General features: G+C 45.6%; 54 protein-coding genes and 1 tRNA gene (2 of these 55 only partly in view). 35 read left to right on the forward strand and 20 right to left on the reverse strand.

Translation table 11 applies throughout. The features are described from left to right. The 6 genes from strainIA91_RS02450 to strainIA91_RS02475 all read left to right on the forward strand — a co-directional run. Positions 1–2,034 carry the 3' portion of a carboxypeptidase regulatory-like domain-containing protein gene (locus strainIA91_RS02450; protein ID WP_400167514.1) on the forward strand. 1,215 nt of this gene lie to the left of the window's left edge, so 2,034 of the gene's 3,249 nt are visible here — the last part of the coding sequence; its start codon lies off the left edge, out of view; the stop codon is at positions 2,032–2,034. Positions 2,035–2,046: 12 nt separating this feature from the next. Beyond that, the gene (locus tag strainIA91_RS02455; protein ID WP_400167515.1) at positions 2,047–4,233 is read left to right on the forward strand and encodes a fibronectin; all 2,187 of its coding nucleotides are present in this window, start codon (positions 2,047–2,049) and stop codon (positions 4,231–4,233) included. A 5-nt stretch (positions 4,234–4,238) separates the two neighbouring features. After that, the gene (locus strainIA91_RS02460) at positions 4,239–5,240 is read left to right on the forward strand and encodes a PorV/PorQ family protein (protein WP_400167516.1); all 1,002 of its coding nucleotides are present in this window, start codon (positions 4,239–4,241) and stop codon (positions 5,238–5,240) included. 77 nt (positions 5,241–5,317) lie between these two features. Next, on the forward strand, positions 5,318–6,622 hold the full coding sequence (locus strainIA91_RS02465) for a hypothetical protein (RefSeq protein WP_400167517.1): 1,305 nt from the start codon (positions 5,318–5,320) through the stop codon (positions 6,620–6,622). 36 nt (positions 6,623–6,658) lie between these two features. Continuing rightward, positions 6,659–7,960 (forward strand): T9SS type A sorting domain-containing protein, encoded by a 1,302-nt coding sequence (locus strainIA91_RS02470; RefSeq protein ID WP_400167518.1) that lies wholly within the window; start codon positions 6,659–6,661, stop codon positions 7,958–7,960. A 154-nt stretch (positions 7,961–8,114) separates the two neighbouring features. Next, positions 8,115–8,633: a hypothetical protein gene (locus strainIA91_RS02475; protein ID WP_400167519.1), complete on the forward strand. Its 519-nt coding sequence runs from the start codon at positions 8,115–8,117 to the stop codon at positions 8,631–8,633. Positions 8,634–8,745: 112 nt separating this feature from the next. On the opposite strand, the gene strainIA91_RS02480 is transcribed toward strainIA91_RS02475, so the two are convergent. The 5 genes from strainIA91_RS02480 to strainIA91_RS02500 form a co-directional block, all read right to left on the reverse strand. Continuing rightward, positions 8,746–8,819: transfer RNA gene (locus strainIA91_RS02480), tRNA-Met, on the reverse strand. A gap of 67 nt (positions 8,820–8,886) precedes the next feature. Further along, positions 8,887–10,149 carry a hypothetical protein gene (locus strainIA91_RS02485; protein ID WP_400167520.1) on the reverse strand — a complete coding sequence of 421 codons (1,263 nt, stop codon included), beginning with the start codon at positions 10,147–10,149 and terminating at the stop codon, positions 8,887–8,889. A 27-nt stretch (positions 10,150–10,176) separates the two neighbouring features. Next, entirely contained in the window at positions 10,177–11,622 is a 1,446-nt protein-coding gene (gene gltX, locus strainIA91_RS02490; RefSeq protein WP_400167521.1) for a glutamate--tRNA ligase, read from the reverse strand. Then, positions 11,619–12,020 carry a hypothetical protein gene (locus tag strainIA91_RS02495; RefSeq protein WP_400167522.1) on the reverse strand — a complete coding sequence of 134 codons (402 nt, stop codon included), beginning with the start codon at positions 12,018–12,020 and terminating at the stop codon, positions 11,619–11,621. Before strainIA91_RS02495 ends, gltX begins: the two co-directional genes overlap by 4 nt. A gap of 7 nt (positions 12,021–12,027) precedes the next feature. Beyond that, on the reverse strand, positions 12,028–12,375 hold the full coding sequence (locus strainIA91_RS02500) for a hypothetical protein (RefSeq protein WP_400167523.1): 348 nt from the start codon (positions 12,373–12,375) through the stop codon (positions 12,028–12,030). A gap of 172 nt (positions 12,376–12,547) precedes the next feature. Here strainIA91_RS02500 and mqnE point away from each other — a divergent pair, with 172 nt between their 5' ends. Further along, entirely contained in the window at positions 12,548–13,660 is a 1,113-nt protein-coding gene (gene mqnE, locus strainIA91_RS02505) for an aminofutalosine synthase MqnE (RefSeq protein ID WP_400167524.1), read from the forward strand. Then, entirely contained in the window at positions 13,657–14,460 is an 804-nt protein-coding gene (locus strainIA91_RS02510; protein WP_400167525.1) for a menaquinone biosynthetic enzyme MqnA/MqnD family protein, read from the forward strand. The genes mqnE and strainIA91_RS02510 overlap by 4 nt, the downstream gene beginning before the upstream one ends. Here the strand turns inward: strainIA91_RS02510 and strainIA91_RS02515 are convergent. The 4 genes from strainIA91_RS02515 to strainIA91_RS02530 are packed head-to-tail and all read right to left on the reverse strand — an operon-like array spanning position 14,445 to position 18,677. Next, on the reverse strand, positions 14,445–15,239 hold the full coding sequence (locus tag strainIA91_RS02515; RefSeq protein WP_400167526.1) for a slipin family protein: 795 nt from the start codon (positions 15,237–15,239) through the stop codon (positions 14,445–14,447). The two genes, strainIA91_RS02510 and strainIA91_RS02515, sit on opposite strands and share 16 nt — an antisense overlap. A 9-nt stretch (positions 15,240–15,248) precedes the next feature. After that, positions 15,249–16,550, reverse strand: a complete 1,302-nt coding sequence (locus tag strainIA91_RS02520) for an NfeD family protein (protein ID WP_400167527.1) — start codon at positions 16,548–16,550, stop codon at positions 15,249–15,251. Position 16,551: 1 nt separating this feature from the next. Beyond that, positions 16,552–17,535: an NAD-dependent epimerase/dehydratase family protein gene (locus strainIA91_RS02525; RefSeq protein ID WP_400167528.1), complete on the reverse strand. Its 984-nt coding sequence runs from the start codon at positions 17,533–17,535 to the stop codon at positions 16,552–16,554. Continuing rightward, on the reverse strand, positions 17,532–18,677 hold the full coding sequence (locus tag strainIA91_RS02530) for a GNAT family N-acetyltransferase (protein WP_400167529.1): 1,146 nt from the start codon (positions 18,675–18,677) through the stop codon (positions 17,532–17,534). Before strainIA91_RS02530 ends, strainIA91_RS02525 begins: the two co-directional genes overlap by 4 nt. A gap of 98 nt (positions 18,678–18,775) precedes the next feature. Here strainIA91_RS02530 and strainIA91_RS02535 point away from each other — a divergent pair, with 98 nt between their 5' ends. The 20 genes from strainIA91_RS02535 (at position 18,776) to rnc (ending at position 37,768) form a co-directional block, all read left to right on the forward strand. Next, positions 18,776–20,026 (forward strand): exo-beta-N-acetylmuramidase NamZ domain-containing protein, encoded by a 1,251-nt coding sequence (locus strainIA91_RS02535; RefSeq protein ID WP_400167530.1) that lies wholly within the window; start codon positions 18,776–18,778, stop codon positions 20,024–20,026. A gap of 60 nt (positions 20,027–20,086) precedes the next feature. Continuing rightward, positions 20,087–20,629 carry a hypothetical protein gene (locus strainIA91_RS02540; RefSeq protein WP_400167531.1) on the forward strand — a complete coding sequence of 181 codons (543 nt, stop codon included), beginning with the start codon at positions 20,087–20,089 and terminating at the stop codon, positions 20,627–20,629. A gap of 53 nt (positions 20,630–20,682) precedes the next feature. Continuing rightward, positions 20,683–21,708: a hypothetical protein gene (locus strainIA91_RS02545; RefSeq protein WP_400167532.1), complete on the forward strand. Its 1,026-nt coding sequence runs from the start codon at positions 20,683–20,685 to the stop codon at positions 21,706–21,708. 41 nt (positions 21,709–21,749) lie between these two features. Further along, entirely contained in the window at positions 21,750–22,682 is a 933-nt protein-coding gene (gene murQ, locus strainIA91_RS02550; RefSeq protein WP_400167533.1) for an N-acetylmuramic acid 6-phosphate etherase, read from the forward strand. Between the two features lie 121 nt (positions 22,683–22,803). Further along, positions 22,804–23,772 carry an ADP-glyceromanno-heptose 6-epimerase gene (rfaD, locus tag strainIA91_RS02555; protein ID WP_400167534.1) on the forward strand — a complete coding sequence of 323 codons (969 nt, stop codon included), beginning with the start codon at positions 22,804–22,806 and terminating at the stop codon, positions 23,770–23,772. Then, a complete protein-coding gene (locus strainIA91_RS02560) occupies positions 23,769–25,028 on the forward strand; it encodes a diguanylate cyclase (RefSeq protein ID WP_400167535.1) in 1,260 nt (419 codons plus the stop codon). The genes rfaD and strainIA91_RS02560 overlap by 4 nt, the downstream gene beginning before the upstream one ends. A 5-nt stretch (positions 25,029–25,033) precedes the next feature. Further along, positions 25,034–26,023 (forward strand): tRNA dihydrouridine synthase DusB, encoded by a 990-nt coding sequence (gene dusB / locus strainIA91_RS02565; protein ID WP_400167536.1) that lies wholly within the window; start codon positions 25,034–25,036, stop codon positions 26,021–26,023. Positions 26,024–26,143: 120 nt separating this feature from the next. Continuing rightward, positions 26,144–28,543, forward strand: a complete 2,400-nt coding sequence (gene lon / locus strainIA91_RS02570; RefSeq protein ID WP_400167537.1) for an endopeptidase La — start codon at positions 26,144–26,146, stop codon at positions 28,541–28,543. Positions 28,544–28,545: 2 nt separating this feature from the next. Further along, positions 28,546–29,865, forward strand: a complete 1,320-nt coding sequence (locus strainIA91_RS02575; RefSeq protein WP_400167538.1) for a cyclic 2,3-diphosphoglycerate synthase — start codon at positions 28,546–28,548, stop codon at positions 29,863–29,865. After that, the gene (gene arcC, locus strainIA91_RS02580) at positions 29,862–30,812 is read left to right on the forward strand and encodes a carbamate kinase (RefSeq protein WP_400167539.1); all 951 of its coding nucleotides are present in this window, start codon (positions 29,862–29,864) and stop codon (positions 30,810–30,812) included. The genes strainIA91_RS02575 and arcC overlap by 4 nt, the downstream gene beginning before the upstream one ends. Positions 30,813–30,823: 11 nt before the next feature. Then, positions 30,824–32,002, forward strand: a complete 1,179-nt coding sequence (gene sucC, locus strainIA91_RS02585) for an ADP-forming succinate--CoA ligase subunit beta (protein WP_400167540.1) — start codon at positions 30,824–30,826, stop codon at positions 32,000–32,002. Then, entirely contained in the window at positions 31,999–32,877 is an 879-nt protein-coding gene (sucD, locus tag strainIA91_RS02590) for a succinate--CoA ligase subunit alpha (RefSeq protein WP_400167541.1), read from the forward strand. Before sucC ends, sucD begins: the two co-directional genes overlap by 4 nt. A 1-nt stretch (position 32,878) precedes the next feature. Continuing rightward, on the forward strand, positions 32,879–33,292 hold the full coding sequence (ndk, locus tag strainIA91_RS02595) for a nucleoside-diphosphate kinase (RefSeq protein ID WP_400167542.1): 414 nt from the start codon (positions 32,879–32,881) through the stop codon (positions 33,290–33,292). Between the two features lie 29 nt (positions 33,293–33,321). Next, positions 33,322–34,101, forward strand: a complete 780-nt coding sequence (locus strainIA91_RS02600) for an SPOR domain-containing protein (protein WP_400167543.1) — start codon at positions 33,322–33,324, stop codon at positions 34,099–34,101. Positions 34,102–34,172: 71 nt separating this feature from the next. After that, the gene (locus tag strainIA91_RS02605) at positions 34,173–34,682 is read left to right on the forward strand and encodes a YceD family protein (RefSeq protein ID WP_400167544.1); all 510 of its coding nucleotides are present in this window, start codon (positions 34,173–34,175) and stop codon (positions 34,680–34,682) included. Beyond that, the gene (rpmF, locus tag strainIA91_RS02610; RefSeq protein WP_400167545.1) at positions 34,683–34,865 is read left to right on the forward strand and encodes a 50S ribosomal protein L32; all 183 of its coding nucleotides are present in this window, start codon (positions 34,683–34,685) and stop codon (positions 34,863–34,865) included. It abuts the gene before it with no gap. A 95-nt stretch (positions 34,866–34,960) separates the two neighbouring features. Beyond that, the gene (fabD, locus tag strainIA91_RS02615) at positions 34,961–35,920 is read left to right on the forward strand and encodes an ACP S-malonyltransferase (RefSeq protein ID WP_400167546.1); all 960 of its coding nucleotides are present in this window, start codon (positions 34,961–34,963) and stop codon (positions 35,918–35,920) included. Beyond that, a complete protein-coding gene (gene fabG / locus strainIA91_RS02620) occupies positions 35,910–36,653 on the forward strand; it encodes a 3-oxoacyl-[acyl-carrier-protein] reductase (RefSeq protein WP_400167547.1) in 744 nt (247 codons plus the stop codon). Before fabD ends, fabG begins: the two co-directional genes overlap by 11 nt. 46 nt (positions 36,654–36,699) lie before the next feature. Further along, positions 36,700–36,936 (forward strand): acyl carrier protein, encoded by a 237-nt coding sequence (gene acpP / locus strainIA91_RS02625; protein ID WP_400167548.1) that lies wholly within the window; start codon positions 36,700–36,702, stop codon positions 36,934–36,936. Between the two features lie 49 nt (positions 36,937–36,985). After that, positions 36,986–37,768 carry a ribonuclease III gene (gene rnc, locus strainIA91_RS02630; RefSeq protein WP_400167549.1) on the forward strand — a complete coding sequence of 261 codons (783 nt, stop codon included), beginning with the start codon at positions 36,986–36,988 and terminating at the stop codon, positions 37,766–37,768. Here rnc and ptsP read toward each other — a convergent pair. The 6 genes from ptsP to strainIA91_RS02660 form a co-directional block, all read right to left on the reverse strand. Next, the gene (gene ptsP / locus strainIA91_RS02635) at positions 37,753–39,570 is read right to left on the reverse strand and encodes a phosphoenolpyruvate--protein phosphotransferase (RefSeq protein ID WP_400167550.1); all 1,818 of its coding nucleotides are present in this window, start codon (positions 39,568–39,570) and stop codon (positions 37,753–37,755) included. The genes rnc and ptsP overlap by 16 nt on opposite strands. Continuing rightward, positions 39,570–39,842, reverse strand: a complete 273-nt coding sequence (locus strainIA91_RS02640) for an HPr family phosphocarrier protein (protein WP_400167551.1) — start codon at positions 39,840–39,842, stop codon at positions 39,570–39,572. The genes ptsP and strainIA91_RS02640 overlap by 1 nt, the downstream gene beginning before the upstream one ends. Then, positions 39,842–40,819 carry a polyprenyl synthetase family protein gene (locus strainIA91_RS02645; protein ID WP_400167552.1) on the reverse strand — a complete coding sequence of 326 codons (978 nt, stop codon included), beginning with the start codon at positions 40,817–40,819 and terminating at the stop codon, positions 39,842–39,844. The genes strainIA91_RS02640 and strainIA91_RS02645 overlap by 1 nt, the downstream gene beginning before the upstream one ends. Continuing rightward, positions 40,812–41,840 carry a type 2 isopentenyl-diphosphate Delta-isomerase gene (fni, locus tag strainIA91_RS02650; RefSeq protein WP_400167553.1) on the reverse strand — a complete coding sequence of 343 codons (1,029 nt, stop codon included), beginning with the start codon at positions 41,838–41,840 and terminating at the stop codon, positions 40,812–40,814. Before fni ends, strainIA91_RS02645 begins: the two co-directional genes overlap by 8 nt. A 61-nt stretch (positions 41,841–41,901) precedes the next feature. Beyond that, positions 41,902–43,263, reverse strand: coding sequence for a phosphomannomutase/phosphoglucomutase (locus strainIA91_RS02655; protein ID WP_400167554.1), 1,362 nt, complete (start codon positions 43,261–43,263; stop codon positions 41,902–41,904). 814 nt (positions 43,264–44,077) lie between these two features. Next, on the reverse strand, positions 44,078–44,146 hold the full coding sequence (locus strainIA91_RS02660; RefSeq protein ID WP_400168228.1) for a four helix bundle protein: 69 nt from the start codon (positions 44,144–44,146) through the stop codon (positions 44,078–44,080). 761 nt (positions 44,147–44,907) lie between these two features. On the opposite strand from strainIA91_RS02660, the gene strainIA91_RS02665 reads away from it, so the two are divergent. From strainIA91_RS02665 to strainIA91_RS02675, 3 genes are all read left to right on the forward strand, one after another. Further along, complete coding sequence (locus strainIA91_RS02665) at positions 44,908–46,830, forward strand: ABC-F family ATP-binding cassette domain-containing protein (RefSeq protein WP_400167555.1); 1,923 nt, start codon at positions 44,908–44,910, stop codon at positions 46,828–46,830. Positions 46,831–46,886: 56 nt separating this feature from the next. Further along, positions 46,887–47,777, forward strand: a complete 891-nt coding sequence (locus strainIA91_RS02670; RefSeq protein ID WP_400167556.1) for an SDR family NAD(P)-dependent oxidoreductase — start codon at positions 46,887–46,889, stop codon at positions 47,775–47,777. A gap of 145 nt (positions 47,778–47,922) precedes the next feature. Further along, positions 47,923–48,858, forward strand: coding sequence for a sensor histidine kinase (locus strainIA91_RS02675; RefSeq protein WP_400167557.1), 936 nt, complete (start codon positions 47,923–47,925; stop codon positions 48,856–48,858). Here the strand turns inward: strainIA91_RS02675 and strainIA91_RS02680 are convergent. Both strainIA91_RS02680 and strainIA91_RS02685 read right to left on the reverse strand, forming a co-directional pair. Beyond that, positions 48,821–49,366, reverse strand: a complete 546-nt coding sequence (locus tag strainIA91_RS02680) for a DUF4416 family protein (protein WP_400167558.1) — start codon at positions 49,364–49,366, stop codon at positions 48,821–48,823. The genes strainIA91_RS02675 and strainIA91_RS02680 overlap by 38 nt on opposite strands. Positions 49,367–49,370: 4 nt before the next feature. Beyond that, complete coding sequence (locus strainIA91_RS02685; protein ID WP_400167559.1) at positions 49,371–50,708, reverse strand: B12-binding domain-containing radical SAM protein; 1,338 nt, start codon at positions 50,706–50,708, stop codon at positions 49,371–49,373. Between the two features lie 107 nt (positions 50,709–50,815). On the opposite strand from strainIA91_RS02685, the gene strainIA91_RS02690 reads away from it, so the two are divergent. After that, positions 50,816–51,223 carry a secondary thiamine-phosphate synthase enzyme YjbQ gene (locus strainIA91_RS02690; protein WP_400167560.1) on the forward strand — a complete coding sequence of 136 codons (408 nt, stop codon included), beginning with the start codon at positions 50,816–50,818 and terminating at the stop codon, positions 51,221–51,223. A 3-nt stretch (positions 51,224–51,226) separates the two neighbouring features. Next, positions 51,227–52,276: a C45 family autoproteolytic acyltransferase/hydolase gene (locus strainIA91_RS02695; RefSeq protein WP_400167561.1), complete on the forward strand. Its 1,050-nt coding sequence runs from the start codon at positions 51,227–51,229 to the stop codon at positions 52,274–52,276. 183 nt (positions 52,277–52,459) lie between these two features. On the opposite strand, the gene strainIA91_RS02700 is transcribed toward strainIA91_RS02695, so the two are convergent. Next, on the reverse strand, positions 52,460–53,995 hold the full coding sequence (locus strainIA91_RS02700; protein WP_400167562.1) for a YifB family Mg chelatase-like AAA ATPase: 1,536 nt from the start codon (positions 53,993–53,995) through the stop codon (positions 52,460–52,462). A 151-nt stretch (positions 53,996–54,146) separates the two neighbouring features. Between strainIA91_RS02700 and wecB the strand changes: the two genes are divergently transcribed. Both wecB and trxA read left to right on the forward strand, forming a co-directional pair. Further along, a complete protein-coding gene (gene wecB / locus strainIA91_RS02705; RefSeq protein ID WP_400167563.1) occupies positions 54,147–55,280 on the forward strand; it encodes a non-hydrolyzing UDP-N-acetylglucosamine 2-epimerase in 1,134 nt (377 codons plus the stop codon). A gap of 399 nt (positions 55,281–55,679) precedes the next feature. Beyond that, positions 55,680–56,045 (forward strand): thioredoxin, encoded by a 366-nt coding sequence (trxA, locus tag strainIA91_RS02710; protein ID WP_400167564.1) that lies wholly within the window; start codon positions 55,680–55,682, stop codon positions 56,043–56,045. Positions 56,046–56,100: 55 nt separating this feature from the next. On the opposite strand, the gene rimO is transcribed toward trxA, so the two are convergent. Then, on the reverse strand, positions 56,101–57,381 hold the full coding sequence (gene rimO / locus strainIA91_RS02715) for a 30S ribosomal protein S12 methylthiotransferase RimO (protein WP_400167565.1): 1,281 nt from the start codon (positions 57,379–57,381) through the stop codon (positions 56,101–56,103). Positions 57,382–57,458: 77 nt separating this feature from the next. Next, positions 57,459–57,671, reverse strand: the 3' portion of a protein-coding gene (gene ftsY, locus strainIA91_RS02720; protein WP_400167566.1) for a signal recognition particle-docking protein FtsY. It continues 765 nt past the right edge of the window; 213 of the gene's 978 nt are visible here — the last part of the coding sequence; its start codon lies off the right edge, out of view; the stop codon is at positions 57,459–57,461.

The following is a 57,671-nucleotide window of genomic DNA, read 5'->3' on the forward strand; positions in this document are numbered from 1 at the left end:
ATGTATGGTGAGATTCATTCTACTTCTACCTACAATTGGACCACAACACCCACAGGAGATGTGGTTCGCTCCTCTTATACACTGGCCAGTCTGGCGAAAACCAAAGAATCCCTCTACGTCCCCTATTATTACAGCCCGGCTTCCATTTACCGGACGATTGTCGGCGCGAAACTGAACCATATTATTAATTCCGATTCCTATTATGAAGTGACCCTGCAGATGAATAAGAACATCTATAATACCTTTCAGGGTGATCTTCGGGATACTTCCAAGACGGTAGAAGTTTTCCCCGGATATTATATGGACGAGACTCCTTATGGATATTGGGGATATGGAACCGGCTCAATCGGAGATAATATCCGTACCGGCGGTTGGATGAACCTCGGCCGGGATAATTCAGTGGTGACTACCTACTCTGCCCGGTATGATTATACAAACCAGATTAATCGGTCGAATCAGATCCGGACCGGTGTAGAACTGGTTCTCAATGACTATGACATCAAATCCTTCACATCCAACCCGGGTATGACGACCTGGAACCGTGATCAAATTTATCAGGTTTTTCCCTATCGTATCGGGGCGTATATCCAGGATAAAATGGAATTTGAAGGATTTATCGCAAATATCGGCCTCAGGCTGGACTACTCTGATGCCAATACCGATAAATACCTCCTGGATCCCTATGATGACTTTTATAAACAGGGGGAAGGCCATCTCATTGAGGAACAAGCCCCGCGGGAAGATTCGGAACCCTCTGTTGCGCTGAGTCCCCGCCTCGGGATTTCACATCCCATCACGGAAAACTCCAAACTCTATTTCAACTATGGACACTTTCGTTCAGAACCTGAATCAACACATCGCTTCCGTTTGCAAAGAGAGTATAACGGTCTTGTGACATCCATTGGGAATCCCAACCTGGATTTTGAAAGGACCGTAGCGTATGAAATCGGTTATTCGCAAAATTTGCTGGATATGTTCCTGGTGAACATTGCAGCTTATTATAAGGATGTCACCAATCAGGTCGGCTGGATTACCTATCAGAATATTAACAGTTCCGTCCGGTATTCCATCACCGATAATAATAACTATGAGGATATCCGTGGTATTGAGCTCACACTGGATAAACGGTGGGGAACCTGGATTACCGGTTTTGTGAATTATACCTACATGGTTCGTTCTTATGGATGGTTTGGATACCAGCGTTACTATCAGGATCCCAATGCCATGCGGGCCTATTTAAGGGATAACCCCTACCAGGAAAAACCCCATCCCCAACCCTATGCCCGGGCCAATATAGATCTCCATACACCGGATCAGTTCGGACCGGCTGTAGGGGGTGTTTATCCGGCAGGTGGCTGGGATGCCAGTTTCCTTTTTACCTGGAATGCCGGGAGCCAGACAACCTGGAATCCAACCGGTGTGGTGGGTCTTACAAACAATGTGAAATGGGTGGATACCTATAACCTGAACCTCAGACTGACAAAATCCATGAGTTTTGAGAAATTCAAACTCCAGCTCTACATGGATATTACGAATCTTCTGAATACAAAATTCCTCAGTTATAACGGGATTGCCGATACGTATGACTATAACGATTATCGTGAATCTCTCCACTTTGGAGAACAGGTCTATGACAACCTTGGAATCGGCGGTATTCCCGGAGAGGATGATCTGGGTGCTTACCGGGATTGGAATACGGAATTTCAACCCATGAGGTATTTGGAAAATATCTCTGATGATATTAATGCAGATAAAACATGGTACTATATCGGAAATACCGAATCACTGGTTGAAAAATTCCCCGATCTCTTTACTTCTCCTGAAGATATTTCAAAGACCGATCGTTTTATCCAGCGTGTCGAAGTGGAAGATCCTGAAAATCCCGGAAATATGATAGAAGTATGGCAAAAAATTGATTCCAATGAAGCAAAGAAAGCTTTGGAAGATAAAGCATATATTGATATGCCGAACCTCAGGTTCAATACCTTTGCCAATCCCAGAGCGGTGAAATTTGGAATTAAAATCGTCTTTTAAGAGAGCTGAACTATGAAATATACCTTAAAAATTTCCGCACTTCTTTTTCTGATTGTCTGTCTGGCCGGTCAAGCCCTGAGCCAGGTTTCAGCAACGGACAGACGATATATCAGAATTGGATCCCTGCAAACGCACTTCAATTCATACTTCGGAAAACGGGCATGGAATAATGTCTACTACGAAGGTATGATCTGGCCGGCAGATTATCTGTACCAGGATAACGATGTGATTCAGAGAGCCTGGATCGGTGTCGATGATTTTACGGATGCTACAGGCTACGAATGGGAAAAATGGGCATCTTATATTACCCAGGGGAATGTGGATATTTCCCTTTTTCCCGTGCGTTTAAGGCAAACGGCTAAATTTCCCCCACCTACAGTCTATGTGGATGGGAACAACCTGACAGCGCCTTATGAAGGGGATGTGGATGCCATCAACCCCAATCAGATTGCTGACCGGATTGTTGAGAATATTGTAAACACAACTGCCGGCATTACAATGACTATGAGGGTCCATGCCTTCAGCCAACAATACCATGATAACTACTTTATCAAGGAATTGGTATTTACGAATACAGGGTATGTGGGGTATGACAGTGTTCGTGTATTGAATGAAACTATTAAGGGATTGCGCGTTGGCTGGAGTACACGGTATCAGTGCAGCCGGGAAGCCGGGTATGCCATCACAGGTGCCATAACCTGGGGTAAGCACTCGTGGGTAAGCCGCAGCCGCTTCAAAGCCGGAGATTCCGGTGCCATGCCCTATCCGGATTATCATACCAATCTGGCGACCCTAACCGAATCCACCCCCATTGATCAACTGGAATGGATCCGGTGTGGTTATTCCTTTTTAGGCCAGGTGGATGGCTGGGCTTTTGATAATGTGGGCGGTCCCTATGCAAGCCGGGATGGAAGACTCACAGCTCCCCATCATGTGGGTACCGGTGTACTGCATGTGGATAAATCGGCCTCAGATCATAGTGATGACCCCAATCAGCCCACCATGCTGGGCTGGCATGCCGGGGATACCTATCCTTCAACCGGTGATGTAAAGCCGGCTGATGAAGACAAAATGGTTATTGCCTACCAGCATCTTTCCGGACAACCCTACGGCGGCAGTGGTAAAGGGGGCGGAAATCTCTTTTATGAGGATAATGTTTCATCTGTAACTGACAGAGTGGATCCGTCAACAGTCCATGGAGACGGCGGTGGGACAAATGTCTGGATCACTTATGGACCTTTCGATATTCCACCGGGAGATTCTGTAAAAATCGTTGAAGTGGAAGCCATTGACGGTTTAAGTCGCCCGATGTGCGAACAGATCGGCCGGCGCTGGAAACAGGCTTATATGGATCCCAATGATAAGGGTCCTTTTACGCTTCCAGACGGATCTACAACAGATGACAAAGATGTCTTTAAAAATACCTGGGTCTTTACCGGTCGAGATTCTTTTCTCCTGACCATGAGCCGGGCCCTCAGGAACTACAGCTCAGGCTTTCAGATCCCACAACCTCCCAGACCTCCGGAAGTGTTTAACGTAGAATCAAAGGGAGACCGGATTGATCTGATCTGGACACCTTCACCCGATGAAGGCGCATCCAATTTTGCAGGATACAGAATTTACCGGGCCATCAGCAAACCGGATACGCTTTTCGACTTGATCGCCGAAGTGCCTCCGGGAACCCAACAATACTATGACGAAAGTCCCGCCAGAGGTTTTTCATATTACTACTATATCACCGCCTACAGCGATGGAAGTCAGAACAGTGACGGGATATATAACCCAACGGGACCGCTGGAAAGTACCCGGTTTTACACGAAAACCACCGAACCGGCCTACCTGAAACGTCAGGCCGGGGAAAATCTGAAGGATATCCGGGTTGTTCCCAATCCCTTCAATATCCGGGCGGAACAACTTCAATATACAGGAGAAGATGATAAAATCATGTTCCTGAATATTCCGGGAAATTGCATCATCCGGATTTTCTCTGAACGGGGGGATTTGATTGAAACAATCGTTCATGATGACGGAAGCGGTGATGAAACCTGGAAATCCCTGAGTTCTTCCCGACAGGTTGTTGTCAGCGGTATTTATATCGCCCACTTTGAAGTCACCGAAGATCAGGAAGATCCCTTTACCGGTGAGATTTTGTACCGGAAAGGTGAAACGGCAACCCGAAAAATTATTATTGTCAGGTAAGTATCATGATAAGTAAACATATTCATCTGAAACACTGCCTTTGTATTGTTCTCATGTGCTGCGTAATGTCCGGTCTTCATGCTGCTGATAAAAAATTGGGACAAACCGGGTTTCAGTTTTTGAGCGTAACAAACGATGCCAGAAGCAGTGCACTGGGAAATGCCGCCACAACACTGGAAAATGGCGTGAATTCTCTCTTTTTCAATCCGGCCGGTATGGCTCGGTCTGATAAAACAATTGAATTGACTGCCAGCCAGAATCAGTGGATTGATAATATCCAGCACAATACCTATGCCCTCGCTTTCCGTCCCGGTGACGGACGAATGGGTGTTTTCGGACTCACTGCCCAATCTGTGGATTATGGCGAAGTTCAGGGAACACTCCCCTGGCAAAATGATCAGGGCTATGTGGATACGGAAATTATGCACCCCTCAGCTTTTGCTGCCGGTATCGGGTACGCTGTGGCCCTTTCGGACAAGTTTTCCGTGGGCGGCAGCATTAAGTATTCCGGACAACAACTGGGAAAAAGCATTGTCCCCGATGCAGACAGCCTGAAAGTGAAGAAAAATCTGGCGAATGCCACTTCCTTTGATTTTGGTACTCAGTTCAAAACAGGTTTTAAAAGTCTGACATTCGGTATGACATTTCAGAACTTTTCCGAAGAAATAAACTTTGAACGAGAGAACTTTCAACTGCCTCTGACCTTTACGATCGGAATTACCATGGATTTGCTGGATCTGATGCCCGAAAAACCCAAAGGACAGGAACTCTGGCTCTATGCGGATGCCACCCATCCCCGCTCTTATCCTGAACAGGTAAATCTGGGACTGGAATATGCTTTCATGAAAACCCTCTATCTTCGGGGGGGATATATGATGAACAGCGATGAACGGGATTTTGCCGTGGGTGTCGGACTCCGGAAATTTGGTTTTTCTTTTAATTACGCATATACACCTTTTGGAGTATTTGATTATGTGCAGCGGATCACCCTTGGCTTTGGATTTTAATCCATGCACGCATGATAAACTATTAATAATTGACATTTGATAAGAATGATACTAATATTACGCGAAGGAGACTAAAGATGAAGAAGGGATTAATACTGGGCTTGCTGACTTTGCTGGTTGCAATGTTTGGTGTGACAGGATGTGAGGATACAGATTATCCGGATAGTGTGTTTGATCCGAATGATCCCGGAAAACCCACTCCCGTGATTACGGAGGTCAATCCTGCTTTGAATTCATACCAGGCAGTAGGCCTTGTGGAAATATACGGAAATAATTTTTCCGAAAATATTTCTGAAAATGTGGTCTTCTTTAATGAAGGCATTGGCTTTCCTGAACCGGCTGAAACCGATCTGACGGCCAACCCCCAGAAAATGGCCGTGTATGCGCCGGTGATTATTAAAGATCCGGCCCAATGGGCGATGGATTCGGTGAAAGTGCGTATTGCGGTCCAGGGTGCCTACCTTTTTGGGAATTATATGGATGATGATGGGAATTTTATACCCTATACCCTTGAAAAACCGGCGGTGGAATATGGGGCCTTCTCTGAACAGACACTTCCTCTGGCTGTTGCCATTGATAAAGATGAAAATGCATATGTTACATCTTATGACGGGAATGTCTATAAACTCATGCCGTCACAGCACGATTCCATGATTATCTATGCCAATGGCAGCCATAATAATATGACGGATTTAAAGTTTGCGCCCACCGGTGATCTCATGTATGCCAGAAATTATGTTAAATTATACTATTTCCCTGTCGGGGGTGGATCACGTAAAACAGGTGTCAGCTTCGGAGATCGTGTTTCTACCATTGATTGGGATGCCAGTGGAATCCTGTATGCGGCAGGTATGAGCAACAATCTATTTGCCCTGCTCACAGATGGGGCTACGATTGTGGAAAATGATGTCTATGGAGATTACACCGTTCATTCCCTGAAAGTGTTCAACAATGAAATTTACACTCTGGCTGAATATACCGGTTCCGATACTACAATTACCAAATATGGCATTTATAAACATGATATTCAGGCAAATGGTGTAGTGAGCGCCAAAACCCTGGTTGTAGACTGGAAAAATACGGGATTTGAGGAAACCATACCGGTATTTATGGTGCTGGATGAAAACGGCAATGCCTTTGTCAGTGGTGCAGATTACGGCGTGCCTCTGGTTCATGTCAACCTGAGTGACGGATCTGCCAAAGCGGTTTATAACTATCCGAACCCGGCCCTCTTTACTCAGGGTATTCATATGACATTTGGAAACGATAATAAGCTGTATATGGTCAGAAGAAGCGACAGGACGGACGAGGATGCACCCACACCCCGCCTGATTCGGGTCAGTCTGGATGTAAATGGCGCACCCTATTACGGACGTCCATAAGAGAAAGAAAATGGTTAACCAAAAAAGGAGAACGAGATGAAAAGAATGTTAGTCGTTGTTGCTGTCTTGCTCACAGCTACCATGGCTTTCGCAGGATGGGACAGCGGAACGATGTTTCCGGCAGGTCCTGATTCTGTAGAATCCTATGGACATGGTGTTGCTGTGGATGGAAACGGACGGATCTGGTATGGTTCATACTATTCGATGGACTCTATCTACGTACCGGCCCCTGCAGACAGTTTTGTTGCCTGCCGGGCACTGAGGGTTTTCAATCCCGATGGTACACTCGAAACATCCATTAAAACCTTTGGTCCCCTGGATCCATCCGAAAGCTACTTTGGCTATGAAGTGGATACTTTCTGGTATTCTCTCCGTGGTCTGGGCACAACACCTGAAGGTGATGTGATTGTATCGGTATATGATTCATGGTATGTTCTTGATAAAGATGATTATACCGTGAAACAGTTTGTGAAAATGCCTTTCGGCGAGAACTCCATTACCAAGGTTGCAACCGATGATGCAGGTAATATGTTTGTGAACATGGTTGTTGCCGGGGGTAACCCCATCAAGGCATTTGATCCCGATGGATTCCTCATTGATGATGTGGTTCCCGGAGACCTGACGTCTGGATACTCCAGAACAATTGAAGTCTCACCTGATGCAAATGACATCTATTTCTTCAGCTATACAAGTTCTGGCGTTGTGATTTTTCACAGCGACGAAGGACTTGATGGGGATTACACCTCTCAGATGGATACGATTTACGGACTGAATGTAGAATCTGCTGCATGGTCTCCCGACGGATTGCTCTGGATGGGTGTAAGACCTCCCAGTGCCGTTCCCTTTACCCCGTGCTCTCATGTTGCCTGGGATCCTACACAAAAAGCTTTTGTGGATTCTATGGTACCCGATTCTGCACAAACATGTGGTTGGACAATCTACCCCCGTGGTATCGACTTCGCGGATGCAAATACAGCTTATGTCACATACTTCAATACCTGGGATAACAACGGTATCTATAAGTTTGTGAAGACGGAAGAAGGTATCTGGGAAACTGAAGGTGTTTTTGGACCAAAGGCATTTACACTTAAAGCTAACTATCCCAACCCCTTCAACCCTGCCACAACCATCAACTTCAACCTGACGGCAGGTGCCAATGTGAACCTCTCCATCTATGATGTGAATGGTAAACTGGTTGAAACACTGGTGGATGGCTACCGTGAAGCCGGTGACTATACTTCCACATGGAATGGCTCGAATGTCGCTTCCGGTACATATCTGTACAGACTGACAGTCGACGGCCAGTCCATTACACGGAAAATGACATTGCTGAAATAAGCAGTTCCTTTCTTGATAAAAAGCCCCGGTTTCCGGGGCTTTTTATTTTTTATGCATTTTTTTATTTCTGTATTGTTGATTTTGAATTACATTTTATGTACGTTCAACAGCTTGAGTTCAACAATATTGAATTTGAAAATACTAGGAGTAAATAATGAAGAAATTTTTGATGTCTGTACTCTGGGTTGCCCTCTTTGCCGGATTAGGTGCAATGTATTACTATCAGACAACATTTGATGCCCGCATCAACTCCATGAATGAAAGAGCCGGTAAAATTGAAGATAAATATCAGAAATTCACAGACCAGCTTGACGACCTTGAAGTCAAATTTGTGGGCAGAGCAAAACATGTTCGCCAAAATCAGAATGATATTAAAGATATCTACAGTAAAATTGAAGATGTAAAAAGAATGCACAGCCAGGATATGTTTTTAATCAATACCCGGGTTGATTCCCTGGGAGCTGTTGTGGATAATAACTTGAATAATCTGGAAACCCAGGTTGAAGCACTAAGGAAAGTTACCACCAGCCTGAGAGCAATGGTCAACCAAAACCAGATTACAACCAATCAGCAAATTCAAAAACTGTCCCGCGACCTGGATGCCCTTCAGAAAAAGGTGGAAGATATCGAAGTTTTAATTCTGCCTGAAGAGGATGATAAAAAACGACGTTAACAATAATTATATCTCACGTTAATAGATTGGGAGCCATGATATTCATGGCTCCCTTTTTTTATATTCCAAATAAAAACCCTTTCAACGGAAAGGGTTTGTTAAACAAGGGGAGTAGCGAAGCAGGGATTCGAACCCCGGACACGCGGATTATGATTCCGCTGCTCTAACCAACTGAGCTACTTCGCCGTCAAAAAGCCTGAAATTATACGAAATAATTTAAAAAATTTGCAAGGACTTTTCATAACCTTAAGGATTAATACCGTTCGTATAAGTCAAGGATGGGATAAAACCGGACACGCACTTCCGCAAGACTTTCCAGGATGGATACGGGCAGCTCCAATTCATATACCCCAACGTACGGTTCCTGTTTTACATAGAGCTGTATATCCGACCGGGAAGAGGTCATGATCAATAGGGGTTTGAAGTGATCAAGAATACTTAATCCGTCGTACCGGTTGATTTCCCGAAGATCCAGATATTGTCCGTCAATAAATGTGTGTATGATGCGTCCCTGCCCGTCTGTCAGCTCTATCACCGGGATGGTCCGGTAATGTCCTAGCTGAATATCCCGCTGCAACTGAAATGGGATATCGGAATAATCCGCCTGAAAGGTGAGATAGGAATAGTTGTTATTGTAGGAGTCGACCCGTTGAAAGGGGAGAATGTCTGTGAGTTCTTCAAGCAAATCCGGATGGAGCTGATATGAGACTTCTATGCGAATGGTCCCTCTGTGAGGCCTGTATGGCAATGTGGAAATGTTTGGTTCGTTGATTTGGATCAGATAGGGGTTTAACAGTAATTCGTACATGGCCTGTTGGGTCGTATTCAGATGCTCCCGTTCCATATCAAGGCGTAATTTTGCCTCAGTCTGGTTGAATCGTAAAATCGTTGTCCCGGCAGGAGGCTGTAAACTGAGTGATGTATGGGATTTTGTCTCCGTCTTTTTGTTTTTACCCAGCTCTGCGGTGATGTCTAACAATTCACGCCGGGCAGCTTCCAGGGTCTCTGTATCAATATATCCCTCATCTGCCGGTGTGTCACTAACTGTGAAATCCAAATCAAGGGACTCGGACTGGTATAATTTCGCCAGATGATGTATCAAGGTACTTTTTAAGGCCCTTTTATCTGACAGGTATGCCGTAAAGCTGCTTTCACCCACCGTTTGCCAGGTTTTAATGTGAATGGAGCTTAAATGTATCAATACATCTCCATCTGCCGATGAGTGGTATATGGACCCCATCAGGATGTACCGGTTCGCAGGGAATTGCGGATCCTGATCCCGGAATGTGATGGCTTCGGACATGGTGTATTCCGGATGGAGAATTAAACCGGGAAGACGAAATTTTTCCTGGAAAATCATCTCTGTCAACCCTTTTTCCAGCCAGTCCAGAGAAACATCTCCGGTTTTGTTTTCAAAATCCAGAATATATATTTCTTTGTCCATAGGAGCGGCCGCGCAAAGGGTTAGCCCCATGGCGAGACACATGACAATACGGGACATGATACAATTTTTCATAGTACCCCCGCAGGGAATTTGGCGTGTTTAGGTTTGCAAATAATCTACGGCTTTTTTAAGTCTTCTGATAACGACCTTTTTACCCAGAAGCGATAACAGTTCAAAAAGTCCCGGGCTCACGGAAAATCCAGTCACCGCCAGCCTTACGGCATGAATGAGAACCGCTGCCTTTTCACCGGCTTCGTTTGTAATATGGCGCAGGGTTTCTTCCAGATTTTCCGGATCAAAGGGATCTAGCGCTTCCAGCGATTTGATGTAGTGGTTCATGAGAACTTGCACCTTTGGATGAGCCCAACTCTTTTCAACCGCCTCGGGATCATAGCTTACCGGATCTTTCAATACATAAGATCCAAAGGATACGAAGTCTGTGATAAGCTTCATCCGGGTTTTTAGCAAATCGATGGCCTGGTGCAGATAAGTTTTTCTGTCTTCTATATCGTCCTGTGATAAAAGGCCTGCCCTCAACCATGCCCGGGTTACCCATGGAAAAAGTTCAGTAGAAGGTTTTCCTGAAATATGTTGGCCATTGATCCAGATCATTTTCTGCAGATCAAAAATGGCTCCCTTTTTCGACACATCCGTGATTCTGAATGTGCGGATCAATTCATCCAATGTATAAATTGTCTGGTTTCCCGATGTCCCCCATCCCAGATGAATCAAACCGTTGATAAATCCCTCGGGCAGGAATCCCATATCCCGGAATTCTCCTACCGAGGTAGCACCATGCCGCTTGCTTAAACGCTTTCCGTCCGGTGCCAGAATCAAAGGGACATGGGCAAAGCGGGGAACAGGATATCCAAGGGCCAGATAGAGATGTATCTGCTTTGGAGTATTGGAAAGGTGATCCTCGCCCCGGATAACATGAGTGATCCCCATCAGTGTGTCGTCCACCACCACCGCCAGCTGATATACCGGCGTTTTATCGGAACGCATAATAATAAAATCATCAATTTCTGAATTTTGAACTTCAATGGATTTGAAAACCATATCCTTGAAACGCGTCACGCCCTCATGGGGCACTTTCAGACGCACTGTAAAGGGCATCTTTTGATCCAGGTTCTCCCGGATTTCCTGATCCGTCAGATTCCGGCACTTACCACTGTATCGATAAGGCCTGTTTTCCCGGGCAGCTTTTTCTTTCTCTGCCTCAAGATCCTCTTTTGTGCAAAAACAACGATAGGCCTTGTCCTCATTCAGTAAAGTGTCTACTGCGTGCTGATGGGCTAGAATATTGTCAGACTGAAGAACATAAGGCTCATCCGGCAAAAGTCCCAGCCAGGACAATGAGTCCAGAATTTGCTCTATCATCTCCTGTGATGAGCGTTCGGTATCCGTATCCTCAATCCGTAAAAGATATGTCCCACCCATGCTTCTGGCGTATAAATAATTAAAAAGGGCTGTTCTGGCCCCGCCAATGTGCAGATATCCCGTTGGACTGGGAGCAAAACGGACCCGGATTGCTGGCTGATTCATTCTCGATCCGACTCTTCTTCATCGATTTCTGGATATGAGTTTTCTTCTTCAGGAAAGGTGTCCTCTGTAAAGTCATCCTCATATCCCTCATAGGGATCATTAAATTCAAGGGTAATACCACCTGTCCAGTGGGTGATGAAATTATACAGGGCACCTGCAGCCGTCATGAAAAGACTGAAGAAAAACGCATTCGATATTGCCAGAGTCAATAAGGTGAAAAAGGAGAGAGGTCCTGATAGAGTTGTGCCCCCCATTCCCATATCACTCATGGATTGTTGCATCATCTGAACCAGAACATTTCCCATAAAAATGAAAAGAATCAGGAATAACAATCCCGAAACTAAAAAGGTGTTCCTGAATAAAGGCCATAAGCCAATCCGTCGAAGCTCAAGTTCCAAAATGTCCTCACTTTATTTTCAGTTTAAAAAGATCTGAAACCGGTTGATGTAGAACCTTCCCGGGTTTTTTTAATTCTTCAGGGAGTAAATCATGTAAAGGAGTGCCCTGACGAACCTGTTCTTCAAGATTTCGCTGCGTTTTTCCCACATCCTGTAACTGGTCCAGGGCTTTCAAAATATCCTCATGGAATGTATTGATCGTAAATTCCAGCCGCTTGATCAGCTCTTCCGTTAAACGCTGCCCGTAAACATCCCCAAAATCCCGGGTCAGTGTGCTTAATTTATCTTTGATCAAGGCCATCCGTTGCTCCGGATCTGTCAGGTTAACAGCCGCCTTCTTCTCATCTTTTTTCATGTTTCCTTTTAAGGGCTTCAAGGGAGGCATAGGTTTTCTCCATATTTATATCTTAATTTAATGTTTTATATGATGCATTTCAAAAGACAATTCAGAACCGAATTGTGGCTTTTATTTCAGATCCGTCATGAATGATGTAAATTCTTGCAGTGAAAGAAAATAAAGGTTTTGGATGATACAGGCGCTTACAGCTGAACAGGAAATCATATTTAAAGGGTATGAATCCCTTGCGGAAAAGGTTTTAACAGGTCAGCGACTCTTTTTTGAAGAAGGTGTATCTCTCTTTCGGAATATATCCCTCCCTGCTGTTGGTTATCTTGCCAATATACGCCGGGAAGCAGTCTCCAACCATAAAGCCTATTATATCCGGAATCAGGTGATTAATTATTCCAATATATGTATAAACCGATGCTCATTTTGCGCTTTTCACCGAAAACGGGACACAAACGGGGCCTATACTCTTACATTGGCGGATATTGAAAAAAAAGTGCGGGACCATCTCCATGAGCCAATAAGTGAAATTCATGTGGTGGGCGGACTTCATCCGGATTTGCCCTTCAGTTACTATGTTGACATGGTTCGACTGCTAAAATCATTACGTCCCCAGGCTGTACTGAAAATGTATGATGCCGTAGAAATTGACTATTTTTCCCGGATTTCCGGTAAAAGCGTGGAACGGGTCCTTGAGGATTTGATGGAAGCCGGACTGCAGGCACTGCCGGGAGGTGGAGCTGAACTCTTTGCCCCCCGGGTGAGGAAAATACTTTGCCCTGAAAAAATTTCCGCTGAACGCTGGCTTAACATCACAAAAATTGCTCATCGCATGGGTCTGAAAAGTAATGCCACCATGTTATACGGCCATGTGGAAACGCCGGAAGAACGGGTGGATCACATGGTACGGATACGGGAACTACAGGATGAAACAGGAGGTATCCTTAATTTTATCCCCTTACCATACCAGCCTTTGAATAATGCCCTGAAAGGAAAAAGGACCTTTGCCGGGGATGACCTGAAAGTTCAGGCTGTGAGTCGCTTGATGCTGGATAATATCCCACATGTCAAGGCTTTTTGGATTTATCTGACACCGCCGGTAGCCCAGATTGCCCTGAATTTTGGTGCCGATGATATTGACGGGACGGTGATTGAAGAACATGTAGCCCATGAAGCCGGAGCAGAAACCCGGTCCGCCATGACGGTCAATGAATTGAAAAAACTGATCCGTTCAGCCGGATATACTCCTGTGGAAAGAGATACTTTTTTCCGGGAAATCAGAGAAGATCGATGAAAACACTTCATTTTGGAGGTATTGATTTTATCAATGCCTATCCCTTGGTCCGGACACTGCCGCCTGACAGGAATTCAAACGTGAAAGTTGAGCTGACCCTGGCAGAGCCCTCACAGCTGTATGAAAAGCTGCTTCAACATGCGCTGGATGTAGCCATGATTCCTACATATTCATTTTTTGAAAATGCTTTGCCTGCGATGTCCGGAAACTATGTCATTGCCAGCGATGGACCTGTCCGCTCTGTGTGTCTGTACAGTCAGAAACAACTGGAAGACGGTGCCTTGATTGCCCTGGATGCCAAAAGCCGCACCTCTGTCCGCATGCTTAAAATCCTTTTGAATGAAACAGGGTATCAGCATATCCGTTATGTATCCCTGCCTTTTGAAGCCATGCTTTTACGTAAAGATATTGACGCTTTTTTATTGATCGGGGATGATAATTTCCAGGCTGGTATCCCGGATCTGCCCCTCTGCATCGACCTGGGCAAATGGTGGAAAGAAACCTTTGACACACCCTTTATCTATGCTGTTATTGCGGCGTTTGAAAAAGAAAATTTGGTGCAGGTCCATCCCTGGTTGCATGAAAATTATAAGTTCTGGGAAAAAAATCGGACGGCATTTGTCAATACCTGGTGCTGTAAATTGAATATTCCTGAACCTGAATTATTGCACTATCTGACAAAAAATATCCTTCATACACTAAACCCCGGTCAGGTTGAATCCGGGGTTCAGTTGTTTCAGGAATTATGCGTAAAATACGGACTTTTACGCCGTATAAATTCTTATCAGGTCTTTTTCTGAGTATCTTTCGGCTGCCCTTTTTCAATATAGCGTTTAAATGGTTCAAAGATATCCAGAGGGATGGGGAAGACGGTGGTCGTATTGTTCTCGCTGGAAATTTCTATCAGTGTTTGTAAATATCGCAACTGTATGGCTGATGGATGTACGTCAATAATTTCCGCCGCATCGCTGAGTTTCTGGGCTGCCTGAAATTCTCCTTCGGCGGCAATGATTTTTGCCCGCCGTTCACGCTCGGCCTCGGCCTGCTTGGCCATGGAACGCTGCATCTCAACGGGTAAATCAACATGTTTGATTTCTACATTGGCCACCTTTACTCCCCAGGGATCGGTCTGACGGTCAATGATCTCCTGAAGGGAATGGTTGATTTTATCCCGGTCTGACAGCAGTTCGTCCAGTTCACTCTGACCCAGAATGGACCGGAGTGTTGTCTGCGAAAGCTGGGATGTGGCAAAGTAATAATCCTCTACCTGAACCACGGCTTTTTCCGGACTCAGAACCCTGAAATAAATCACCGCATTTACCTTGACGGATACATTGTCTTTCGTGATAATATCCTGCTCGGGCACATCCATAACCACGGTTCTCAAAGAGACTTTCACCAGTTTATCCACAAATGGAATGACAATGATCAGGCCCGGGCCCTTGGTTTTGATTAAACGTCCCAAACGAAAAATAACTCCCCGTTCATACTCTTTCAGGATATGAATCGCCGAGGATAAAAATAAAACAACGATAATCCCAACCGTTAAGACGGGAAAGAAGGATGGAGAAAACATCATAAGCCTCCTTTAGACTTTTTTAACTTTTAAAATCATATTATGGACGTCGATAACTTCGATGGACGTCCCTTTTGGAAGGGGCTCATCCGAGACGGCTTTCCATATTTCACCATTCACAAAAACAGTCCCTCCCAAAGAAGTAATTTCTGTTTCGGCTGTGCCCTTCAGACCGGTGAGTCCTTCAAATCCGGTCATGGGGCGGTTTTTCATGGCTTTTATCACCAGGCGCACCACCACGATGATAAACAGGGCCGTTAGGATGACGACAGGATAAATAATTCCCTTTGATATCTGAATCAGAGGATCAGGGGAATCAATCAGCATGGTTGATCCGATGAGCATTGCCGCAAGTCCTCCTATGGTTAATAATCCAAAACTGACAATATTCACTTCCAGAATCAACAGGATGATCCCGAAAAGAATCAGGGCAATTCCTGCATAATTCACCGGAAGCATCTGAAAGGAAAAAAAGGCGATGAGTAGAAAAAGTACTCCCAGGGCACCTGGGAAAACCGATCCGGGATGGGTGATTTCAAAAAAGAGTCCGTAAAAACCCAGCATAAGAAAAATATAGGCGATATTTGGATTGCTGAAGACATCCAGCAGGCGGTCTGTCCAGGACATCTCACGGTGTATCACTTGTTGATCCGGCAGATTCTCAGGGAGTGTAACGGGTTTTCCACTAATCTGAAAGGTTTTCCCCCCGAGGATATTCAGGAGGGATGTAAGGTCTGTGGCGATGGTATCTACGACATGCAAGGCGACGGCTTCATTGGCAGTAATGGAGACGGATTTTCTGACGGCATCCTCCGCCCAGTTTGCATTGCGGCCAGTCTTTTCTGCCAGTGAACGAATGTACGATACTGCATCATTCTCAGTCTTTTCGCCCATGATATTCAGGCTGTCCTGACTTTGCCCGCCGAATATACCGCCTCCGCCTCCAGCCGGTACCGGATGAGCGGCACCGATGTTGGTCCCAGGCGCCATGGCGGCATAATGGGAGGCCAGGGTGATAAATACACCGGCTGACGCGGCTTGTGCCCCTGAAGGGGAAATATAAACGATAAAGGGGATCGGTGAATTGAACTCTGTTTTGATGATATCTTTCATGGCCGTCATCAAGCCGCCCGGTGTATCCATTTCAAGAATAAAGCAGACAGCTGAATCTTTCACGGCCAGTTCCAGACTGTTCTCAATATATCGGGATGACGCAGGATTAATAATGCCGTCCAGACGGACATTGTATATGACTCCGCCATGGAGAAGAAAGGGCAGACATAAGCTTGCAAAAAAAACCGTGATCTTTTTCATGTTATAACCATTGATGACGCCTATACCAATTGTAGGTATCTCTGAGCCCAATCTCCAGAGGATATTTGATGCGGTATTCCAGGAAACTCAGAATTTTTTCACTTTTGCAACACCAGGCAGCTTGCTTTAATTCCCTGTATTTGCTCATATTCACCAGGGGTGCTTTTCCCCTAAGGGTGCCGGCTAAACCAGAAAGATAAGCAGTGCTCCCCATCATGAAACGGGTGATCGGTACGGGAATAGCCCGTCTTTCCATCATTGTCTCCAATTGGGTGAACAGATCCTTTAAAGGATGAATATCCGTCCCATCGTTGACAAAGAAAATTTCATCATGACTCAGACGGGGATTTAAAAGGAGTCCGGTGATCATAGAACACAAATCCGTCACATGAATTAAAGACAGTTCCTGAATGCCATGATGTACAACAGGTTTTATCCGGTGGTGAATCATGTGGAATATTTTAAAGAAACTGCGATCCCCGGGGCCGTATACAACCGGGGGACGGATGATGACCTTTTGAAAATCCCCGGTTGAAAAGAGTAAACGGCTTTCTGCCATAAGTTTGGATTTTCCATAATCACTTACGGGATTTGCCGGCTGGTATTCCGAGAGAGGGTGCCCTGGTTTGGATGGACCGGCTGCTGCCAAAGAACTGATAAATATAAATTGCCGGATTCGGGGAATGCGGGACGCCGCTTCCGCCAATATCTGGGTTGGTTCACTGTTATACCTGATATAACGGTACAGGCTGGTCTCACTGATAGATCCGGCCAGGTGAATGATTGCATCACATGCTTTCAGTTTCTGCTCCCACGATGAAGGCTCCCGGATATCACCCCGGATCAGGGAAAGGTTAGGATGAGAGGGACCGTTATAATTCCGGTGATGCATTAATAGGGTCACATCGTACCCCTGCTCCAGCAAAAGTGCAGTCAGTTGCCGGCCGATAAAACCGGTTCCTCCCGTGACGAAAATTCGGCTCATACTCCTATCTTCCGTTCGTAAATCCTGTAAGTTTTATATCGTTCTGCGCCCAGGGATGCAATGATATGGTTCATAACGGTATTACTTTCGAGAATCCAGGACATTTCACCCCATTTTACACCGTCCTTGATGGCCTGTTCATATAGCATATAATACATCAGGCTGTCAATCCCGAAATGTCTGAATTCCTCCAGCACCCCCATAATAAACACACGGTATGATTCAAATTTATTCTTGTGACGGATCATCATCCGGATGGTCCGTGGCGATAAAAGACGACCGTTCAGATGAATCAGCTGTTCGTTGACATTCGGCAGGCAAATGGCCGTTCCAACAGCTTGTCCGTTGATTTCAGCAATCCATAAATAATCGGGATTGGCAATTTTCAACAGATCCCGTATCGTTTTTTTGGATTCTTCCGGTGTGAGGGGTACGGCACCCCAGTTTTTATCCCAGGCCTGATTGTAGATGGTAATGATCTTTTCTGCTTCTTTTTGAATATGCTTGATATCAATCTTCCGGACAACCAGTCCCGGCATGGTCCGGGCCAGTAATGCCACATCCTGAACTCTTTTCGGAGGTTTCTCTTCAAGATTGGTTTTCCACGCATATAAATCCTGGATCTTTTTAAATCCCGATCCTTCAAATAAACGAATATAATATTTGGGATTATAGGTCATTTCAAAAACCGGTGGCTGGTTAAATCCCTGAACCAGTAACCCCACATTGTGATTAACTGAAAAGTTTTCAGGTCCCCATATCCTGTCGCAGCCCTTCTCTTTTAACCATATCTCGGCTGCATTGAAAAGAGCTGCCGCACCGCGAAGACTGTTGATGCATTCAAAAAATCCGATAAAACCGGTTCGGTCATGATGAAACTGGTTGTGGCGGGTATTGGTGTGTGCCGATATCCTTCCGATCACCTGGCGCATCCGATAGGCTAAAAACAACTGGGCTTCAGAATGTCTGAAATAAGGATTCTTCTTTTTGTTAAAGAACTTTTTCTGTTCGGAAATAACCGGCGGAACCCAGTTCGGATCCTTTTTGTAAATTTTCCAGGGGAACATGATGAATTTACGTAACTGCCGTTTCGTTTTTACAGGTACAAGCGTAATGCCCTGATGATCAGGTTGAGTTTTCATGTGTATTCCTTATGAAAATTATCGTGTCATTGTATCATGTAACATGATAAATTTACCTGTGAATGTATGTAAAATAAACAACTAAGGAGTTATTTCACATGAAAAGAACGGTTGTTTTTATATTTTTTCCCCTTATTTTGGCCGGATTTCTACGTTGTACCTCCGACAAGGCCGGACAAACCCAAACGGGTCTGGATATTTTATCAAAAGAGGGATGCACTCTGCTAAAAGGTAAAAATGTGGGTATTGTGACGAACCATACGGCCTACAACAGACAGGGAAACCATATATCAGATATTATTCACGGGATGGAGGATGTGACCCTGACGGCGATTTTTGCACCGGAACATGGATTTCGGGGGACTGCAGAGGCCGGTGAATACATTACCGAAGGGATTGATTCCAAAACGGGAGCCCGGATTTACAGCATTTACGGATCCACCCGGAAACCCACACCGGAGATGTTACAGGATGTGGATGTTCTGGTTTTCGATATACAGGATGTGGGAGCCCGGTTTTATACCTATATCTCTACCATGGGAAATGTGATGGAAGCCGGGGCGGAAAACGGGATACCGGTCTTGATCCTGGATCGGCCCAACCCCCTGGGAGGATGGGTGGAAGGCCCTCTTTTGGATTTGCAGTGGAAATCCTTTGTGGGGATGTATCCCATTCCCATTCGTCATGGACTCACGGTAGGTGAGCTGGCACAGATGATCAAAGGTGAAGGCTGGATCCTTGAAGCAGATGCCCTGGATTTAAAGGTGATCACCATGAAAAACTGGCATCCCAAAATGTTCTGGGAGGAAACCGGATTGACATGGATCGATCCGTCACCCAATATCGGGGGAATGAATCCGGCCACATTGTATCCGGGACTCTGTCTGTTGGAAGCTACAAATGTATCCGAAGGGCGGGGGACAGATCATGCCTTTGAATGGATTGGTGCTGATTTTATCCAGGGTGAGGAACTGGCTGAAGCTCTCAGAGCTTTGAATATTGAAGGACTGACCATCGAGCCGGTGTCATTCACTCCTGTCGATCTGCCCGGTAAGGCTACCAATCCAAAGTTTGAAAATGTGGAAATTGAAGGCATTTCCCTTCAAGTCACTGATCCTGAAATATTTGAATCGGTCACATTTGGTGTAACCTTACTGAATACCCTGAACAAGCTCTATCCGGATGACTTTGAAATATCCCGCCCTGAATGGGCAAACCGTCTTTGGGGAGAGGAATCACTGAATCAGGCGATGACAGGTGATCTTTCCATGGAAAACCTCATGATGGCTGTCCGCCAGGATGTGGAAGATTTCCTCCCTCTGAAAGAAAAGTATTCACTGTATCGGTAAAGCCGATGTTGATTTTATGAGTGAATAAAACTATTTTCATAGAAAAGCATGGAGTCTTTGATGAAAACAACGATCTCCCTCATTCTTACAACGCTTCTCCTGCTCGTCTCCGGGCTCTCTGCCCAGGATGGATATCGGGATATTCCCTGGGGAAGCTCGAAAAATGCAACCCGAAAGATGGCCCTGGAATATTTTGGTGACAATTATTATGAAACAGAATCCAAAATCATTTTTACCGATGATTTTCAGGGGAATGATGCCATCTATACCTTTGTGTTTTCACAGGATTCCCTGCATACAGTTGCCATCCAATCTGAACTGCCTTATCTGCTGACAGATGAAGAAACCTTTTCGGATATGTTCGATAAATCGGAAATGGAAGTGGAAAAATTGATCCGGCGGGTCAGTGCAAAATACGGACAACCCGTCCTTCAGGAAAGGGTGGGGACCGATTTGTTTCTCCGCTGGGAAGTGGATGATACGGAAATCGAACTGTTTGTTGAACGAAGTTATAAGTATAAATTGATTATGACATATCGATGGATTTCCTATTTTGAAACAAAACAGGAAAAACGTCAGCAACAGTACCTGAACGAACTTTAACACCACACTGAACATAAACCCACAACATCATGAAATCATGAAAGGGAATATTTTTGCCTGATGGAATTGGACTGATATCCGGCGGACTCGATTCACTGCTGGCCATGCGCCTGATGATGGAGCAGGATCTGGATCTCCTTGGAATTGTAATAGATACAGGATTTTCTTCCATGTTTGAGGAAGATGGAAAATCTAATGCCTATGCGGATAAACCCTCTATCGCAGAGGTTGCCCGGAATATAGGTTTTCCCCTGGAAATTATCCCGGTGCATGAAGCATACTGGGAGATGATAAAGAATCCCCGGCATGGCTATGGCAAACACATAAATCCCTGCCTGGATTGTCGAATTCTCATGTTGAAAACAGCCACTCGGGTGATGCATGAAAAAAATGCGGCTTTTGTGTTTACCGGTGAAGTGATTGGACAGCGTCCAAAGAGCCAGCTCTCCCACCAGTTGAAAATTTCTGAACGTGAAAGCGGACTGGAAGGACGCCTTTTAAGGCCCTTGTCGGCCAAATGTCTTCCCCCCACGATTCCTGAACAGGAGGGACTGGTAAAGCGGGAGTTGCTGGAAGGTATCAGGGGAAGAAGCCGTAAACGTCAGTTGGAACTGGCGGACCGGTGGGGGCTTGCAGACCTGTCTGTTGCCGGGGGAGCAAACTGTTTTCTCATCGATGCCGGTTATTCTGCAAGGATGAAAGATCTTTTCCGATATAAAGGGAAGGATCATATCACCGGAACCGACCGGGCCCTCTTGCGGGTGGGACGCCATTTCAGGTTATCGAAATCTCTGAAATTTATTGTATCAAGAAATGAAGATGAACATAAACGGCTTCTGGAAATAGCTTCCGGATTGCCGATGTTGGAATGTGCGGATGTTATCGGAGCAGTGGGCGTTTTGTCCGGGACCTTCACGGATGGGGACGTGTTGAGGGCCGGTGAACTTTTAGGGCGCTACAGTAAAGGTCGCAAAAGAGATTCTGTCCAGGTAGCTCTGACACAAAACGGCAATATCCTGAAATCTTTTCACGTATCTCCCGAAAGGGACCGGCAGGTTCTGGACAGTTTATTGATTTAATCCGATATTGGAATATTTATGATAACTCGTAAAATTGCCCGGTGAAACTACAGGGGAGCACTATGGCCATCAGCGACAAACACACGGAAATGCAAAATCTGGCAAGTATGAATATCGATGAGATGAATACCGGCGAAATTCTTCATCTCATAAACAACGAGGATAAAACCGTCCCCCTGGCTGTTGAAAAAGCCATTCCCGAAGTCGGGGAATTTGTGGACAAAGTTGTTGAAAGTTTTCACAAAAAGGGGAAATTATACTATATCGGTGCCGGAACAAGCGGCCGTCTGGGTGTACTGGATGCATCGGAAATTCCACCCACTTATTCAGCTCCCAATTCCCTGGTTCAGGGTATCATGTGTGGTGGACTCGCAGCCCTGGTTACTGCCGTTGAAGGAGCTGAGGATGAATATGACGAAGGCGTTAAAATTGTGGAAGAACGGGGGCTGACAGAAAATGACTGCCTTCTGGGAATTACCACAAGCGGGATGGCATCCTATGTCCATGCTGCCCTGAAGCGTGCCAAGGAAATCGGCGTCACAACGGGACTCCTGGTATGTAATGAATATGAAAAACCCGATTATGTGGATGTGCTGATCAAAACAATCGTAGGACCCGAAGTGATCACCGGTTCGACCCGTATGAAAGCAGGGACTGCCACAAAATTGATTCTGAATATGATTACTACGTCGGCCATGGTGCTGATGCATAAAACCTACGGGAACCTCATGGTGGATCTCATGACCACCAATAAGAAATTGTGGGATCGAGGCGCGCGTATTGTAAGGCATTGTACGGGTATCGACTACGACAAAGCCATGAATCTTTTGATCAAAGCCGGCGGACGGGTCAAGGCAACTCTCGTGATGGCTTCTTTGAATGTCTCCTATGAAGAAGCGGAAAGACGATTAAAAGTGCACGATGGATCTCTTCGGAAAACCCTGGATGAAGAGGGAATTACTTTAAATTTATAAAGTGATGGGTCATCTATATGAAGTATTGAGTTTGAGTGCTGAATTGTGTGTGGAGTTCAGTGTACTCTTAACTCATTAAATTGTGTATATTAACAAATGAGACGATGGACGGATTAACGTAATGAACTATAACGGGAAGAAGTTACTGATTACAGGCGGTGCCGGATTCATCGGTTCAAATCTTGTAAAAACCATTGCCGCTCGTTGGCCTGATGCCGAAATCTGCGTTTTGGATGCTTTTGTGAATGGCCATTTTAAAAACCTAATCGGGTATCAGGGTGAATTGATTGCCGGGGATTTGACGGATGAAAAGATTCTTAAGCAGTTAAAAAACCGGCCTTTTGATGTGATTTTTCATCAGGGGGCTATTACCGATACAACGGTGAGTGACCAGAAAAAGATGATAGAAGTGAACACCAACTCCTTTTCTTTTCTTCTGGATCTTGCCTCCCTCAATCAGGCCACCCTCGTCTATGCCTCAAGTGCCGCTGTCTATGGAAATTCTCCCTCGCCCAACAGGGTGGGAAAAGGAGAAATTCCAGAAAATGTCTACGGGTATTCAAAATATTTGATGGATGAAATGACTCGCCTATATCTGAAAAAATATCCGGATCTTCAGCACAATATTGTCGGACTCCGGTACTTCAATGTCTATGGCCCCGGAGAATATTATAAGGGAAAAATGGCGTCCATGATCCTGCAACTTGCCCTGAAAATGCGAAAAAATATCACGCCACGCCTTTTTAAATTTGGCGATCAGCGGCGGGATTTTGTGTTCGTGGACGATATTGTTCAGGCGAATCTGAAAGCGGCTACGGCAGGTGTCAGTGGGATTTTCAATGCCGGTTCGGGTGTTTCAAGGACCTTTAACGACATTGTAGCTATTCTGAACGAAGCCCTTGGAACGGATCATTACATTGAATATTTTGACAATCCCTATGCGTTTTATCAGAATAATACCTGTGCGGATATACAGGAATCCCGGGATAAATTAGGCTATTCTCCCAATTATACACTGGAAAAGGGGATTCAAAAAACTGTAGATTGGATTCAATCTTCAATGAAGGATGCTGATCCCATAAGCGAATGACCAACATCAGTGAAAAACGTCTCATCTGGATATTAAGTGATCAGGAAGACCTGATTGCCTTTCTCCGCGAGGATTTAATAACGGAAACAATTCAGGTAAAAAGCTATTCACCGCATGATATACAGGAAATAAAAAATGAAATACTCCATTATCCTCCGGATTTAATGATCAGTTGTCATCACAAGCTGACGGATATTCTCCCCCTGGCAAACCGTGAGAAGATCCCCCTGATGATACTGGTACCGGAACATGAATCATCTGTCCTGGAAGCCTATAACCATTTCCCCGTTGTGAAAATCCTTGAAATGTCCCATCCTTTTCAGCCGATTCGACCAGTAGTGTCGGAATTTTTTAACGATCTGAGGAATCATGCCAGGAGCAAAATATTATTCATTCTTCCCGACGAAACAGAACGGAATATCTTTCGAAATATTAGCCAGATATACAAATATGGAGCAACCTTTATCGAAACCTATGCCAGGGCAGAGGAGCTTCTGGAGACCAAACCCTATGATTTGGTGGTTGTTAATGTGGACAATCCGGATGAAGATTCAGAATTGCTTCTCAGCAATATCCGGAGCAAAGATGCCAATCTGCCAATCTTAGCCCTCTCTGCAGGGCATAGACGGGTTATGTTCCACAGGCTTTATGATCTGGGTGTGAATGATTTTCTTCACATTCCCTTTGATATCGATGAACTTACCCTCAAAATCTCCGGTTTGCTCCGAACCGTCCTTTCCATGAAAGCGATCAAGAAGTTATCGGAAGTAGATTACCTGACACAGTTGTTGAACCGCCGGAGTTTTTATGATCAGATCATGCCTTATATCAACCTTTCCCGGCGTCAGAATTTGCCCTTTTCCATCATCATGACGGATATTGATCATTTTAAACGGATCAATGATACCTTCGGTCATGATACGGGTGATAAAATTTTAATCGAAAGCGCAAAAATAATGCGGAATAATCTTCGTAATTATGATATCCTGGCCCGGTTTGGCGGCGAAGAGTTTGTCATTTTTATATCCAATGTGAATGAAATCAATGCCATGTATGTGGGAGAAAAGCTTCGAAAAGGCTTCAAGGATGCATTGAATGACCGCTTGGATAAACCCATTACCATGAGTCTGGGTGTTTCAACCTGGGCTGGGGGCGAAGTGGATATCGATAAGCTGATTCAGCAGGCCGACAAAGCCCTGTATGTTTCCAAAAACAGCGGCAGAAATCGCGTCACGCATTTCAGGAATCTTCTCTGATTAATATGCAATTCCTTTTAGAAAAACTTAAAATCGGGGTCCCTCTTTTTCTTGCCCCCATGGCCGGTGTTACGGATATGCCTTTTCGGCAGATCTGCCGTGATTTTGGTGCCGAAATCAGCTACTCCGAATTTGTCAGTTCGGAAGGCGTTATCCGAAATAATCTGAAAACCCTTCGTTATATGACATTTCAAGAGAATGAACGGCCTGTAGGAATTCAGATTTTCGGTCATGATCCAAAGGTTTTGGCGGATGCAGCCACTTTTATTGAAAAAACGTTTCATCCCGATCTCATCGATTTGAATTTCGGTTGTCCCGTCCCCAAAGTGGTTAAAAAGGGAGCCGGAAGTGCCCTGTTGAAAGACCTGGAAAGGCTTCGGGATATTGCCTCAGCCGTTTCATCATCTGTAACGATACCGGTGACGGCAAAAATACGTTCCGGATGGGATGATAACCATGTGGTGATTCCTCACATTGCTCCGGTTTTGGAAGAGAGCGGCATTCAGCTGGTCACTCTCCATCCCCGGACAACACTCATGCGGTATAAAGGCCGGGCGGACTGGTCCCTGATCCGGCGGCTGAAAGAAAATACCCGGCTGCCTGTCATCGGAAACGGGGATATCCGTACCGCCGGTGATGCCCTGCGAATGATGGATGAAACGGGGTGCGACGGTGTGATGGTCGGCAGGGGCGCTTTGGGAAATCCCTGGTTGCTCAGACAAATTAAAGCCGCCCTGACCGGAACAGCTATCCCGGAGAATCCTTCTCCCAAAGAAAAAATGGATCTTATGAGTCAGCATTTCAGGGAAGTGGTAAGATTTTACGGCACGGAACAGGGCTATAAAGTTTTCAAGTCCCATATCGCCTGGTATACTACAGGACTTCCCCATGGATCCGCCTTCAGACAAAAAGCCAATATGTGCCGGTCAGTCCACGAAATGGAAACGGTGATCGCCACTTATCAAACCCTGTTGAAAGAGCTTTCTGAAGGCTAATTTGCTTGAAAGAACCCCCAGTTTTCTCTAACTTCCCATCTCTGAGAGAGAGTATGCATGCAGATGCGGGAAATAAATAAAAAAGCTCACCCATTTACCATATTTTGGAAAAAATAACGTATGCCATCACCTAAAAAAAAACGTAAATCTCCTGATGGATCTGATCAGATAAAATTGCTGGCTATTGATGGAAATGTCCCCTTCCCAAATATCATTTTTCCCGTCGTTGTCCGGGAGGAACGCCATCTTCAATTGATTCAGGAAGCCATCACGTCAGATCGTATAGTGGGAGTTTTTGCCCGGAAAAATCCCGATGATTTGCTGGATGAATCCAACGATCTGTTTGAAGTGGGTGTGGCCTGTCTGATCCTGAAAATGTTTCAGAGCCCCGACGGTTCCATGCGTGTTTTACTTCGGGGGCTCCATCGTATCACTCTGGATAAAATTATAAAGGAAGAACCTTATCCTGTAGCCAGGGTTCATTCCCTGGTTGAAACAGCCGGTGATTCATTGAAAACTGAAGCCCTTACCCGGGCAATTGCAGACCTTTTCCAGCAAATACTGGCCCTTTCACCGGTGCTTCCGGAAGAAATACAGGAAATTGTTTTTTCCATTGAGGATCCATCCAAACTCAGTGATTTGGTCACCTCTGCTTTGAATTTGAAAGTCTCTGAAAAACAACAGATTCTGGAAGAAAACCGTATCACTGAACGATTGACAATTTTGGTCAGGCTGTTGAAGAAAGAGCTGAAACTGATCGAGTTAAATGCCAAAATTCACGACCGGGTCAGTTCTTCCCTGAATCAAACCCAGCGAGAGTATTATCTTCGCGAACAAATGAAAGCCATACAGAATGAACTGGGAGAAGATGAAGAATCCAATCCGGAACTTCTTGAAATCCACCGGAAGATGGATAGTCTGCCCCTCTCGCAGGAAGCCCGGGATGCCGCCGAAAAGGAATTGGAACGGTTGAAACTGATGCATCCCTCTTCATCAGAGTATTCCGTTGGGAGGAATTATCTGGACTGGTTATTGAGTCTTCCCTGGGGGAAAAAAACCGATGCCTTGCTGGAACTGAAAAAAGCAGCCGCTATTTTGGATAAGGACCATTACGGCCTGGAAGATGTTAAAAACCGGATATTGGAATTTCTGGCTGTCCTCTCTTTAAATAAGGAGGCCAAAAGTCCCATTCTGTGTTTTGTCGGGCCTCCCGGAGTGGGCAAAACCTCTCTGGGACAATCCATTGCCAGGGCCATGGGACGGAAATTCATCCGTTTCTCTCTGGGGGGCATGCACGATGAAGCTGAAATTCGGGGTCATCGCAAAACCTATATTGGTGCCATGCCCGGGCGTATTATCCAATATATCCGGAAAATCGGAGTAAAAAATCCTCTGATCATGCTGGATGAGGTGGATAAGGTTGGACAGGATTTCCGGGGCGATCCATCCAGCGCCCTCCTGGAAGTTTTGGATCCGGAACAAAATTTTGATTTCAGGGATAATTACCTGGAAGTCAGCTTCGATTTGTCCAATGTATTCTTCATTGCAACTGCCAATCAGGAATTTACCATTCCTGATGCCTTGCTGGACAGGATGGAAATTATCCACCTTCCCGGCTATATTACACCGGAAAAAATCCAGATTGCCAAACGGTTCCTGGTTCCCAGACAGGTAAAAAGCGCCGGTTTGAAAAGCGCACACATTCGTTTTACGGCTAAAGCCCTGGAAAACATCATTGAAAATTATACCATGGAAGCAGGAGTCCGCAAGCTGGAACAGCACATCAGCCAGATTTGCCGGAAAGTTGCCCGGAAAATTGCCGAAGAGCCTGAAACCCCCCGGGTAAATATTTCTACCCGTAACCTGGAAACATATCTGGGACCTCCCCGGGTTTTTAAAGAGGAGGTGCCTCACCGGGATATGATGGGCGTTGCCGTTGGATTGGCTTACACCGAATCCGGAGGGGATGTCTTACCTGTGGAAGCCACACTCATGAAGGGGACAGGCAGCCAGAAGATGACGGGACAATTAGGGGATGTGATGAAAGAATCGGTCAGCACGGCGATCTCTTTTCTCAGGGCCAATGCGGATGTATACGGCATCAAAACAAATCGTTTCCTGGATTATGACATTCATCTCCATTTTCCCGCTGCGGCAATCCCTAAAGACGGTCCATCCGCCGGTGTGACCGTTACAACCGCTGTTTTGTCCGTCTTGTTACAAAAGAAAATCCGTCATGATGTGGCCATGACCGGTGAAATCTCCCTCCGTGGAAGAATCCTCCCGGTAGGAGGAATCCGGGAAAAAGTTACAGCCGCACGGCGGGCAGGTATCCGGCAGGTGATTCTACCGGCCGCCAATAAAGGCGATGTGGTACGTGTACCGGATGAAGTGAAAAACGGAATGACCTTTTTCTACGTATCCCGTTATGAGGATATTGAGTCCCTGGTGTTTCACGGAGGAATCAGAAAAGTAAAAAAAGCAAAAAATAAAACGTCAAAAGAACAAAAAGAGAGGTAAGCATGAAACAACGAATAAGAGTCCTGATTATGGGTGCAGCCGGAAGGGATTTTCACAATTTCAACACCTATTACCGGGATAATGAGGACTATGAAGTGGTGGCCTTCACAGCGACTCAGATTCCCGATATCGATGGAAGAAAATATCCTGCGGAACTGGCAGGACACCTGTATCCTGATGGGATTCCCATTTATGATGAAGCCGATCTGGTGGATTTGATTCATAAACATAAAATTGATATTGTCAACTTTGCGTACAGTGATATATCCCATGAGAATGTTATGCACAAAGCATCCCGGGTGAATGCAGCAGGAGCGGATTTTATCCTCCTGGGGGGCAATAAAACCATGGTTGAATCTTCAAAACCGGTGATTGCCATCACAGCCATTCGGACCGGATGCGGTAAGTCCCAGACAACCCGCCGGGTCATTAAAGCCCTGCAGGAAATGGGGAAAAAAGTGGTTTCAATCCGTCATCCCATGCCCTATGGGGATCTGGTGAAACAGTCCGTCCAACGTTTTGCGGAACTGGACGATCTTAAACGGCATGATTGTACGATTGAAGAGATGGAAGAGTATGAACCCCATATCGCCATGGGTAGTGTGATTTATGCCGGTGTGGATTATGAGAAAATTCTGAGGGAAGCAGAAAAAGAGGCGGATGTAATCCTCTGGGATGGTGGAAACAATGACACCTCTTTTTATAAGGCAGATCTGACCATTACGGTTGTGGATCCTCACAGACCGGGACATGAAACCACCTACTATCCGGGAGAAACAAACCTCCGCCTGGCGGATATTGTCGTAATCAATAAAATTGAAACCGCCAATCCGGAAGATGTGGAAACAGTCCGTCAAACCGTTCGCGAGATCAATCCCCATGCACGTATTGTCGATGCGGCCTCCCCGATTTTTGTGGAAGACGGTGAACTCATCAAAGGGAAACGGGCACTGGTTGTGGAAGACGGCCCAACCCTGACCCATGGTGAAATGCAGTATGGCGCCGGCATGGTGGCAGCGGAAAAGTACGGAGCTTCTGAAGCGGTGGATCCCCGTCCCTTTACTGTGGGAAGCATCACCAAAACCTTTGAAAAATATCCCGATATCGGCATTCTTCTTCCGGCTATGGGTTATGGAGAACAGCAAATGAGGGATCTGGAAAAAACCATTGCCAAAACAGAGTGTGATGTGGTGATAATCGGAACCCCGATTGATCTGCGCCGGGTAATCAAAATCAAACAACCGTCTGTCCGGGTCACCTATGAGCTCCAGGAAATCGGCGAACCGACATTGAAAGATCTGCTCAGGGATTTTATCCGTTGAGGCGATCCGGTAAAACAGCAGTTATTGCCCTCGGGGGGAACGCCATATCCCCCGGGGGTAAAAGCAATATTCATGAGGAGTTTGCCAATACCCGGAAATCCATGGATTTAATGCTGACTTTTATCCGGAACGGGTACCGGCTGGTCATTTCCCATGGAAACGGTCCACAGGTAGGGAATGCTCTGCAGCGTGTGGAGCTGGCCCGGGGCATTGTTCCGGAAACTCCCCTGGGGGTGCTTGTGGCCGACACACAGGGAAGTATCGGCTATATGATTGAACAATCCCTGCAAAATAAGCTTCACGATGCCGGTATGAAAAAGGAAGTTGTCACCGTCATCACGCAGGTTCTTATCGATAAGGATGATCCGGCTTGTACAAACCCCACCAAATTTATCGGACAATTTTTCACAGAGAAAGATATTCAGCCTTTGATAAAGAAACATGGCTGGAAAGTCCGCTATGTAGATGGAAAAGGGTGGCGACGTGTAGTACCGTCACCCCAACCTGTAAAGGTCATCAATTCCCGCCTTATCCGTCATCTGATTGATGGCGGAGCTATTGTAATTGCCGCCGGTGGTGGAGGCATTCCTGTGTATTATGATGAAAAGGGACATCTGGAAGGTTTCGATGCCGTGATTGACAAAGATCTGGCCAGTGCAGTCCTGGCTGATGAAATCAAAGCCGACGAACTGTTTATACTCACAGGTGTGGATCAGGTTGCTCTTCATTTCGGAACGCCTCAGGAGACTTATCTTTCACAGATTACCCTTTCTGAAGCCAGGACATTTGATGAGGAAGGACATTTTCCTCCCGGATCCATGGGCCCCAAAATCCATGGGGCGATACACTTTCTGGAGCGGGGTGGAAAGTCGGTGACCATCACGTCTCTGGACCGGATTGATGATGCCTTGCATGGTCTAACCGGAACACGCATCGTCCCCGACTGAGAGGAGGATACATGAAGATTCACGAATACCAGGCAAAAGAACTCTTTCAAAAATATCATATTCCCGTCCCCCGGGGTGATATTGCCAAAACAGTTGAAAAAGCCCGTTCTGTGGCAGAATGGCTGGGGACGGACACTCTTGTTGTCAAGGCACAGGTCCATGCCGGAGGGCGAGGACAAGCCGGCGGTGTGAAAATTGTTCATTCAGCAGATGAGGTTGCCGATATAAGTCGCGACCTTCTGGGTAAAAGCCTGATCACACATCAGACAGGCGGTGGTGGAAAAAAAATAAAAACCCTGCTTGTGGAAGAGGGGATACAGATCCGAAAAGAATTTTATGTCAGCATGATCACGGACCGGTCTGCAGGGAAAAATATCCTCATGGTTTCCACAGAAGGAGGGATGGATATTGAGAAGGTTGCACAGGAATCACCGGAAAAAATCCACATCGAACCTATTCATCCGGCCACAGGATTGCTGCCCTTTCAGAAACGTCGGCTTGTAGCTGCTCTGAAACTCTCCCGGCAGGAAGGGGACATGGCAGGGCGCATTTTTGAAAACCTGATTCGGCTCTATACTGAGCTGGATGCTTCCCTGGTGGAAATCAATCCCCTGGTGTTAACCGATGAATCTTTTCTCATTGCCCTGGATGCAAAAATAAATTTTGATGAAAATGCTTTATACAGACATCCGGAATTGGAGATTTATAAAGATACATCCGATTTGGAAGAGGGTGAGCAAATGGCTGAAGAAGCCGGTTTAAGTTATATCCCTTTGACAGGGAATGTGGGTTGCATGGTGAATGGAGCCGGTTTGGCCATGGCCACCATGGACATTATTAAGTACTACGGGGGGAGCCCGGCAAATTTTCTGGATATCGGTGGGGGAGCCAGCGCCGAAACCGTGGCCAAGGGGTTTCAGATTATCGTTTCCGATCCGGGAGTCAAAGCAATCCTTATCAATATTTTTGGTGGGATTGTCCGTTGTGACCGGGTGGCCCGGGGGATTATCGAAGCCCTGAATACGGTAGATGTACACATTCCGGTGGTCGTAAGGCTCAAGGGAACCAATGCTGAAGAAGCTGCCACATTGCTCAGGGAAAGTCCTCTCTCGTTTATTGTGGCTGATACCCTGGCGGATGCGGCACAAAAAGTGGTTCAGGCAGCCCAGGAAAGAGGAGGAAAGGCATGAGTATTATATTGGATTCATCCTCCCGGATTGTTGTCCAGGGAATTACCGGTAAAGAGGGACAGTTTCATACGGCACAGATGCTGGAATATGGTACACAGGTTGTGGCCGGTGTGACACCGGGAAAAGGTGGAAACACTGAGCAGGGTGTCCCCGTTTTCAATACAGTGCATGACGCCGTAAAAAAAACGGGAGCCAATATATCCATCCTTTTTGTCCCGCCACCTTTTGCTGCAGATGGAATCATGGAAGCGGCAGCCGCGGGGGTGGAGTGGATTATCTGTGTAACAGAGGGGATTCCTGTTCAGGATATGATACAGGTTAAAAGCTTTTTAAAGGATACGTCGGCAAAACTAATCGGCCCCAACAGTCCGGGTGTGATTTCCCCGGGGAAATCCAAGGCAGGTATCATGCCGGGATTTATTCACCAGGAAGGGAGCATAGGTATCCTCAGCCGGTCGGGAACCCTGACTTATGAAGCCGTTGCCCAGGTGGTAGAGGAAGGATTCGGTCAATCCACAGCCGTTGGGATTGGGGGGGATCCGATCATTGGATCCCGGTATATCGATCTTTTACGGCTTTTTGAAGAGGATGATCAAACCGAGGCCGTCCTCATGATCGGAGAAATCGGGGGAACAGCGGAAGAAGAAGCGGCAGAATGGGCAAAAGAACATTTTAGCAAACCTCTGGCTGCCTTTATTGCCGGTCAGACTGCTCCGCCTGGAAAACGGATGGGTCATGCCGGTGCCATCATCAGCGGTGGGAAAGGCAAGGCTTCGGACAAAATGAAGCAGCTTCAGGAAGCAGGAATCTGCGTCATTGAAAATCCTGCCCTCATGGGGAAAACACTTCATGATCTGATAAAAGAAAGGAAGTAACATGGGTTATACACTCTGTATTATCAAACCTGATGCCGTTTCAAAAGGGTATACCGGAAAAATTATGGATGATTGTATCCAGGCCGGATTTGTGATTCATGGTATTCGTAAGGTGCAGCTGACAGAAGATCAGGCAAAGAGTTTCTACAAAGTACATGAACACAAACCCTTTTTTAGGCCTCTGATTGAATTTATGACAAGTGGTCCTTCCGTAGCCCTTGTGTTGGAAAAAGAAGATGCAGTAGACGCTTTCAGGGATATCATTGGTAAAACAGATGCCCGGGAAGCGGAGGAGGGGTCCATCCGCCACAAATATGGAGAAGACAACCGCCGGAACGCCGTACACGGTTCCGATTCTCCCGAAAATGCAAAAAAAGAAATTGCTTTTTTCTTTGCAAATATTGACCTTATTTAATAGTATTCATTATGTAACAGGAGGTTATCATGAAAAAGGCCCTTTTTGCTATAGTTCTGCTTTTAGGCGTTTTACTGATTTTTTCCGCATGTGCCAAGAAATATCACGGTACGGTAGGTGAACCCATTGATGTCACCATTCAGGAAGATACAGAAAACGTGACCCAGTTTCAGTGGGCATTTAAGAAAAAGCCGGCTGAATCCCGTTTGGATCCCCGTGATTTTGAACCCTCGGACTACGCAGAAGCGGTAACCTTCGTCCCGGATGTGCCGGGAACTTATGAAGTAATCGTTGTGATGATTGATGAAACGGGTAAAGAAACAGATGAAAGTTTTATCTATGAAGTTACATTGGCCGGAGAGGTCGTAGAAGAAGCCCCTGAAGTGGTGGAAGAAGAACCGGTTGAACCTGAAAAACCTGCTGAAGTAGCCGAAGAGGAAACCTGGGAACCGGCACCTGAGCCGACGGCTGAACAGAAGAAATCCTTTAAACCACCGGTCAGCAAACCGGCTCCTGATGTATCTGCCCAGGAAGCAGCCAACAGAATACCCAGTGATAAAAGCCGGTACACCATACAGGTATCCAGCTGGACCAGCTACAAAACAGCCCAAAAAGCCATGAAAGATCTCCAGGATGCCGGATTTGATGCCTATATCCAGAATGCTTACCTGAGTCATACGGATAAGGTATGGTATCGGGTTCGTGTCGGGAATTTTACAAACCGGGCTGATGCACGCAAAGTGGCTGAACAGATTAAGGATAAGACCGGACAGGATACCTGGATCGATTATATGCGCAAAGATTACTAACACGATTGTGTTGTGTAAGATTTGCTTTCCGTCTTGACTCTTATTCGAGGATATAATAATTTAACCGGCTTATGGAAATATTGCTCTCACATATTTCCGACGAGGAAAAGCTCTTTGAATTTGATGAGCGATCGGCAGCCATTGGGCTTCCGGAACAGTTTGGGCGGGTTACTGCATCCATTCATATCTATTCTCTGGGTCAAAAATATTTTGCCCGTGGAACACTGGAAGTGGATGTCCGACTGACTTGTGACATCTGTCTGGATGAGTTTGAGCGCCACTTTGAAGAACATTTCGAAGTGCTTGCAGACAGTGGTCCGGAACCGGAAGATCCTGATGAGGAGGAAGTCATTTATATTTCCCCCAAAGCACTGAGTATCGATTTCAGTGATTTTGTACGCGATCAGCTTTTGTTGGCACTGCCAATTCAAAAACGTTGCCGCCCCGACTGCAAGGGATTATGTCCAGTATGTGGAGCGAATCTGAACAGGGAGACCTGTTCCCATGAAACAGGCAGTCCGGATCCCCGGTGGGACAAACTAAGAGCATTGAAAATGAAAATTGAAAATTCGGAGAATTAGATGGCGAATCCTAAAAGAAGACATTCCCATGCACGGAGTGCAAAACGAAGGACACACTATACGGTGGATGCCCCCGCCTATCAGAACTGTCCCCAATGCGGGCACGCGAAGTTACCTCACCATGTGTGTCCCAACTGTGGTTATTATAAAGGAAGACCGGTGATTACACCGAAAGAAAGTTAAAAAAATGACTTTTTTCTCCACAGATCAACGATAAATGACAGGAAGCGGATAATTGTCCGCTTTTCTGTTTATATGTTGCACAGAGGAGATGTACCATGGATTCCACATTAAAAACCGCCCTTGTTTTTCCCGGCCAGGCTTCACAGGTTGTCGGGATGGGACGGGATCTCTATCAGGCGTTTTCCCCGGCGAAGAAAATGTTTGATACAGCCAACGATATTGTAGGATATGATTTAGCCGACAAATGTTTTAATGGTCCCCTTTCTGATTTAACACAGACACGGATGACCCAGCCGGCGATTTATACTGTTTCGTCTGTTTTGTTTACACTTCTGAAAAAAATGAATTTTCCCTATCGTGCAACAGCCGGCCACAGTCTGGGTGAATATTCAGCTCTTTATGCGGCTGGGGTATTTTCTTTTGAGGATGGACTCCGCCTGGTGAATGTCCGGGGAAAAGCCATGCAAATTGCAGGCGAACAAAATCCTGGTGCCATGGCGGCTATATTGAAATTGGAACGGGAAAAGGTTGAAGAAGCCTGTCAACGGGCAGCAGAATATGGCCGGGCACAGATTGCCAATATCAATTCACCGGGACAAATTGTCATCTCCGGTGACGTGGAAGCAGTCCAGGCCGCTATGAAAATTGCAAAAGAACTGGGAGCCACCCGTGCCATTCAACTGGATGTCAGCGGTGCCTTTCATTCCCATCTGATGACTCCGGCGAAAGATGAACTGGAAAAAATGATAGTTGACATTCCATTCCATTCACCGAATATTCCCGTGTATTGCAATGTGAACGGACAGATTGCTGAAACACCGGATCAAATCAGGCAGAATCTTATTGATCAAATTGTAAATCCTGTGCTTTTTGTGGATCAGATTAACCGGATGATTGCAGACGGATTTGAACGCTTTATTGAGGTAGGGCCAGGTAAGGTGCTTCAGGGACTGATTCACCGGATCAATCCGGACGTGGAAGTAAAAGGAGTCTCCGGTTGTCCGGACCTTCAGGATTTGTGTGGAGATCTTGCGGTGCTGGAACATGAAGAGTGATGTGAAAGATAAAAATATCCTGATTTCCGGTGGTAGCCGGGGCATTGGTTATGCCATCGCCGAGCATTTTCTCAAATCCGGCTCCCGGGTTATCATTGTGGGAAAAAATCCTGAACGGCTTTCATCAGCGGCGGAAAATTTGTCAGCTTACGGACCGGTAACTCCTTTAGTGTGTGATATTTCTGTATCTATGGAAGTTGATGCGTTGTTTTCAGAAATAAAATCCCGTTTTTCTGCATTGGATTGTCTGGTAAATGCCGCAGGAATTACACGGGATCAACTGGCAGTCCGGATGAAAGACAACGACTGGGATGCCGTGATACAGGTGAACCTGAACGGGACTTTCTATATGTGTCGTAAGGCGGTCCGGATGATGATGGCTCAGCAGGGTGGGACAGTCATTAATATCAGTTCAGTTGTTGGACTCCACGGTAATATTGGACAGGCTAACTACAGTGCCTCAAAGGCTGGCGTGATTGCCCTGACTAAAACTTTAGCACGGGAAGCCGCCGGAAAAAATATTCGTGTCAATGCCATCGCTCCCGGTTTCATCGAAACAGATATGACCAAAAATTTACCCGATCAGGTAAAAGAAAATTTCTTAAATTCCATTCCCATGAAACGTTTTGGGTTACCCCGGGATGTTTCAGGATTGGCAGTTTTTCTAGCCTCGGAAGAGGCCGCCTATATCACTGGTCAGACCTTTGTGGTGGATGGCGGTATGTCGATGTAACGGACCAGAAAGTGCAATAAATTATTGATACACGAAGGAGATCAACATGGCTCGTGTGACTTTTGAAGAACTCAAAGCCAAAGTAGCTGAAAAACTGAATATCGACGAAAAGAAAATTACACCTGAAGCCCGCTTCATCGAAGATCTGGAAGCGGATTCTCTGGATACGGTGGAATTGATCATGTATCTGGAAGAAGAATACGGTATTACCATCTCCGACGAAGATGTAGATAAGCTTAAATCTGTCGGTGATGTCCTTCTCTATCTTCAGACCAACGTTTGATCACTTCTGATACGGAGTTTCCTGTGTACGGCCTTCCAGGATTATGTCAATGACATCACAATCCCTGTTTCATAAAATAGCCTACAAAATTTCCCGTTTTCTCTCACGGGATAAAAAAGCCTGCCTGGGAGATAAAATCTACCGTTTGTTTCCCTACCGTTTTCAGGATCCGGATCTCTTAAACCAGGCCTTTTTACATGCTTCTGCCATTAATCCCGAAACCCAGACCCGGGACGACAGTTATGAACGGCTGGAATTTTTAGGGGATGCTGTACTGGAACTGGTGGTTAGCCGTTTCCTGTTTTATAAATTTCCTGACTATTCTGAAGGAAAACTGACGCAGATGCGTTCAAAGCTGGTAAACCGGACAACCCTTTCGAAGGTGTCGACGACATTGGGGTTTGGGGATCTTATGATTCTGGGACGGGGAGGAGAGAAGGATAATTTACGGACACTCCATTCTGTGTTGTCAGACCTGTATGAATCCTTCACCGGTGCTTTGTACCTGGACGGTGGGTATCAGGTTGCTTCAGATTTTATTCATCAGACGCTGTTAATTAACCACCATAAGTATATCCCTGCCCAGGATACACAGAATTATAAGGGTCGCCTGTATGAATACTGCCAGAAAAATGGCCTTTCAGAACCGGTTTTTAAAGTCATTAGTGAAAATGGACCGGAACATGGGAAAGATTTTGAAATCAGTGTTATTATAAATGGTGACGTGTATGGTACGGGAATGGGTAAAAACAAAAAGTCTGCAGCCCAGGAGGCGGCACGTTTTGCCCTTGGACGTATCAAGGATGAAGAAAAAAATCAGCCATCTTCCTGAAATCCGGAATTTTCTGCAATAAGTGACTCTCCAAAACGCTTTTTCCAATCAGGAAAAAATGAAATAAAACGATCTTTTAATGTCTTGTATACGTCCTGACGTTTATCCATTTTTAGCAATTTACGGACCAAATCCTGCAAGTCCTTAAAAGATAATCCCCGAATCATTTCACGAACCGGTCCCAGAAAAATGGGACTCACACTCAGCATATCAATATCGAGTCCTACCAGGAGTAAAATGGACAATGGATCTCCGGCCATTTCACCACATACAGATACGGGGACTTTATGATGGTGCCCGGAACGGATAATCCATTGAATAGTCCGGATCATGACAGGATCGTAATGACAATATATATGATTAACTTTCTCATTCCCCCTGTCCACAGCCATCATGTACTGGGTGAGGTCATTGGTCCCTATGGAGATAAAATCCACCTTTCCGGCGATTTTATCCGCCATGAGAGCCGCGGAGGGGACCTCAATCAAAATGCCGATTTCACAGTTTTCGTCAAAGGGGACCTTTTCTTCCCGTAAAATACTTTTTGCCGTTTCAAAATGATGGATAGCCTGTTCCAGCTCTTCCAGACGAGAAATCATGGGAAACATGATTTGTACTTTTCCGTAATGTGAAGCTCTGAGCATGGCTTTCAGCTGAGTGATAAAAATATCCGGCCGGTCCAGACAGATCCGAATGGCCCGATATCCCATGTTCGGGTTGTCTTCATGTAATAATTCCTGCTCAAGAATCGAAGCGATTTTATCACCACCCAAATCAATGGTCCGTAACACAACAGGTTTGTTTTTAAGGAAACGCACCATGGTCACGTATTCCTGAAAGAGCTCTTCTTCCGTTGGAAGTGTGTGTTTCATCAGATATAAATATTCACTTCTGTACAACCCGATTCCCTGACCGCCAAATTCTTTCAACCCCTTCAATTCTACGGGAAGACTGATGTTTGCCACCAGGTCTACAGTTTTTCCGTCTTTTGTAACGGTCCTGTCGTCTTTATGCTCTGCATAATACGTGGTGATTTGTTGCTGGCGCTTGATCTGGTGTTTATAAAGATGCTCCGTTTCATGATCGGGATGAATAATCAGTTCACCCTTGTACCCATCCACAATCAGGGTCTCACCGGACAGGGTCTCGTTGGCTATGTTGGGGACCCCTACGATCATGGGAATTTTCAAAGACCGTGCCAGTATGGACGTGTGTGATGTGGTTCCGCCCAGTTCAGAGACAAATCCCTGGACATTATCATCGGATAAGATAATGATATCGCCGGGTGTCAGGTATTTAGTGATTAAAATAACGGGTTCATCGCAATGGTTGGACAAAGGCTCGATGGTTTCAGACAAGAGAACCCGCAGGACGCGCTGTTTAACATCCTTGATATCCAGAATCCTTTCCTGGAAAAAGCTTGATTCACCATCATCCAGCATTTGTATATAGACATTCATGACTATCCGGTAGGCAATAGGTACATGCACCAGGTTCTCGGTCATATAATTCCGGACCTCGTCATCAATGTGATGATCCATAAGAATAGAGATCTGAGCATTGATCAATTCAGCATAATTGGGCCCCAGACGCTTTTCAATCCGTTCGCGGATTTGCTCGAGCTCTTTCAGTACTGTATTTCGTGCCTCGTCCAGGCGCTCCATTTCTGAATCAATATCATGGAGTGAAATTTTTGTCTTGGGTATAAAGTCAATTTCATGGGGACGATAAATCAGGGCTTTGCCAATGGCTATCCCCGGTGCGGCTGTGATTCCTTTGATTTTTTCGTTGGTAACTGTCACTACTCTTCCGTCATACCAAATTTGTTCTTAGCCAGTTCAACGATAGCTTTCACGGCTTCTTCTTCATCTTCTCCATCTGCCTGGACCTTCAGGGTCGCCCCTTTTTCGGCTGCCAGGACCAGTATTCCAAGGATGGATTTGGCATTGATTCGTTTCTCTCCCCGGCTTAGGAAGATATTGGAACTGAATTTCGAAGCCAGAGTAACCAGCGCCGTTGCTGGTCTGGCGTGAAGTCCCTGTTTATTGATGATTTGAAATTCTGCTTCTGTCATTACTTGGTCCTGTTCATAATGAATGATGTGAATGAACGAATGAGTTTTTCCTGTGGGTCCGCTAATTTACCGGCCAGTTGGTAAGCCCTGTCGACTTCCTGTTTAATACGTTCTTCGGTTTTTCTCACCGCCCCCAGTGATTCGAAGAAGTCCCTGATTCTGCTTATACCATGTTTGGAAATATAGTCACGTGTCAGCATAGAATCAAGAAGGCTTCTCTCTTTTTCTTTGCATAAAGAGTAAGCCGTCAGTAAAAGAAACGTCTTTTTCTTTTCTATCAGATCGCTCCCAAGGCTTTTTCCCATATTTTCCGGATTGCTGGTAAGTTCCAGTAAGTCATCCTGTAATTGAAAAGCTCTACCCGTTGCAAGAATCACTGCTTCAATGATCTGAATCTCCTCGGTCACGGCATTACCCAGCAACGCTCCGATCTGAGCTGCTCCACTGAGCAGACGGCCGGTTTTTAATTCGATCATCTGCAGATAGTCATCAATCCGGACGGCTTCTGATGATTCAAAGGACAAATCGTAGCTTTGCCCCTCACATACGTGGAGGACGGACTGGGTAAATACCGGCAGGATGGCGTTTTGGATAGTCAGATTGCTCTTTTGAATGGTCTGAAAAGCCAGGGTGAATAAGGCATCTCCGGATAGAATACCGGTATTGATATTCCACTGAACGTGGATGGCCGGTTTGCCATGGCGCAGGTTGTCACTATCCATTATATCATCATGGATCAATGAAAAAAGATGGATCATTTCGACGGCCATGGCTGGATAGCGTGAACATTCCCGGCTGATTCCATAACTGTCCGCCATGGCTGCCAATAAAGCCGGTCGGATCCGTTTTCCCCCGGCATGAAATGCATAGCGAATGGGATCATATAAATCTGACGGATTTTCCGGTATCGGACAGGCATTCAGCTGATCATTGAACCAAGAGACATATTGTTTGTAGTATGTATGGAAATCAGTCACGGCTTTGTCTCAATATGGTTGGGTTGTTGTGAAATGTGGTGTATGTGGGACATCCCGTTAAGAACATGATTTGTTTCAGGATGGTTCTCATGTTCCGGAGGGTTTTCAGGATACCTTCTTTACCATTTTTCAGATAAGCCTGATAAATGGTATTGGCTGTTGAGCAGAGACGGGCTCCCAGTGCAATTCCTTTTGCCACATCATGTCCACTATGGATTCCTCCGCCGGCAATGCACAGCATCCCCGGACATTGTTCAAGAGCGGTTTTCAGGCAATGGGCCGTAGTAAGCCCCCATACATCAAAGGGATCTTTTTCGATGTGATCTCCTTTTCGAAATCGTTCCGCCCGTGCCCATGAAGTACCTCCCCGTCCGCCAAGATCCACATAACGAATGCCGGCCTGCCATAATTGCCGGATATCATTTCCGGAAAATCCATGGCCGACCTGTTTGGCAATAATGGGAATATCCGATTTTTCCACAAGCGTGCTCAGTGCATCCATAATCCCCGTGAAGTCTGTGTCCCCTTCCGGTTGTATCAACTCCTGGATTTTATTGAAATGGACAGCAATGGCATCAAACTGTCCATCCAGCGTTAGCGTCACTATTTCATTTCGGATGTGTAGATCCCTGAGCTGAGCAATACCGATGTTGGTGATCAGTGGAATGTGGGGGGCGATGTTTCGAAGACCTTGTAGGACTGAAAGGCCGGTATGGTTTTCCAGAAAGCTCCGCACGGATCCGATGCCCAGTGGGATTCTTTCAATCTCTGCGCACTCTGCCAAAGCTTCATTCAGGGTATTTCCCTCATCAGATCCACCGGATAAGGCTGCAATCATCAGGGGAAAAGAAATGGTATAACCCAGGAACGAAAGCGATGGATCGATGGCATCAAAACGAAGCTCAGCCGTTTCTGCCGGAATCCATTCCCATTCTTCAAAACCGTTTGTTGATCCTGACACGGTTAAATCAAACTGTTTGAACAATGCCAGATGTTCGTCTTTCCGTTCCTTCGTTCCCATGGTCGTGTCGTAAATATTCCCCGAAGACATAAACGGGGATTCATGATCCCCGCTGTGATGATTATTCTTCCTTTAATGATCCGAATTCTGCCAGTTTATTCATGATGAGATCCTGGATCTCTTTCAGTCTTTTTTCAGACCTGGCTTCAAAACGGACGACAATGATGGGTTGGGTATTGGAGGCTCGTACGAGTCCCCAACCATCCTCAAATTTAACCCGAACCCCGTCTACCGTAATGCAATCGTAACGTTTGCTGAAAAATTCCACGGCCTTTTTTGCGATTTCAAACTTGGCCGTATCCGATTCAGCTGCCAGGCGGATTTCCGGCGTAGAGACAAATTTTGGAAGCTCGTCATAATAAACATGCAGGGGTTTTTCTGAGCGGGAAAGAAGTTGTGCAAAGCGTGCCGCCACATAAATTGCATCGTCATAGCCGTAATATCCGTCCTTGATAAAAATATGACCGCTCATTTCACCACCAAAGGGGGCACCGGAATCCAGCATCTTTTGTTTCAGTAAACTATGACCTGTTTTCCACATCAGTGGTTTACCTCCCAGACGTCGGATTTCATCTTCCAGGACCTGCGAACACTTGACATCAAAAACAATAGGTGTCCCCGGTTCCTTAATCATTTCACGAAGGAATATACTCATCACCTGATCCGCCCAGATAATACGTCCTTTGTCGTCAACTACCCCGACCCGGTCTGCATCGCCGTCAAAGGCAACACCCAGGTCATATTTTCCCGTTGCCATCATATCCATTAAATCTTTCACGTTTTTTTCAACCGTGGGATCCGGATGATGGTTGGGAAAAGAGGGATCCACATCACAATAGAGTTCTGTCACTTCGGCACCCAGGCGGCGAAAGAGTTCGGGAGCTACCAGTCCCCCGGCGGCATTTCCGGAATCAAGGACAATTTTTAATGGTTTTTCCAGTGTTATACCCTGAGTCACTTCCTCAATATATTCCTCGCGGATCTTTTTATCTTCCTGCATCTCTCCTTGGCCGGTTTCAAAATCCTTCTGCTCAATCAGTTTCCGGATTTCCTGGATTCGTTCACCGAAGAACGCTTTTTTCTGATAGGATAATTTAAAACCGTTGAATTCAGGGGGATTGTGACTTCCCGTAATCTGCACACCGGCATCTACATTCCGTTTGAAAAGACTGTAATAATTGAGGGGTGTTGGGAGGATTCCAATATCAATCACATCAATACCGGTGGATAAAACACCTTCTGCAAAGAGTTTTTTCAGCCCGGGGGTTGTATCGCGGACATCACCGCTCAGATTCATGGATTGGGCACCGTGACGCACCAGCCAGGTCCCAAAGCCTTTTCCCAGATTAATAACGACCTCATCCGTGAAGTCTTCTTTTACGATTCCCCGGATGTCATATTCCCGAAAGATAAAAGGATTCATGATTCTCTCCGTTTTTTACATTTCATATTAAGTTAATTTAAGAATTCCTGATTGCTTGAACAGTAATTTTATGGGAGAGAGGGAGGTAGGCACTTTGTGTCTTTTGGAAAGTTGGCACCTTAATACCACTCCCTGCGGGTGGTTCGCTGAGTGAAAGGGATTGGTTGATTATTTGGGTATTTCTATCATTAAATAATTTGGCAAATAATATATATGAATAACAATATTAACTTGCTTCATGTATCATTTTGGTGTATTTTACCCCCGGGGTGGGGGAGGTCACCTAAGCGAAATCATATATTCCATCTCTCTTATAATTCTTGTGCTAAATCAAATTAATCGCCAATTCTATTAAAGAAGTTAGAAGGTGGAAGTTGGAAGTTGGCGTCGCTTCGCTCCTGATAGTTGGATCAAGGGCTCAAGGGTTCAGGGGTTCAATAGCCGTTGCGCGGCTTTCAAACGCTGCTGCACAGCTTTATCAGAAGTTGGAAGCTGGAAGGTGGAAGTTGGCGTCGCTTCGCTCCTGATAGTTGGTTCATGGGTTCATGGGTTCAGGGGTTCAGGGGGGTGGTGGTACAGGTTCCGACTTTCGACTTTCGACTTTTGACTTTCGACCATCTACTGTCCACTGAAAAAGTAACGCGTGACGCGTGACAAGGGGGTTTGAGGGAAAGATATTTATTAGCGGGAAAGGTAACGAATCAGGTCGATATTCATGTTTTTGAATTCAAGAATCTCTTTTTAAATATGTTTCTAATAATTCTCCTGAAATGTACTCGAGACAATGTGAGGTGAGTTGTGTTTCCAGTTCCGATTAACTGCCAGAGCAGAAGGCAATGTTGGATGGAATTGAAACCGCAGATCGTCGTATCTGATGGATCATACCCTATTTCTTATCATCTGGAAATGCTTTCGTAATCCTGTATATCCCGGTAACTCATGCAATACTTCTTTTCCAAACAACCAAATCTTTGTGTGATTTCAAAATAAATCCCCATTTTACACAATTAACTAACATCTACTAATATTCTTCACACTAAATAATAATTATCCCCCAAAAACCACTTGTTACTCGTCACGCGTCACGCGTCACTGCCTTGTCCCATTTCACGGGGCAGGCAATTATCTCCTAGAAGTTGGAAGTTGGAAGCTGGAAGCTGGAAGTTAGCGTCGCTGCGCTCCTGATAGTTGGATCAAGGGCTCAAGGGTTCAGGGGTTCAATAGCCGCTGCGCAGCGTTCAAATGTCGATGCCTGGAATCATTGAACGCCGAAGGCGATTGAATGCTGAGCGCAGCGAAGCAATTGAACGGCACGAAGTGCCGCTTGAATCCTATAACACTGCGTGCAGCGAAGTACCAATCCCCCAATCCAATCAATCCCCTGTGAAATACGCTGCGCTCCTGATGTATTAATCAAGTCAATCAAGTCAATCAAAACAATCAATTCAATCGACTTTTTGACTTTCGACTTTTGACTGCCGACTGCCGACTGCCGACTGTTGACTGCCGACTAACGACAACAACTTCCCCACCCCCCATTTCATAGGGCAGGCGATATCCAGGGTCTACACACAGATTCACTCCCTCTTCCCTTCTTCCTTTCTTTTCCCTACATTCCATCCTGTTTCAAACAAAGAGAGGCTCATGGTCCATCTTTCCCAAATCAAGCTGCAATTCGGACACCAAATGCTCTTTGACGGGGCATCGTGGAGTATTTATGCAGGTCAGCGTATTGGACTCGTAGGTCCCAATGGGTCGGGGAAATCCACCATTTTGCGGATGTTGTGCGGAGAAATAACACCCGACGAGGGTCAGGTGATTATTCCTCAGGGTGTTACAACAGGTTATCTGCCGCAACATATGGACGATTTTAATACGGATCAGACACTGATAGATGAAGTCATGGATGTTTTTGCTCATCTGATGAAAGCTGAAAAGGAAATGCGGAAACTGGAACATGAAATCTCTGAAAATCACACGCCGGAGCTTATGAAGCGGTACGACCGCTTACAGGAACTGTTTGCCCGGGAAGACGGATATACCATGGAAGCCCGGGCCCGGGCAGTGTTGTCCGGACTTGGTTTCAAAGATGAACAATTGTCCCAATCTGTCCGGAGTTTTTCAGGAGGATGGCGTATGCGGATAGCCCTGGCCAGGCTGTTGCTGATTCATCCTACCCTGCTGTTACTGGATGAACCCACCAATCATCTGGACATGGAGACATTAATTTGGCTTGAAAAGTTTATTACCGATTACAATGGAACCCTGGTGATTGTCTCCCATGATCGCTATTTCCTGGATAGGATCACCGATCACATTGCAGAGATTTACGATGGAAAAGTCAGGGTGTACCCGGGAAATTATTCCGATTATGAAGAAGCCCGGGCTCAGCGACTAATGCAGCAGGAAGCGGAGCAAAAAAACCAGGAACGGCGTATAGATCAGATTGAACGTTTTATTGAACGGTTTCGATATAAGGCCAGCAAAGCAAAACAGGTGCAAAGCCGGATCAAATATTTGGAAAAGATTCAACGGACTGAGGTGGAAAAACTGGGAAAATCCATCGGTTTTCAATTTCCCCCCCCGCCCCGGAGTGGAGATCCGGTGGTTGCCTTTGAACACGTAATGTTTGATTATGGGAAAGGACCGGTTTTTACAGATGCCACTTTTCAAATCCGGCGGGGTGAAAAAGTGGCATTGCTGGGACCCAACGGTGTGGGAAAATCCACCCTGATGAAAATTATCAGTCAGGAACTGGAACCCGCATACGGGAAAGCACGTTGGGGTTATAATCTGGAAATGGCTTATTTTGCCCAGCATCAACTGGATCAGCTGAATCCGGACCTGAATATTCTGGATGAAGTGTGGAGCCAGTCTCCGGGAATCACCCAGAGTGCTGTCCGCAGTTTACTGGGGCAGTTTCTCTTCAGTGGGGATGATGTTTTTAAACCGGTATCTGTCCTCAGCGGCGGAGAAAAAAGCCGGGTGGTGCTTTTGAAAATGATGTTGAAAAATGCCAATTTTCTCATCCTGGATGAACCCACCAACCATTTGGATATGCAAAGCAAGGAAGTCCTGGCTCAGGCACTGGATGAATTTCCCGGAAGCGTACTGATTGTGAGTCATGACCGGTTCTTTCTGGATATGCTGGTAACCAAGGTTTTGTGGTTTCACAAAGGGCATGTAAAGGAATATCCAGGGAATTATTCGGAGTTTCAGCAATGGTATGATGAAAAATTCAATCCGGTTTTGCAGAATACGAAAACCTCTGATTCCAGGCCGGATAAGATTGACAGTAAAACCCGGCGCCGGATTGAAGCACAGGAACGGCAGAAAAAATCCCGGGAGAAGAAAAAGTATCTGGAAAAGCTGGATAAGACGGAACAGAAAATCGATATTCTTCAGAAAGAGAAATCAGAGATAGAGCACCAAATGAACGGGACCGGTTTTTCCGCACTGACTCCCGATGAAATGGCAGCGGTTACCCGACGGTACCAGGAAATTGTGAAAACCATGGAAAAACTGGAATATGAATGGTTGATTTTGACTGAAATTCTTGAAGAATAAAAATGTTTTTCAGAAACATTGATAAATAATAAAAATCCTCTATTGATGAGATGCTGATGAAAAATTGCATGTCCGTTGATCAACGTACAATCTTTGTCACGGGTGCCACATCCGGCATTGGTCTGGCAACAGCGAAAGCTCTGGCCGGAATGGGTGCTTTTGTGATTGGGAGCGGCAGGTCTGTCGAACGGTGCCAAAAAGCGGAAGCTTTGATCCGCCGGGATTATCCAGACAGCCGGGTGACATATTTAACGGCTGATTTATCTTCTCAACGGCAGATTCGTCATCTGGCAAGGGATATTCGGTCAATCCTGGTGAAAACCTTTGAAAAACCGGTTCTGGATACCCTGATCAATAATGCCGGTGCTTTCTACAGCCGGTATACTGAAAGTGAAGACGGGATCGAAGCAACATTTGCAGTCAATCATCTGGCTCCTTTTCTGTTGACTCACGAACTCCTGCCGCTGTTGGCAGAATCTACAGACGGAAGAGTTGTGACCGTAGGTTCCGGATCCCATTTTCATGCAAAAATGAAATGGCGGGACCTCCAATTACACCGTTTTTATTTCGGCTGGAATGCCTATAAACAGTCCAAACTTGGGAATGTCCTTTTTACATATGAATTCAATCGGCGTTTTCATCAAAAAACCGGTATCCGGGCGTTTGTCGCCGATCCGGGTCTGGTCCAAACCCCCATTGCCATGAAACAATCCGGTTTTCTTGTAAAAACTTTCTGGAAACATCACATTAAAAAAGGGGCTTTACCAGAAGAGGGAGCTAAAACCAGTATCTTTCTGGCAATGGATCCAAATCCGCTAAAACACAATGCCATTTATTGGAAATATGAAAAACCACTGGCTCCAAATTCCCGTGGACTGGATGCTTCTGATGCCCAAAGGCTCTGGGATATTTCCTGTCGTTTGTGCCAGATAGAAACATGGGAATAAATAACAGTCCATTACTTGATACAGATCACATTTCCCGCCTCTTGACAGGAATCATTTAAGAACCTTCCCTATATTAAAACAATATGATTATTTTCCGATTACTAAGAACATGATTCTCTGAACTATTGACTGGAGAAAAATGCTCATGAAATCACGTATTCGTCCCTTTTTATTGATGGTAGCCCATTATCTGAGCGGCCCTGTGTTGATTAGCATTGCATATTTTATATTTGGTTTTTTCTGGATCCTTTTTTCTGACAGGATTTTATTGGAATTGAGTCCCAGCAGTCAGGACTACATCAAATACCAGACCTACAAAGGTTGGCTTTATATTGTTATTACTACAATACTCGTTTATGCTTTATCAAAAGTATATGCAATTCATAAAGATAAATCCCTTTCACTTTCCAGGGAAAAAGAACGGATTATTTCAGAAAATCTGAGGGAAAAGGAAACGCTTCTCAAAGAGGTGCATCACCGGGTTAAGAATAATCTGCAAATTATGATCAGTCTGATCAGGCTGAAGAGAAAGCATCTATCCGATGCTCACGACAGTGAAATCCTGAAGGAAATTACAGATAAAATGCATGCTATTGCTTTGGTTCATGAGATGCTTTACCAGGAAGATCTCTTGTCTGAAGTTAACATGAAAGGATACATCATCAAAATGATCAAACATTTGGAAGTTTCCCTGGAATCACGGAACCGGGTGAAAATACATCCCGATTTGATGGATGTCATTCTACCCCTGGAAATTGCCGTTCCCTATGGGATTCTGATAAATGAAATCATTACAAATATCTTAAAATATGCTTTTCCGGATGAGTTGGAGGGGGATATCACTCTTGAACTGAAAAAAGAAGATGATGGAAAAGCGGTCCTTTATATAAAAGATAACGGAATAGAATTTGAACCCTCTGTTTCCATGGATAAAGAACATGCTTTCGGCATGCGTCTGATACATGTTTTAGCTGATCAGTTAAATGCCTCTCTTCATATTGATTCGGAAAAACCCGGAACATCATATACTCTTGTACTCAATCTCAATAACGATTCAACGTCTCAACGTCTAAACGTTTAAAAGTAGCCCTCTCACGTTCCAAAAATTCTATAATGCGCGGATTTTTATAGTCCGGATAGGTCCATGGCAGGGGATGATAATGTTTATCCTGATAAATTAGGGTGAGTTCAGACCAGATTCCCTGCCCGAGATAGAGCCTGTGAGCATATCCTTTGGTCGTGAGCAGACTAAAGTTGAAATGCGTGAGAACACCGGGATCAATATTGAATATCCGCTTGCCCTCCACCTGGTAATCATCTTCTATCAGGTTGGATTTCAGTTTAAAACCGGCGGCATTTTCCATAGAAACCGGTTTCAGGCAAACTGCATAAATTTTATCCAGTTCTTCGCCCATTTCTTCTTCGTAATAATGGGTTATCTTGCTGAAAGGTAAAGGTCCAATGATATCCCAATCTGACTTGATAAGTTTATGGAGGATCAGATCCCACGATTGGACATATTTTTGCTCCGGAGAATAGGTGATGGCTGTAAACAGCAAGGCGGGTGGTGCTTTTGATATGTGTTCCATCTTTTCATTCCATAAGATGTGCGTTTTGTTCTTTGACCCACAGTTTAAGGGATTCCCAGGCTTTAGTATTCTTCTGGCTATACCAATATACGGTATTGTTTTGTAAAAGGGGATCGTCTGTGTCACATAGTCCCGACTGAGCCCATAAATCCGTTCCAGGCACCGGGGAAAAGGCAGAAAGACTCACACGGCTTCCGGCATTCAGGGCCACAATTGCAGCTTCCTTAACATCCCGGGGTGTTTGATCCGGAAGGCCCATGATAAGGTAGGTGATGATGTCTCCAGAACCATATCCCGCCTTCTGCAGATGCTTTAAGGCTTTCAGATAGGATTGCCGGTTGACCTTATGACTGATGAGATCCTGATAAGCCGGGGAAACAGTCTCCAGACTCAATCGGGGTTCGTAGAAATGGGCGGCAGCCATGAGTTCTGCCAGCTCTTCATCGATAAAGCGGGCAAAGAGTCCGTTTGGGCTGTGAAACGTGAAGTCCTTACGGTATTGAAGAATTTTTTTCAATAAAGGTTTTATATGGTTTTCCCGGTTGATAAACAAAGCGTCGTCATAAAACACAAAATTTCTGAGTCCTCGTGTATCACAGGCAAAATGTATGTCTTGCAGAATCGATTCAACGGGGAATTGGGAAAAGACAGGGTTTAATATGGGTCCGGCACAGAAAGCACAATGGTATGGACATCCCTGGGATGTGTACAGCGGATAGTGTTTGAGTATTGGAAAGTCATGCCACACTTTTCTCAGGTGACAGGGGGTTACCTGAGACATGGATAAGCCGAATCGTTCTTTCAGCCACTGGGAAAGCCGGGCAAAATCGTGTCCCGGAATCAGCAGATCCGGTTTAATGACTTTTTGGGCATGAGCCGGCAGTAGGGAAGCATAAATCCCACCGAGGATGATGGGGGTGCCAGGGAAAAATTGTCTTAGCAGCTCTGCTGTTTCTTTCACACCGGTGTACCAATAGGTCATATGGGATGTGAGAAAAATGGCATCGGGTTCCTGTTTCAGAGAACGAAGGATATGTTCCACTTTCACCCGGGGTGCTCCGTAACGACTAAAATAGCGGGGAATATGTTTCAAAACAGCGGGTTTTTCAATTATCTCACGGTAAAAATGTCCCGTCCCGGCAGGGGTATCCCGCTTATGAGCAGACATTTCAGACCACAAGGGATTGAATCGATCCAGCAAATCGATGACAGTGATATCAGCAGGTCCATTTGCCAAAGATTCTGCCAGAGAGAGCAATCCCAATGGCCTGTAGAAAAGGTCATACGCCGCGAAATCGTGTATCCACGGATTAACAAAAAGAAAGTGACAGTTTCGACTCATGGGAAAATGTTAAGAAACACCGGGACAAAGTGCATTGAAAAATGTATCTTTCAGGAAAGTTTTCCTAAAAAAACACAGAAGAACTCATGATTTGAAGGAAGTGCTTCATGGTACACACATTTCAACTATCCACAAGCCGTTCCCTTTGTTTCACGGATATCACCTCCAAAGTGCGCCAGGTGATCCGGGATTCAGGATGCCGGAACGGGATCGCTGTGGTGTTTACCCCACACACAACCGCAGGGATCACCATTAATGAAAATGCCGATCCCCATGTTCTGGATGATCTGACATGGAAATTCCGGGACCTGGTTCCGCCGGATGAATCCGAATATCTCCATGCCGAGGGAAACAGTCACAGTCATGTTTTATCCACGTTAACGGGGGCATCGGAAACTCTTATTATCCAGGAAGGAAAGCTGCTGCTTGGTATGTGGCAGGGACTTTATTTTTGTGAGTTTGACGGACCGCGCACACGCACGATCCACATCAAGATCATTCCTGATCGGGAATAATGCATGAATCCCTCCTTTCTTCAGTTTCCACGGATAATCCGGTCTGCCGGATCACCTTATGAGACAGGTGTTCAAACCGGCCGTCAATTGGGACCGGATTTTGCCGTGTATATTGATCAGTATCTGTCCACAGGACCATTTCTTCATCCCCACTTTAATCGTCAACGGCATCAGGAGGAATCCATGGCTATTTGTGCCTCTTACCCTGAGCGGTTCCGGCAGGAGCTGGAAGGACTTGCCCGGGGTGCGGGTATATCCTTGAAAAAGGTAGCGGAATGGGTTTCCGCCGAAGCCTGTATGTCTGATGCTTGCAGTGGATTCCTGCTATATGATGGCGAAAAAACGTGGATTGGCCGGAACAATGATTTATGGAGTCCCCACCTTTGGGGATTTGCCCGGCATCGGGCAGTGTCTCACAAAATTCCTGTAACAACATTTGGTCTGGCAGGAGATGTTTTTTCCGCTACAGGGCTGAATCAGGCCGGACTCTGGCTTCATTACAATTATTTGAAAGCACCTGACCAGAACCATGATTCCTCATTGGCCCAACCCTGTTATCTTCAACTTGTGGACATGCTGGAGAGCTGTGAGAGTCATGAGGATGTGACATCTTTTCTTCAGAGTTATCCCCGGCAGGACGGGATGATGCTTTTTGTGTCCGATGCCCGGAACAATAAACACGGGATTTTTGAATGCACCTGCCATGATATAGTATACCGGCCTTTGCCAAAGGAGATGGGATCTTGTTTTCTGGTGGGGACCAATCATTATACTCAGGCTCCATATGAGAACAGTTCCCATCCGGACCGTGCCGATTCATTATCCCGATACCGGCGGCTTGAAACACTATTGAGTGACTTTTCTACAGGTCAATTAACCGCCAGTTTTAACTCTCTGAGAACCGTCCTTGCGGATGAGGGAGTTGAAAAACGCCAATCCCATTACGGTACCGTTTATGCCAATCTCTATTATCCGGAAACTGGAGAATTCTGGTATACATTCGGTGGATATCCGGCGGCGTCTTGTGGGAGATGGCGGAAGGGTACGAGATGACGCAAAAACGAAGAGAGGATGGTATTAAAATGTCCATTTATCAGCTTCGTTAGACATTTGCTGTATTAAAGGATAGTTAGAAAACATGTAAATCAATGTGTGATTTGATAATCCCCATATAAATCCTTTATATTTCACTATTGAAGCGTATTTGTTTCTTCGTTCCCCCACACTTTCACTCCTTCAAAATTCCAGTGTCTTATCCAGACTTCTGTACTGAATGGCCTCGCTTACATGTTCCGGAAGAATCGTTTCGGATTCGGCAAGATCGGCTATCGTTAACGCCACCTTCTGAATCCGGCTGAAGGCACGGGCACTGAGTCCTAGTTGAAGACTGGCCTGCTCAAGCAAAAGATTGCAGGTTTCATCCAAAGGGGCAAATTCCCGGATCATCCGGGTTGTCATGTGGGCATTGCAGTGACAATCTTTGAATCTTTCAAATCGCAAAGTCTGACGTTGACGCGCTTGTTGTACCCGCTTCCGGATTTTTTCTGAGCTCTCCCCGTTTTGTTTGTTCTGAAGGTCTTTAAATGAAACGGCAGGCACATCCACGTGGATATCAATCCGGTCCATAAGAGGACCCGATATTCGGCCAAGATAATTTTGAATTTGTCCTTCACTACAGGTGCAGGTATGTCCCGGGTCGGTGTGATAGCCACATGGACAGGGATTCATGGCGGCAACCAGCATAAATTTTGCAGGGTAGGTGAGACTCGTAAGAGCCCGGCTGATGGTGACTTCCCCATCTTCAAGGGGTTGGCGCATGACTTCCAGAACATTTTTTTTGAATTCCGGAAATTCATCCAAAAACAAGACACCATTATGGGCAAGACTCACTTCTCCGGGTTTTGGATAACGGCCTCCGCCGACAAGAGCGGAATCGGAAATGGTATGGTGCGGCGAACGGAAAGGACGGGTTGCCAACAAACCGCAATGTCCCGGCAGAAGTCCTGCTATCGAGTGAATTTTCGTCGTTTCAAGAGCCTCATCAAGCGTTGGATCAGGTAAAATGGATGGGAAACGCTTTGCCAGCATGGATTTCCCCGACCCCGGAGGACCAATCATGATAACGTTATGTCCACCTGCAGCGGCGATTTCCAATGCCCGCTTTACGTGTTCCTGTCCTTTGACTTCTGAAAAATCAAAGGGATAATGCCGGTTTTTCTGAAATAGTGTTTCCACGTTGACTGTCACCGGTGTCAAATCTGTGTCACCATTCAGTACATCAATGGCTTCCCTGAGTGTATGAACACCCCAGACTCTGGCCGTTCCGGGTATGGCTGCTTCGATGGCATTTTCTTTTGGGACGATAATGTCCGATTTATGGAAATCCGGCATCCCCATGGCAATCGGTAATGCCCCCCGGATACTCCGGACGTGTCCATCCAGAGCCAATTCTCCCAATATGATGAAATCTTTAAGCCGTTCAGAATGGATCACCCGGTCACAGGCTAAAATTCCTGCAGCCAAAGGTAAATCAAAGGAACTTCCCTCTTTCCTTAAATCAGCAGGTGCCAGATTTTGTGTGATTTTCCCTCCTGGGAAAGCATAACCTGATGATTTCACGGCAGAGACAATCCGTGAAAAACTCTCTTTTACAGCCCCTTCCGCCAGACCCACCATGATATGCCGGGGAGTACTGGGGATATGGTGTGTTTCGATGGTGATCTCAAATGCATGGACACCTTCCAAACCCGCCGAGTAGACTTTTGATAACATATAACACCCCATGTTTCCAGAAAAATAACACGATCAGTGAATAAATCAAAAATAATATTATTTATACTATATTCAAAGAATATAATATCCATAATACTGCTTTTATTTTTGAAAGGGTGTGGTTAGATTTTTGCCGGTTAAAGGAGAACATATGGAAGAATATAGACTCATTCTGGTTGCGGGCGCCCGTCCGAATTTTATGAAAATCGCGCCGTTGATGCATGTGTTGCGGAATCATCAAAAGATCAAGCCATATCTTGTACATACCGGCCAGCATTACGATGAAAAAATGTCTGATTTGTTTTTTCGGCAGCTGGATATTCCCGAACCGGATATCAATCTCGAAGTCGGGTCTGCATCCCATGCGGTCCAGACGGCTTTGATTATGGAGCGGTTTGAAAAAGTGTGTCTGAATGTCAAACCACACATGGTGATGGTCGTGGGTGATGTGAACAGCACGGCAGCCTGTACCCTGGTAGCGGCTAAACTTCATATTCCCACAGCTCATTATGAAGCAGGTTTACGAAGCCGGGACCGTTCCATGCCGGAAGAGATCAATCGTCTGGTGACCGATGCCATTTCCGATTATTTTTTCACGACGTCTGTAGATGCCGATGAAAATCTGATCAATGAAGGGATCCCACAAAAGAAAATATATATGATGGGAAACCTGATGATTGATTCCCTCTATGAACATCTGAAGAAAGCAGAATCCCTGAATCATGCCATACAGACATTGGATGGTAAAAAGACTGTCCAACTGGACAAAACCCTTCCGGATGGGGGATATGGTATTATGACCTTCCACAGACCATCCAATGTGGATGAACCGGAAACACTGGCTAAACTGGTGAACGGTTGGGGAACAATCTCAAAGGATGTCCCCCTGCTTTTTCCAATTCATCCCCGGACTGTTAAAAATTTAAAAAAGTTTGGTCTCTATGATATTTTGGCTTCCTATGATTCTATTTATTTAACGGAACCTGTGGGGTATCTTGAATTTATTTACTTTATCCGGCATTCGGCATTCGCGTTGACAGATTCCGGAGGAATTCAGGAAGAAACGACAGCCCTGAATATTCCCTGCCTGACTATCCGTCCTTCAACGGAAAGGCCTGTAACTATCTGGGAAGGCTCCAATAAACTGATTACTGTGGATGATATTGAAAAAGAAGTCCGGCTTATTCTGAAAGGGAAGGGAAAAACCGGAAAGACACCAAAATTCTGGGATGGCCAGACAGCAAGGCGGATTGTAGATATTTTAGAGGATATTTTTTACGTATAGACGTTGAGAGGTTGAGGCGGTGAAACGTTCAGGCGTTAAGATGAGGGGGCTGGAAATTTGTGGTTTGGCGCTGTTTTTCTCACGAATGGTTGTATATATGATAACCATCACCGTATCGTGATGTTTCTATATAGGAAAAAGTTTAGGTACCAACCCCCCCGGGGATAAAATAATGTCCCACAGAATAAAATGCAAGATTATAATATAATTAATATATTAGTATATCAATGTGACTTGCATAATTGTCATTTATTTCCAGTTCTATGTCCAAAGTCATGTTGAGTTTTCTCTACCGATCTATATCTTATGTTCTTCTAGTAAGGCATATACTTTAGGATTCAGAACTTTTTGTAACCTATCTGTACCTTTCGTATCAGACAGTAAAAAATTGGAGGACACGTGACAGAACATTTGACAAAACAGGATTTCCTGGAAAAAGTATTCAACTATGAAGTCAACTCAGAATGGAAGTATGAGGGGGATGTGCCGGCTGTGATTGATTTTTATGCGGACTGGTGTCAGCCCTGTAAAATGGTAGCTCCCATTCTGGAAGAATTAAGCACTGAGTATGGTGATAAACTGCATATTTATAAGGTGAATACAGAACAAGAACAGGAGCTGGCAGCGGTTTTTGGAATCCGGAGCATCCCTTCTATGCTTTTTATTCCGAAGGATGCCCAACCACAGATGGCTGTTGGTGCTCTACCCAGGGAATCACTGGTGAAGGCCATTGATGAAGTTTTAGGGGTAAAACTACCCGAATAAATGTTTCATCAATCATGATTATGAACAGGTTTTCTCACGGAAACCTGTTTTTATTTTATCCTAATTTTCCGGTAAGATCGTATTCTGAGGCATCTGTAATTGTTACATCATAAAAACATCCCTCAGTCAACGGGGAGTCAATGATAACCTGATTGTCTATATCCGGTGAATCGCCTTCCGTGCGTCCAAAAGAGACACCTGTCTCTTGATTCACGGTATCGATCAGCACCTTTTGCGTGGAACCAATTTTTTCACGGTTTTTCATCAGGGATATTTCCTGCTGCAATGAGAGAATGGCGTCATACCGGGCGGATTTTACATAGTCCGGGATGTCATCGGGAATGTGTGCCGCCGGAGTGTAATCCTCCCGGCTGTATTTAAAAGCGCCCAGTCTGTCAAATCGGAATGAACGGACAAATTCCAGCATTTCTTCAAACTCCGACTCCGTTTCTGTGGGATAGCCAGTAATAAGGGTCGTGCGAATCGTGACGTTAGGGATGGTATTCCGTGCTTTTTCCAGTACCTTCCGGATTCCTTCACTGCTTTGTCCACGCTGCATCAGTTGAAGTATCCGTGTATTGATATGTTGAATGGGGAGATCCACGTAAGGAACGATCCGCTCTGAACGGGCTATGTGTTCAAAGAGTCCGGGTGGAATGTGAGCCGGATGTCCGTAGTGCAGGCGAATCCAGGGGATATCAATACTTTCCATCTCCTTCAGAAGATCTGTCAGTGTGACCCGGGGTGATAAATCCTTTCCATACATAGTGGAATCCTGGGCAATGAGGATGATCTCTTTCACACCCATTTGTATAAGATGCCGGGATTCCCTGAGGATGGTATCCACCGTCCGGCTTTTTTGGGGCCCCCGTATGATGGGGATGGAACAGAATGAGCAGCGGTTGTTACACCCTTCCGAGATTTTTAAATATGCATAATGACGGGGAGTCATAAGTGATCGAACGGCCACGGGATCATACGTATAGGTGGGATCTCCGGACAGATATCGGATGACTTCCTGCATTTTATCCACACCAAAAAAGGCATCCACTTCCGGTATGGCTTCCCGGAGTTCCCGTTCATAAATCTGTGGAAGACAGCCTATAAGGATCAGTCGCTGAAGTTTTCCTGTTTTTTTCAATTCTGCTGCGGCAAGAGTGACATCGATGTTTTCCTCCCGTGCTTCCTCAATGAATCCACAGGTATTGATGATGATGGTATCTGCTTCAAGAGGATCCGACGTGAGCTCCAGTCCGGCTTTTTCCAACCCGCCCTTTAATACTTCACTGTCAACCAGGTTTTTTGAACATCCCATGGTGATCAGATGGATTCGCATGTGAAACCTTTCTTCATCAATTATTTAAGCGCCGTCCACTCACCGGACACATCCTGAAAAAGGATTACGTAAACGATTTAATCCCGGTTTCCGAAAAGAGAATCGACGTACAGATCCGCATCAAAAGGGAGGAGGTCGTCGATTTTTTCACCCAATCCTACAAATTTTACGGGGACACCCATTTCTTCATGGATAGCAGCAAGCACTCCTCCCTTGGCGGTCCCATCCAGTTTTGTGACTACAAGGCCTGATATGGGAAGGATTTTACCAAATTCACGAGCCTGTATCAG

Source organism: Candidatus Neomarinimicrobiota bacterium, from assembly GCA_041154365.1.
GTDB classification, from domain to species: Bacteria; Fidelibacterota; Fidelibacteria; order Fidelibacterales; family Fidelibacteraceae; genus Fidelibacter; species Fidelibacter multiformis.

What these genes read in the sequence shown, in the direction of transcription:
- strainIA91_RS02455 (WP_400167515.1), top strand. Translation starts at nt 2,047, where the DNA reads ATGAAATATACCTTAAAAATTTCCGCACTTCTTTTTCTGATTGTCTGT.
- strainIA91_RS02460 (WP_400167516.1), top strand. Translation starts at nt 4,239, where the DNA reads ATGATAAGTAAACATATTCATCTGAAACACTGCCTTTGTATTGTTCTC.
- strainIA91_RS02465 (WP_400167517.1), top strand. Translation starts at nt 5,318, where the DNA reads ATGAAGAAGGGATTAATACTGGGCTTGCTGACTTTGCTGGTTGCAATG.
- strainIA91_RS02470 (WP_400167518.1), top strand. Translation starts at nt 6,659, where the DNA reads ATGAAAAGAATGTTAGTCGTTGTTGCTGTCTTGCTCACAGCTACCATG.
- strainIA91_RS02475 (WP_400167519.1), top strand. Translation starts at nt 8,115, where the DNA reads ATGAAGAAATTTTTGATGTCTGTACTCTGGGTTGCCCTCTTTGCCGGA.
- strainIA91_RS02485 (WP_400167520.1), bottom strand. Translation starts at nt 10,149, where the DNA reads ATGAAAAATTGTATCATGTCCCGTATTGTCATGTGTCTCGCCATGGGG.
- gltX (WP_400167521.1), bottom strand. Translation starts at nt 11,622, where the DNA reads ATGAATCAGCCAGCAATCCGGGTCCGTTTTGCTCCCAGTCCAACGGGA.
- strainIA91_RS02500 (WP_400167523.1), bottom strand. Translation starts at nt 12,375, where the DNA reads ATGAAAAAAGATGAGAAGAAGGCGGCTGTTAACCTGACAGATCCGGAG.
- mqnE (WP_400167524.1), top strand. Translation starts at nt 12,548, where the DNA reads ATGATACAGGCGCTTACAGCTGAACAGGAAATCATATTTAAAGGGTAT.
- strainIA91_RS02510 (WP_400167525.1), top strand. Translation starts at nt 13,657, where the DNA reads ATGAAAACACTTCATTTTGGAGGTATTGATTTTATCAATGCCTATCCC.
- strainIA91_RS02515 (WP_400167526.1), bottom strand. Translation starts at nt 15,239, where the DNA reads ATGATGTTTTCTCCATCCTTCTTTCCCGTCTTAACGGTTGGGATTATC.
- strainIA91_RS02520 (WP_400167527.1), bottom strand. Translation starts at nt 16,550, where the DNA reads ATGAAAAAGATCACGGTTTTTTTTGCAAGCTTATGTCTGCCCTTTCTT.
- strainIA91_RS02525 (WP_400167528.1), bottom strand. Translation starts at nt 17,535, where the DNA reads ATGAGCCGAATTTTCGTCACGGGAGGAACCGGTTTTATCGGCCGGCAA.
- strainIA91_RS02530 (WP_400167529.1), bottom strand. Translation starts at nt 18,677, where the DNA reads ATGAAAACTCAACCTGATCATCAGGGCATTACGCTTGTACCTGTAAAA.
- strainIA91_RS02535 (WP_400167530.1), top strand. Translation starts at nt 18,776, where the DNA reads ATGAAAAGAACGGTTGTTTTTATATTTTTTCCCCTTATTTTGGCCGGA.
- strainIA91_RS02540 (WP_400167531.1), top strand. Translation starts at nt 20,087, where the DNA reads ATGAAAACAACGATCTCCCTCATTCTTACAACGCTTCTCCTGCTCGTC.
- rfaD (WP_400167534.1), top strand. Translation starts at nt 22,804, where the DNA reads ATGAACTATAACGGGAAGAAGTTACTGATTACAGGCGGTGCCGGATTC.
- strainIA91_RS02560 (WP_400167535.1), top strand. Translation starts at nt 23,769, where the DNA reads ATGACCAACATCAGTGAAAAACGTCTCATCTGGATATTAAGTGATCAG.
- dusB (WP_400167536.1), top strand. Translation starts at nt 25,034, where the DNA reads ATGCAATTCCTTTTAGAAAAACTTAAAATCGGGGTCCCTCTTTTTCTT.
- lon (WP_400167537.1), top strand. Translation starts at nt 26,144, where the DNA reads ATGCCATCACCTAAAAAAAAACGTAAATCTCCTGATGGATCTGATCAG.
- strainIA91_RS02575 (WP_400167538.1), top strand. Translation starts at nt 28,546, where the DNA reads ATGAAACAACGAATAAGAGTCCTGATTATGGGTGCAGCCGGAAGGGAT.
- sucC (WP_400167540.1), top strand. Translation starts at nt 30,824, where the DNA reads ATGAAGATTCACGAATACCAGGCAAAAGAACTCTTTCAAAAATATCAT.
- sucD (WP_400167541.1), top strand. Translation starts at nt 31,999, where the DNA reads ATGAGTATTATATTGGATTCATCCTCCCGGATTGTTGTCCAGGGAATT.
- ndk (WP_400167542.1), top strand. Translation starts at nt 32,879, where the DNA reads ATGGGTTATACACTCTGTATTATCAAACCTGATGCCGTTTCAAAAGGG.
- strainIA91_RS02600 (WP_400167543.1), top strand. Translation starts at nt 33,322, where the DNA reads ATGAAAAAGGCCCTTTTTGCTATAGTTCTGCTTTTAGGCGTTTTACTG.
- strainIA91_RS02605 (WP_400167544.1), top strand. Translation starts at nt 34,173, where the DNA reads ATGGAAATATTGCTCTCACATATTTCCGACGAGGAAAAGCTCTTTGAA.
- rpmF (WP_400167545.1), top strand. Translation starts at nt 34,683, where the DNA reads ATGGCGAATCCTAAAAGAAGACATTCCCATGCACGGAGTGCAAAACGA.
- fabD (WP_400167546.1), top strand. Translation starts at nt 34,961, where the DNA reads ATGGATTCCACATTAAAAACCGCCCTTGTTTTTCCCGGCCAGGCTTCA.
- fabG (WP_400167547.1), top strand. Translation starts at nt 35,910, where the DNA reads ATGAAGAGTGATGTGAAAGATAAAAATATCCTGATTTCCGGTGGTAGC.
- acpP (WP_400167548.1), top strand. Translation starts at nt 36,700, where the DNA reads ATGGCTCGTGTGACTTTTGAAGAACTCAAAGCCAAAGTAGCTGAAAAA.
- rnc (WP_400167549.1), top strand. Translation starts at nt 36,986, where the DNA reads ATGACATCACAATCCCTGTTTCATAAAATAGCCTACAAAATTTCCCGT.
- strainIA91_RS02640 (WP_400167551.1), bottom strand. Translation starts at nt 39,842, where the DNA reads ATGACAGAAGCAGAATTTCAAATCATCAATAAACAGGGACTTCACGCC.
- fni (WP_400167553.1), bottom strand. Translation starts at nt 41,840, where the DNA reads ATGGGAACGAAGGAACGGAAAGACGAACATCTGGCATTGTTCAAACAG.
- strainIA91_RS02655 (WP_400167554.1), bottom strand. Translation starts at nt 43,263, where the DNA reads ATGAATCCTTTTATCTTTCGGGAATATGACATCCGGGGAATCGTAAAA.
- strainIA91_RS02665 (WP_400167555.1), top strand. Translation starts at nt 44,908, where the DNA reads ATGGTCCATCTTTCCCAAATCAAGCTGCAATTCGGACACCAAATGCTC.
- strainIA91_RS02670 (WP_400167556.1), top strand. Translation starts at nt 46,887, where the DNA reads ATGAAAAATTGCATGTCCGTTGATCAACGTACAATCTTTGTCACGGGT.
- strainIA91_RS02675 (WP_400167557.1), top strand. Translation starts at nt 47,923, where the DNA reads ATGAAATCACGTATTCGTCCCTTTTTATTGATGGTAGCCCATTATCTG.
- strainIA91_RS02680 (WP_400167558.1), bottom strand. Translation starts at nt 49,366, where the DNA reads ATGGAACACATATCAAAAGCACCACCCGCCTTGCTGTTTACAGCCATC.
- strainIA91_RS02685 (WP_400167559.1), bottom strand. Translation starts at nt 50,708, where the DNA reads ATGAGTCGAAACTGTCACTTTCTTTTTGTTAATCCGTGGATACACGAT.
- strainIA91_RS02690 (WP_400167560.1), top strand. Translation starts at nt 50,816, where the DNA reads ATGGTACACACATTTCAACTATCCACAAGCCGTTCCCTTTGTTTCACG.
- strainIA91_RS02695 (WP_400167561.1), top strand. Translation starts at nt 51,227, where the DNA reads ATGAATCCCTCCTTTCTTCAGTTTCCACGGATAATCCGGTCTGCCGGA.
- strainIA91_RS02700 (WP_400167562.1), bottom strand. Translation starts at nt 53,995, where the DNA reads ATGTTATCAAAAGTCTACTCGGCGGGTTTGGAAGGTGTCCATGCATTT.
- wecB (WP_400167563.1), top strand. Translation starts at nt 54,147, where the DNA reads ATGGAAGAATATAGACTCATTCTGGTTGCGGGCGCCCGTCCGAATTTT.
- rimO (WP_400167565.1), bottom strand. Translation starts at nt 57,381, where the DNA reads ATGCGAATCCATCTGATCACCATGGGATGTTCAAAAAACCTGGTTGAC.